The organism is Bacillus cereus group sp. MYBK108-1, assembly GCF_051917185.1.
Taxonomy (GTDB): domain Bacteria; phylum Bacillota; class Bacilli; order Bacillales; family Bacillaceae_G; genus Bacillus_A; species Bacillus_A cereus.
The window spans coordinates 1-57,671 of the sequence record NZ_JBQAHZ010000009.1; the positions used below are offsets into that span (position 1 = coordinate 1).

Here is a 57,671-nt window from a genome sequence, read left to right on the forward strand (position 1 = left end):
TCGGATTAAATCCTTGAACGAGCGTTAACTTTAAATCCTTCGTAAATTTTGTCATACAAAAAACTGCACCTCCAATTGTTAGACTGTGTCTAACAATTGGGGTGCAGTTCAAATATCCTTGGCTTTTTTAACTATGCATCCACCTTTTGTATTTCTTCACTCTTTCTTGAAAGTTTACCTGGCCAAAAAGCAAATCGGCCTAAAACTACTGTAATCGCGGGTACAAGTAACGGTCTTACGATAAACGTATCTAGTAATACGCCAATTGCAGTTACAATACCAAATTGAACTAATACTTGAATTGGAAGTGTACCTAACACTGCAAAAGTTCCTGCTAAAATTAAACCTGCCGATGTAATAACACTACCTGTTTGTATTACACCATTTTTTACTGCATCCAAGTGATTTTGTGTCTTTCTGTTTTTCCATATTTCTGAAACCATAAAGATATTATAATCTTCACCTAAAGCAACTAAAAATACGAATGCGTACAACGGTATCGCACCTTGAATGGCCGGCGCTCCCATACCGTAATGAAGTAATACCCATCCTGCTCCTAACGCTGAGAAGAATGATAAGACAACAGTTACAATTAAATAAACCATTGCAACAACCGATCGTAAATAGACAAGTAATAGTAAAGCGATAATGCTAATCATTACTGGAATAATTACTGATTCATCACGTTCCGTAATTTGCTTTGTATCATATAATGAAGCTGTTTCTCCACCAATCCACAATTGCTCTTCAGCATTACTAATCCCAGCATCTTTTAATACTTTTTCTACACTGTTTTTCAATTTAGGGATTTGATCTAACGCTTCAATTGCGTATGGATTTTCCGCTAAAGAAACTTCATACATTTGTATTTGCTTATTTTCTTTTCCCTCTTTTGGCTCTTTTACTGTATTTACGAAAGAAAATTTCTCTAGTTCTTGTTTAATAGGAAGCTCTTTTCCTTTCGTATCAACAACAACTTTTATTGGTGCTAGTTCACCAGCTGAGAAATGATCACTAATTAACGTAAACCCTTCACGAGAAGGCATATCCTTTGGAAACGACTCTAATAAGTCATATGTGTATTGAATACGTGGTACGAATGAAGCCAATCCGCCTAATACAAATACAGTTAGCATAATTATTGTCCATGGTCTTCGTACTACAATATCTCCAAGTTTTTTACTAAAGGAGCCTTTTGATTTTTTAACTTTTACAGCCCTCTTTTTCTTTCTTGCAAATTCCTCATTCATTGAAGTTGTTCTCGGTATAAACGGAAAAAATGCAATTCTACCGAAAATTAATAATAGTGCTGGTAAAATTGTTAAAGCCGCGATTCCCATTATAAATACAGCAACACTAAATGGTACTGCAAATCGATGAAAGGCACCATAATGAGCAAGTAGTAATGTTCCTAATCCAAGTACAACAGTTAACGCACTCATTATTATTGCACCGCCAGATGCTTTAATCGCCAGTTGCAATGCTTTATATTTACTTTCTTCTTCTAACAAGTACTCTCTATATCTCGAAATTAAAAATAGACAATAGTCCGTTCCAGCGCCAAACAATAATACTGTCATAATTGATATCGCTTGGGCATCTACTTTAATCCATCCGTGATCAGCTAAAAAACCGAGTGTAGGACTAATAATACCGTATGCAAAGCCAACAACAAGTATAGGTAAAATCGCTAAAATTGGTGAACGATATAGTAAAATTAACAAAACTAACACTAGTAGTACAGTAGCGACTAACAATTTCACATCTGCTTGACTAAATAAACTAACTGCATCCGTTTGAATACCTACAGGTCCTGATAATCGAACATGTAAACCAGATTCACTTACTTTTTGTTTAAATGGATCTTCATCCACCTTACTATTCACTATTTTTCTAAACTCTTCAAGATTTCCTTTTAATATATCCGTACCAGCAGATTTATTAAAAAATACCGGTGTAACAAATGATGCACCATCTTTTGACGCACTTTTTGATAATACTTGCTCTGGAATTGTATCAAATGGTGGTAACGTTGATTGTTCTTTTAAAGGACTAGATTTTAACTCTTTATAAACATCTTGTATGAGTTTATAATCCTGTGACTGTAATCCACCATCTCTATACCATACTACTAACAAAGGATTCCCTGCATTATTCGGAAACTCTTTTTTCATAAGCGCTTCCGCTTGCTGTGACATAGCTGTTTCAGGTAAATTTTTCGGATTCGGTTCTTTCGTACTGTTTACTTGTGGTAACGTAAATGAAAGTAATAATGTAATAAGAACCCACACCGATAAAGTGATCCACTGCGTATTTCTCCCTGCTACAAGCCTCCCTAACATATGTAACGGGTGCTTTTTCATAAAAACCCACCTTCCTTTTTTCCTCCATTATTAATTATATATACTGGTCGGTTAATTAATCAAGAATGATTGAAAATTATGTTATAATTATCTCAATCATAAATGTCAGGAGCGAATGTATTTGGAACAAAAACAACGTCCTATCGGAAGGCCGCGTCAAAATAAAAATACAAAATCTACAAAAGAAAACATTTTAGAAGTAGCAACCCGCTTATTTCTTACACAAAATTATCAAGTCGTTTCTATGGATGAGGTCGCAAAAGTTTGTGGTGTTACGAAAGCAACTGTCTACTATTACTATTCAACAAAAGCCGATTTATTTACCGCTACTATGATCGAAATGATGGTACGTATACGTGAGAATATGTCTCAAATACTCTCTACAAACAAAACTTTAGAAGAAAGATTATTAGACTTCGCTAAAGTTTACTTACACGCAACGATGGATATTGATATGAAAAATTTTATGAAAGATGCAAAACTGTCGTTATCTGAAGAACAATTGAAACAATTAAAAAATGCTGAAGATAATATGTATGAAGTACTAGAAAAAGCACTCGATAATGCTATGCACATCGGAGAAATTCCGAAAGGGAACGCTAAATTTGCGGCTCATGCTTTCGTATCTTTATTATCTATTGGGAATTTTAAAGATGAAAATCACAATCCTATTCTTGCAAATATAGATGAATTAGCACAAGAAATCGTTTCTTTTTATTGGAACGGATTAGGTCATTCATATTAAACAGATTTCCTTTAATAAAAAAGCATGTTTGAATTTTTTTCAAACATGTTTTTTTATAATTTAGCATCCATTATCTAAAAATTATTATCTTCGACTTTTATAAATTTTGAAGTTGAATCTTTATATTCCCCTTACTTAATCCCCCATGGTAACAAACTACAGATTCAATATCTAGATTTAAATACTTCTTCAAAGACTGCTGTGCTTCCTTAATATTTATAGTTGTTGGGGCGTGAATTCCTCCTAACATCCCATTCACACTATACATAGAGTCTCCTGCAACAAGAATTTTACTTTGTTTCAAATATAAACTAATATGACCCGGGGTATGCCCTGGAGTATGAAGAATTAGTATTCCACCGCAATACGGAAGTTCTTGCCCGTCAATCATAGTATCACTCACTTTTCCTTTTGGTCGGTTCTCTACATTTCCGTCCTTCAATAAAGGTAAATCCCCCTCGATATATGGCTTATCTAGTTCGTGCGCATAAACTTTAATATTACTTCGACAGCGCTGCAACAACTCCGGAAGACTACCTATATGATCAATATCCTGATGCGTCAAAATCACGACTTTTAACTTATCAAATGATACCCCAACCTTTTCCATCTCTACTTGTATATCTTCAATTTGTCCTGGGAAACCCGTATCTATTAATACTGCCATTTCATCATCCCATAAAAGAATTGGATGAATAACAAATTCTTGAAATTCAAGTTGTAACATTTCTATCCCTTTAGCAATCTCCATACAGCCATTCTCCTTTATGTTGAAGTTTGAAAATATGTACGAGTAAACTGAAAATATAAAGTGAAACTTTAATCCGTGGGGCTTTTACTACTCGGCAAATAGCGGGATAAAGCACCTCTATCTTATAATATGTTTTGTCATCCCAATAGAGAATGCTTCAAACCCTATAGATTCATAGTAAGATTGCAATTTTTCTACACACATAAGTTGTGGAATAACCTTGTTTTGTTCACAGTGTTGGATTAATCGTTTCACTATTTCTTTTCCGATGCCACTAGACTGATATTTTGGCAATACACCAACTCCACAAATAACACCTGTTATTACACCATCTGATATAACACGCCCCATACCAATTAATTGTTGCTCTTTAAATGCGTATATTGCATACCAACTTTGTTTACACATTTGTTCTAATTCATTCACTGTTAATTTAATAGAATTCCATCCTAAAGATTCATATAAAGCTAATAATTCATTAAATTTTGTAGGATGTTCACTTGTGTAGTGTATACTATTTTTCATGTAAATACTCCCTATTCTATAGTTTGTTAATGTTCCATAAAATTCTCCTTATGAAAATTGCGATTGACGTGAAAATAACTAGAACAAACTTCAATAAGAAAGATAGAATTCCTTCTCAACATAAAATAAAAAGAAGTTATCTCACTTAAGATAACTTCTTTTTATATAAGACTCTCATTATATTATCAACCAAAAAATATACAACTGCATACGATTAGCACAAACAAAACTAATAAACCATTTGAGAAATAACCCATTGAATACTACCCCTTTATTAAATTATGTAAAAGATTTTATCATAAAATGATTTACAACTTAATAACTGAAAAAGACATTGTATTCATTAGTTATATATGTTTAGTAATATTTTATTTTCGGTCATATTCTTCTTAACTTAAACCACTTCTCATCCCCTTATACTTAAGTTCAGATAACCTCAGAACAATACATAAGAAGACCTCAACTTATTGACGTCTTCTTTTCAACTACACTAATGGCTAATTCACGTTTTTTTATCAAATATATATAAACCCTTCACTAACAGAGACATGTATGAAATGCCTTCCCCAATACATAAACATCTATAATCTGATTATTAACATCCTTATAGCCTTTAAATCTCATCCTCAGTTATTCTAATAGCTCTCTTATTCGAAAAGATATTTTTAAAAATTCCTACTCCAAAAATTAATAAGCCTATACCAACTAACTTATTTATTTGTAATGGGACGATCTCCATTCCGAACAATCCAAATGTATCAATGGATAATGCAACGACCAATTGAGTAATAAGACTAATTAGCACCGTATATGCTGGACCTAAGCTCTTTATTGCACCCATTATACAAATAATTAACCCGATGCCAAACAGTCCACTTACATAAAACAAATAATTTGTAGTATACACTTTAATGTTAATACTGTTTTCTGTAATGATATAAAATAGAATAGAGCTAATGAGACCTATTCCAAGGACACATGTAGTCGTTAACCACTGTCCTACATTTTCATTTACTTTTGCATTAAAAACAGATTGTAAGCTAATTAATATTCCTGCCAATGTAGCTAAACTAAATCCAATCAAAATCTTCCTCTCCCTTTCATTGCTCATATATATTATCTTTAGCGACTTCCTTCATTCTAGAAAAATCTTTAATTACAATAACTCCATTACTCTTTTCAATTAGTTTTTCATTATAAAATCTTTGTAATACCCGAATTACGTGCCTATAACTTACCCCTATAAAATCTGCAATACTCGTTACCGAAGTTGCATTCAAATCCCCTTTATACATATTCCCGTTACTATCTGTTGAAATTGAAAGTAAATAACTAGCTACACGTACTTCTACAGGATACAGTAAATTAAGAGCAGTAAAACGAGTCGATATTTTTAACGTGTTCGCAATGTTTTCAAGCAAGAACTTCATAAATATAGGATCATGTAATAACTTGTTTCTAATAACCGTATTAGAAATAGAGATTGCTACAACATCTGAACAAGCTTCAACGACATTATGTGCTTTGCTATTTTGAATTAATTCAATATCACCAACAATGGCCAATGGATTAATAAAGCGAAGGATTAGTTTCTTCCCTTCAGGTGTAATCGTGTAAACTTTTACTTTACCTTTAACAACAAAATATAAACGATCCATTTCGTCATCTATATTGCAAATAAGCTCGCCTTTTTCAAAGTGATTTAATTGAAAATAAGCTGTATCTATTTCTGAAAAAATCTCGAGCGTTTTATTGATTCTCAAATAATGCGTAATTAAACTTGATCTATTCTCCATATTCATTTCTCCTTTCATTTACATATTAAATACAACAATACCTATAATCATTACTATTGTTCCCACAATATGATATCTCTCCATCTGTATCTTTTTTATATGAAACAGTCCTTTCATTTCAATAACTGTTGCCGTTAACAATTGAGCAACCATTAGTGTGCCAGCTGTCAATGTAACTCCTAGTGAATATATCGACATCGTTTCTGCACAAATAATGAGTCCACCAAATGCACCCGCTGCTAAATATACTTTTTTCACACTCTTTAAATCTGTTACTTTCTCTTCTTTCTTTAACAAAAATACAGTTGTTGCAATAATGAATCCAATTAAATGGGTTATAATACTCGTCGACCATATACCGATATGTGAACTAAGTTTCGCATTAAAGGTTCCTTGAAGTGTTATAAATATCCCCGCAAAAACAGCAAATAGAATACCTTTCAAAAAATCATCTCCTCATCCTTTATTTCTGACTTAATTAAAAACCATCATCCTATAATGGCAAAAGGACAAATGTCACATCACTATGAAAATAACTTGGAATAAAAAAAACACACCTCAAAAATGCGAGATGTGTTTTTCATTTATATATAAGGTTTTATAAATGAAAATTACGCTACATTAAAAGATTTCTTTTTCATAACAAACTTTGCAAATAAGAAACGTACAAGCGGTCCCATAATAATTAATTGTAATGGATATGCCATTATGAAATTTTTAATAAAAATCGAAAAATAAATTGAAACAAATGAATCTCCTTGTAGTCCACCATGTAAATGCATCATAGCCATACCGAAAAATGACATAAAGAACACCATTCCGATTACCATAGTTGTCGCCATCGCAACGATAATATTTATTTTCTTAGATTTATCAAATGGCAACATGAATACAATTTTTTTCGCACAAGGTCCAACTATACTTATTTCAATTAATAGCGCAATAATAAAGCCAATTAATAGTTCTAATGCAATCTCTTTAATATAAATTGGTCCTCCTGTTTCATTCATTAGTAAATTGTAAAACGTCATTACGATAACCATTCCAAGGCACATCATCATGCCAAATTGGAGGTTTTCTTTTCTTGTTGTTGGCAAATTTCATCATCCTCTCTCTTTGAGTCTTTGTCATTATATCGACATTGGAACCCCCTTCGTAAGTGAACATTTTGTGAACAAATTTAAAACGTTTTCATGTATTTTCTTTACTTTCAACTCAAATTCTCACTTTTACTTATAAAGGTTTTATATATTTCAATGTTGAATTACTAAATTTAACATTGCATTACATTATTTCTAGGAGGATAACCATGAATGAAACAGAATTTTACGCATATCACATCGTAACAAGGAAAAAAATGCATATCGGACAAATGATTCCTTTTAACAAAAATCAACACAATACTCTATATCACTTCTTTTTTGAAAGAAAACAATTAAATGCTAATGGTGAAGATGGCATACAAATTTTAAATAATCACTATAAAAATGACGAATTACATATAAATAATGAAAATGCTAAAGTAGTTATAAGTTATATGGATCAAACAATTAGAGCAGTTAGAGAAACAATTGTAGAAATGGTTAGACTACAAGAATTCCCTGAATACCCTTCCAGGTTATCTTGTTTATACGCTTCAAAAAGCTATGAAGATGCTTTAAAATGGAAAGCATTATTTGATTCTTACAATCGAGAAGTTTTACAGATTGTTAAACTACGAGTAATCGGAAGTTCTTTTGAAGGTGACGGTAATCTTTTACCGAAAGAAGATGGTATTCCTTTTTCTCAAAAAATCGAACAAGCTAGAGAGTATTGGAAAGGAAATATTAGAAATGAACTTCCTGAGCTACTGATTAATGGAGAAATTGAAGTGGTGGAAATTATTGATGACTTCTCCTCAATTCATATTTAATTTCTAACTAAATCATATAGGATGGAGATTACAATGAAGAAAAAAGTGTACTTCAATCATGATGGCGGCGTAGATGATTTAATTTCATTATTTTTATTACTTCAAATGGAAAACGTTGAACTTACCGGTGTATCTGTTATCCCAGCAGACTGCTATTTAGAACCCGCAATGTCTGCCAGTCGTAAAATTATCGATCGTTTCGGCAAAGGTAATATTGCCGTAGCCGCTTCAAACTCTCGTGGGCAAAACCCGTTTCCGAAAGACTGGCGGATGCATGCATTTTATGTAGATGCTTTACCAATTTTAAATGAGTCTGGAAAAGTTGTAACACCCGTGGTGGCAAAGCCTGCACATCACCATTTAATAGAAACACTTCTACAAACGGAAGGAAAAACAACTTTATTATTTACCGGGCCCCTAACTGACCTTGCTCGTGCGTTATATGAAACTCCCATCATAGAAGATAAAATTGAACGTCTCGTTTGGATGGGTGGTACATTTCTTACAGCAGGCAATGTACATGAACCAGAGCATGATGGAACAGCTGAGTGGAATTCGTTTTGGGACCCTGAAGCAGTGGCTCGTGTATGGGATGCAAAAATTAAAATCGACTTAGTGACACTAGAAAGTACAAACCAAGTTCCGTTAACTATAGACATACGTGAACAATGGGCAAAAGAACGAAAGTATATTGGTATGGATTTCCTTGGTCAATGCTATGCAATGGTTCCCCCTCTCGTTCACTTCTCAACGAACTCTACCTACTATTTATGGGATGTACTAACTACCGCGCTTGTCGGAAACACTAACCTTGCAAAAACTGAAACAATTAATAGTATTGTTCATACATACGGACCAAGCCAGGGGCGTACAGAGGAAACTGCTGATGGACGACCTGTAAATGTCGTTTACGATGTAAAACACGATGTTTTCTTTGAATATATTACTAAATTAGCTAAAAAAGCTGCTACTTGAAACCTCAATAACACGAAAAAAATTTATTAAGAATGATATACTTTAATTAATATAACATGAGGTGATAAGATGGATTATGAGTTACTAAAAGAACGAATAGAAATTATAACTTCTAGAATTAAATACATAGGTGGTGAAGTTCAAGAAGTTTGTATAGATGAACCATCTTCCCTTGAACAAATAATCCAAGTAGAAGAAAAACTGGATATTAAACTACCAAATAGCTTCAAAAAAGTACTTTTAGAGTTCTCAGGAAATTTTAGCTTACGCTGGTTTTTACCTGACGATGTAGAGCTACCAAATGAACTTACTGATATTTTTTGCGGAACACCCCACTGGAGTTTAGAAAGTCTTTCTGAATTCGAAAAAGAACGTAAAGACTTGGTTGACGAGTTTTTTTCAAATCTAGATGATGAATATGATGTAGTTTGGCACAACAAATTAGCATTTTGTGAAGTGGGAAATGGAGATTATTTAGCATTTGATATGAAAGATGATATAGATGCTCCAATAATTTACCTAAGCCACGACGATGGAGAAGGACATGGGTATAAGATTGCGAATAATTTCATTGAATTCATTGAGAATTGGTCAAGAGTAGCTTTTGTAGGATGCGAAGATTGGCAGTGGTTACCTTTCACTACTAGTTTTGAAAGTGGTATAAATCCAGATGATGAACCAGCCAAAAAATTTAGAAATTGCTTGGGACTTAATATTTAAAAGAGTATTGAATTAAATTTCAATACTCTTTTTGTGCAATTTAATTATATTGGATTAATGTAGTGTCTTATTGATTATTCATTTCATAACCATTGACAAAATAAGTTATTGTTTCTAACTCATCTTCATTTAATTCTCTATCTAGTTCTTGTTTATACGCTGCCTTTATCTTCTCTTCATCGCCCTTATGAGCTTCTGTATAAGTTCCTACTGCTTTTAACATGCGAATCTCTTGTAAAAACTCCTCTCGATTTATCGCTTCCCCATGAGAAAGAATATATGTCTCAGCATCAAATTTTTCTAATTCATCTATTAATGCAAACGTTCTTTTCGTCGTATAGTTCCACTTCGAAGAAAAAATATCTGCATATATACAGTCTCCTAAAAATAATATCTTTTCTTCTTTCACGTAAATAACAACTGAATCATGTGCATGATCTCCGCCCACATGTTTTAACACGCATGTCACTTCACCAAGATCTAATTCAATTTCATTCTGGAACGTTAAGGTCGGAGGAATAATGTTAATATTTCTCGCTTTTTCTTCAAACTCTTTTTTTATGCAATCCGCACAAAATGCAATTTCAGTACCCTCTTTTACGCGTGCGTCCAAAGCTTCATCTGTCCATTCATAAGAAACAAGTGTACGCATCTCTTTTTTCGTTTCAGAATGTGCAATAGACAATGCATCTTGTAGTACAGGCAATCCAAAAATATGATCCCAATGCCAATGGGTTAGTGCTACGAAATCTGGATTCGATACATTTTGTTCTTTTAACATTTCTAAAAATAATTGTGCATGTTCTTCTGAATTCCCTGCATCAATCATTAACGTTTTTTCTTGTCCAACGACCATTCCTAAGATAGGTCTATCTGTTTCAGAAACAGGTGTCATATACCAAAATGAGTTTCCTATTTTTTTAATTTGTTGCATAACCAATTCCCCTTTTCATTTCCTCACTTAAGTTTAATATATAGATTATAACGAATCACTACTTTTTTCTCTATACTCAAACACAATTACTTGGACTATTCTAACTTTCCTTTTCGTAAGCTAAAAATAAGTGGAAGAATCGGAGTGTGATACTATGGAACGATTATGGATTCCAATGATTGTTACGTTTTTTTCATTTGGTGGATTACTATTAGGCGGTGCTGTTGGAGTAGCAACACGCCAACTCATTGAAGAAAAGATGCATCGTTTATACGCATTATGTGGCGGAATTTTACTTGGGCTTTTATCCCTTGAAATTATTCCTGAAACATTTTCAAGCTACGAAATGATTGGGCCTATACTTGGTATAGCCATCGGTATTTTAGTTATGAGCTTATTAGATAACTATTGTCACCATCCAATGATACATAAAAAAGATCAACAAGCATGGCAAACCTTCCTTTTTCTCTCTTTCGCTATATTTATTCATAATATACCTAGTGGATTTGCGTTAGGTACAGCTTTTATAAATCATAATGACTCTGCCATTCCCTTTTTAATAGCAATTGTCGTTCACCATATTCCAGAAGGATTAGCTTTAATTATTCCATTTCTTTTTACAAAACATAAATATATTTCCTTTTTATTAACGACTTTATTACTTTCTCTTATTCTCGGTACTGGCACAGTTTTTGGCATTTTGATGGAAGGAAAAGCTCTTCACCTGCAAGGACTCATTATGGGAAGTGCTATTGGTTCACTTGGATATGTCACAATTCATGAAATGCTTTGGAAAGCTAAGAAACAGCTCTCTTTCCTTACATTTCTAATGTGGGCAACTAGTGGTTTTCTCCTAATAATAGCGTTTACTCTACTAGCTGGACATCACTAAATTAAACAAAAAAGATAGCTGAAAACAATTTGTCTTCAGCTATCTTTTTTATTCTTTCTATTTCTCTATAGCTCCCTAGAAAAAACATGCATATACTTTGTTTTGAAATAACTGTAGTATTTCTTTCATACTTCGTATCGTTTCTCTCGACAAAACATTATTATTTTAGTCATTTATTAGAAGTTATATTATATTTTTTGACCATCATCTAATATTTTCGTTATTTGTAAAAAACATAAAAAAGAGCCTCTATTTTCAAAACAAGGACTCTTTTCATAAAGTGAAACTTTAATCATTCGGGCTTTTACGGGCAGCAGGGCCCCACCTAACTTCTTTGCTTCCGCTGAATTTTGAGGTGGAGTCTTACTGCCCGGCAAATAGCTGGATAAACTATTTAGCTATCTCTTCTTTCGGCATTACCATACCTTTATAAAGTTGAACAGTTATCCAGTAATAGATGAAATAAATGACTAAGAATATCCCAATTGGCACCCACACTTTTACAAACGGGTCAACTAATATAAAGCTGAATAAGTTAAGCCCTACTAAAACGTGAGAAATGCCAATGATTGCTGGGAAGATAAATAAATATGAAATTTCTTTATATATACTTTTCGTTAACATACTGCGTCTCACACCAATTTTTCGTAACATTTCATAACGGCGTACGTCGCGAGAAGCACCTGTTAATATCTTGAACATAAGGGAACTTGCCATCATTGCTAAAAAGGCAATTCCGAGGAAAAATCCCATAAACATTGTTCCGCTCATGAAGCTGTTCATAAACTGATAAATTGTCATTTTCGTAAATAAGTCTACCTTTTTACCTGTTGCTTTTTCAATTTGTGCTTTTTGTCTCTTGTCTATTTCGATCAATAACGGTTTATATTTTTTCATATCATCTACTTTTGCTAATGTTACAGTGTGTTCTGTTCCTTGAATTCCTTTATAATGCTCTTCGTCTGCAATTCTTACTGGTTTTCCGTTAAATTGATTATGCGTAATTTGTATCTCTCTTACAACTGCGTCTTCCCAATCCTTTGGCATACGAGGGAATTTTGCTAATTCAGGAGCCTCTAAAGCTGAATATACAGGTTCTGTTAAAGGTTCAGTCACACGTTTACGAACAGGCTCTTTTAACGTTTTTGTATCAAAATGGTCTGAAACAAGTGGTGGTTTCGCAGTTAAGTCGTTACGTAAATAATAAACCGCTTCTCCATCTACTTTATATTTGTACTTGCTTTCTTCAACAATTTCCATTTCTTTTAAGGCAGCTTTGTCTTGATCATTCGGATCATGAATTACAACATCATATACACGAGAAAAGTCTGTCATAATACCTACATTTTTTTGGAAAGCCATACCTGCCGTCATCGCACCTGCGCCTAATGCAATTAACATCGCTACAGTACCTAATACTCTCGATAAACTATTTACTCGAAAGCGTAGCTGTGCATATGTAAAACTATTTAGACCAGTTTCATTTCGTTTTTTATTCCCCTTAATTTTCATCACAAAAAATGGGAGTAATGAACTAAAGATAAAATATGTTCCAAGTGTTGTAACGATGGTTGCTATAATAAAACCTAATTCAGCATATATTTTTACATTGATCATAAAATAGTACCCTATACTTACTAGTAATACACCAAGTACTGTCATTATAATAATGCGAGTTTTACTTTTCTTCACTTCATCTAGTGTTTCATCTTCACGAATTAACTCTAGTTCAGTTTTACGTAACAATCGGACACTGTTCATTAAGCCAGTAATGAAAAATAGTATTAAGAAGAAAATAGCTGTAACTAAAATTGCTGGTGTGTATACAGATGCATAACTACCTTTTGCTGAAATTTCCATTCCATTCATTAAAAAATTTCCTGCTACACTTGCAAGTAACATCCCTACTAAAATACCGATAATAATACTGACAATACCCATACCGAATGTTTCAATAAATAATAACTGTGCTACTTTTTTCTTTTTTGCACCAAGCATCATGTACATACCGAGTTCTTTTCTTCTTAACGTGAGTAAGAAAGAGTTGGCATATATAATATAAAATACAGTAATGAAAGATAATAGTATTGCACCTACCCAAAAGACGAGTCTAATACTACTAATTAGGCTATTATCTTTCGTAAATTCGCTATTCATCGCCATCGTTTGGAACATATAGAAAATACTAATACTAATAACGAGGCCAATAAGTAAAACCATATAATCTTTTAACATTTTTTTCATACTATGACGTGATAATTTAAATAACATAGTTTCGCCCCCTACTTAGACTCAGCAGCTGAGCCCATATGAGCGAGCACACCTAAAATGTCTTGATAGAAATTCTCTCTAGTGCCTTGACGATTTAATTCTTTATAAAGAAGACCATCTTGAATAAATAAAATACGCTCACAATAACTTGCACTAAATGCATCATGTGTAACCATCAAAATACTTACATTGTGATTTTCATGTAAATCTTGCATTGCTTCTAATAAACTTTTTGCGTTTTTACTATCAAGCGCACCTGTCGGTTCATCTGCTAATACAATTGCTGGATTATGTACTAAAGCTCTTGCCGCCGCTGTTCTTTGCTTTTGTCCACCAGAAACAGCAGTTGGATATTTTGTTAAAATTTCAGTAATTCCTAATTTCTTCGCAACGTCATTTACCTTTCCAGTAATCTCACTTGATGGTACGCCTTGCAGAGAAAGTGGTAAAGCTATATTTTCATAAATTGATAAGTTTTCTAGTAGATTAAAATCTTGAAAAATGAAACCTAATTTTTGAGAGCGAAAATCAGATAACGCATTGCCCTTCATAGAAGTAATATTTGTACCAGCTATCGTCACACTACCACCTGTCGCTTGGTCAAGTGTACTTATCACATTAAGTAAAGTCGTTTTTCCAGACCCAGAAGGACCCATAATCCCGACAAATTCTCCTTCTTTAATACTTAACGATACACCCCTTAATGCTTTTGACTGATTCTCATTTCTTTTTCCATACGTTTTTTCTACACTTTCTACAGTAACTACATTTGTTGACATCTCTTTCACTCCATCCCTTTTGTATAAAATTAATTTCTCACATATTTCTTATTATTTTGTCATGTAAATCCTTAAGATTTTTTTAATTATTCATTCAATAAGAGTTACACCTGTAACATGAACCTATCTCCTACTTCATATTCTCATTTTTCTACAACTCGTTCCCTCGATTTCGCTTACATTTACCTTACATTTTTGTAAGATAAAAAAGAAAACACACTAATTTCTAATAGTGTGTTTTCTTTACAATCAATATTTTCTATTCTTTATTTCTTCTTCAATAGTTGCCACAAATACATCTAGTGCAATAACTTCTGACTTCTCTTCCCCATATTTACGTACATTTACAGCTCCGTTTTCCATTTCCTTATCTCCAATAACAAGAACATACGGTACTTTTTGCATTTGTGCTTCTCTTATTTTATATCCTAATTTTTCATCTCGTGCATCTTGTTCAACACGAACTCCAGCTTGTGCTAATTTAAGTGCAATCTCATTGGCATATTGTTCATGTACTGCATTTGAAACTGGAATTACTTTCACTTGAACTGGTGCCACCCATGCCGGGAACGCACCTCCAAAGTGCTCAATTAATATTGCTAAGAAGCGATCTAATGACCCTAAAACTGCCCTGTGAATAACAACTGGTCTTTTCTTTTCATTATTTTCATCTATATAATTTAAATCAAATTTCTCTGGCATTTGGAAATCAAGCTGGATTGTTCCGCACTGGTGACTTCTATTTAAAGCATCTTTAATATGAAAATCAATTTTCGGCCCGTAAAATGCACCGTCACCTTCATTTAGTCTATATTTATAATTTAGCGATTGTAATACATTTTCTAATGCTGCTTCTGCTTGCTCCCATAATTTATCATCACCCATTGAGTCTTCTGGACGAGTAGAAAGCTCTACTTCATATTCGAATCCAAAAGTTTTATATACGTAATCAATTTGCGCCATTACTGATTTAATTTCATCTTCAATTTGTTTTGGAGTTACAAATAAATGTGCATCATCTTGGCAGAAAGTACGTACTCTTAATAATCCGTTTAAGGCACCACTAAATTCATGGCGATGTACTTGACCAAATTCACACATACGAATCGGTAATTCACGATAAGAATGCAATTTATTTTTAAACATAAGCATGTGCCCTGGGCAGTTCATCGGTTTTAATGCAAAACTTTTATTATCTACTTCAGAGAAATACATATTATCTTTATAATGTCCCCAGTGCCCTGATCTCTCCCATACTTCTTGGTTCATCATGAACGGAGTGCGTACTTCTTGATAATTGTACTCTTTTTGAATTTCTCTTAAAAATGCTTCCAATTCGTTACGAATCATTTGTCCTTTCGGTAAATAAAACGGCATTCCCGGAGCCTCTTCAGAAAACATAAATAACTCAAGCTCACTGCCTAACTTACGATGATTTCTTTTTGCTGCTTCTTCAACGAAATGTAAATACTCTTCTAATTCTTTTTGAGAAGAGAATGCAACACCATATATGCGCTGAAGCACTTGGTTATTACTATCACCTCGCCAATATGCACCGGAAACGTGAGTTAATTGAAATGCTTTCAAATAACCTGTAAATGGTAAATGTGGTCCTCTACATAAATCTACAAATTCACCTTGTTTATATAGTGTTACACTTTCCCCACTAGGAATTGCTTCTAAAAGTTCTAATTTCAAGCGATCATTCATTTCTTGAAACAGTTTTGCTGCTTCTTCTCGAGAAACCTCAACTCGTTCTATCTTTATATTTTCATTTATAATCTTTTTCATTTCTTTTTCGATTTTTCGTAAATCTTCTACGTTTACACTACTTGGAAGATCCATATCATAATAAAATCCATTTTCAATAACAGGCCCCACCCCAAGATTTATATCACCATACATTCTTTTTACAGCTTGCGCTAAAATATGTGCCGCAGAGTGTCTTGTAATTTCTACACCTTCATTTGAATCTATAGTAATGATTTCTACTTCCGCATTTTCTTCAATATTTCGGCGTAAATCATATAACCCATCATTCACTTTCCCCGCGACTGCTTTCTTTTTCAAACTACTGCTAATGGATCCCGCAATTTCTTCTAAAGTAATTCCTTTTACAAATTCTTTCACGCTACCATCTGGAAATTTAATTTCAAGCATTTGTTCTTTCATTTTTCATCTCTCCATTTCATAATAAAAAGCACACTCATCCCTAACATAGGGACGAGCGTGCTTTTACCCGTGGTTCCACCCAGATTCCCATCACAAAATGCAATGGCTTCTTTTACGGTAACGTCGTTTATACGGCACTAGATACTTAATTTCCCCAGTGCAGCTCTAAGGTGGTAAGTTATTTTTCTGCGTTAGGAAGTTCTCAGCTTTCCTTCCTTCTCTGTATAACCGGGTAAAATAACTCGTGTCCTTTTCTTCGCTTATTATGAAATTGAATGCAAAAAAGCATATTCATCCCTAAATATAGGGACGAATATGCTTATATCCGTGGTTCCACCCAGATTCCCATCACAAAAAACATAATGGCTTCTTTTGCGATAACGTCGCATACACGGCACTAGATACTTAATTTCCCTAGTGCAGCTCTAAGGTGGTAAGTTATTTTTCTGCGTTAGGAAGTTCTCAGCTTTCCTTCCTTCTCTGTATAACCGGGTAAAATAACTCGTGTCCTTTTCTTTGCTTTTTGTAAAACATCCATTTATTGTTATTTAATATATCTTATTCATTTTATTTTTGCAAGTGTTTAAAAAAATTATTTATTTAATTAAAAAAGTGAAACCAAATTTTTTTGGTTTCACTTCACAATTTTACCAATCTTGTGGTTCGTAATTTAAGTCTGCAAATAGACGTCTTTTCTCTTTCTTTGTTAAATCTCTCCACTGCCCAACCGGTAAATTATTCAATTCAATATTCATAATTCTCGTACGTTTTAACGTGTATACTTGATAACCTAAAGCTTCACACATACGGCGAATTTGACGATTTAGCCCTTGTGTTAAAATAATTTGGAACTCATATTTTGATAACTGTGTAACCTCACAAGGAAGCGTTTTTGTTCCTAAAATTTTAACACCCGCTGCCATTTTCTCTAAGAAATCAGGTGTAATTGGCTTATCTACTGAAACGATATATTCTTTCTCATGTTTGTTTTCAGCACGTAAAATTTCATTAACAATATCACCATCATTCGTTAACAAAATTAAACCGTCTGAGTCTTTATCAAGACGTCCAATGTGACTAATTCGTAAAGGATGGTTCACTAAATCGATAATATTACCTTTTACTGATTTTTCACTCGTACATGTAATACCTACTGGTTTATTTAAAGCGATATATACGTGATCTCGAGCAATTCGAAGCTGCTCTCCATTTACTCGTACATCATCACCTGGGTTCACTTGGTCACCAATTTTTGCAACCTTACCGTTAATAATTACTCTTCTCTCATTAATTAGTTTATCCGCTCCACGTCGAGACGCTTTTCCAGCTTCACTAATAAATTTATTGATACGCAAATTAGGCACATCCTTTTCTAAAAAAATTTCAAGCTCACACTGCTTCTACCGTACAATACAAAAGGGTAAGCCTCCTATTATAACTTAAATATATTAACATGAAAGGGTATATAACGTCTTCTATTAATTACTTGTTTATAAGAAAATATCTTTATTATACATTCATTTATGCACTTTTTCATCGTTTAATATACAAGCCATTCTTCCTTACATACAGCTTGTTTTCCTTGTATCTTTTCTATATCTTCATGAATATTAGCTAATTTATATAAATCTGGGAAAATCTCTTCCACATAATGTTGGTGCGCTATTTCATCTTTCCAATACGTTAACACTATGTAACGATTTTCATTTTTCAAAGACTTCCCAACTACTCCACCTAGCATTCCTTTTGCTTTTTCCATTCCTTTATTCCAAATTGTTTCTTGCTTATGTAAAAAATGCTTTTCCTTTTCCAACTTTACATCACATATAGCAACTCTTACGAATGCTCCCTCTATTACAACGTCTTTCAAATGCATATCAGTTATATCATACAACGTTTGAAATAATTCAATTTCACATGAAAGAAACGTATCCTCTTGATTACTATTTAAATAAATTGTATCGTGAGCACCATTCATAAATGATTGATATGCACTTCTATCTTCCCATAAAGTAAATACACATGCCTCATCTTCATTCCATCCACCAAATTGTCCATGAAAACCATCTAGGTGCTGTATATCACGCCATTTTTCTTGCGCACTGGAAAACAATTCTTTTTTCTCTTCTTCCACCTTACAGTAGATTGTTTTTAGTAACATTTTTAATTCCCCCTTTAGCATATAATTTATCTTCTTCTCACAATAATTAATTCACATAATATTTTTATAATCACCCTAATACTCTTTATAGACATATAGAACTAATCATATTTATCACTACATCTATCAAAACATCTATCGAATTTAATTTCAAATGATTCAGAATAAAAAAAGATGTAACTCTTAATGAATTACATCTTTAGCTAATCTCCCTTATTCATCTTTTTCTCAAATAAATAATACGTAATTTCTCCCGGATAATGTACTACTGCTACCTTCCTTTCCCCTTTTTTAAAACTAACAGTATGCCCGTTTTCCCCTAAGTTCTCCCATCCATTTGCCTTTGTAATAGGCATTACACTTATATATTGATAGTCCTCTTCATTATCATCGTTAATATGGATTGCTGACATTGGCACTGGAAAATCTTTAATTTTAGATTCTTTGTCTACATATATGAGTGCAAATAAACCAACTAATAACATAGCCATTGAAATACTTAAAACCAGTTTTCTTCTATTCATTTTCACTAAAAACCCTCTTTTCTCACATATAGCTTTCATCATTTTACTAAATTTAATTATTCATGTATAGAAAAGACATAATTTAAATTATTTCTAACCTATTTTCTCTACTTTAAACAACATTATTATTATATATTATAATTATAAGTTTTTAAATTTTGGAGGCGTTACATATTGCAGAAATTACTTTTTACTAAATGGACAGTTGTTATTTCTATTTTCATCATTTTCGGTACGATTTTCTATGTTACTAATGTTAAAAATAACAACGAAAAAGCAACTGTAGAAACAGCGGAGACAAAAACTTTCAAAACGAAATTACAACCTAAAATTCATGAATTGACTACTCATTATAATGACATCATCGAAAAAGATTGGTTACCTGCCTGGGAAGAGATTAATACGAATGGAGATTCAGTAGATCGAAATAAACTATTAGTTACAATGAGTGCTGTTTCCAAACAGTACGAAACAATTATGAACGAAATAGACACGCTTAAAATTGAAGAAAACATAACAGATATAGATATACAAAAACAACTACTTCAATTCACAACTCAGTTTAAATCCGCATCAAATTTCATGAAAAATGCAGCAAATTTGATTATAGACGGAGCAAATAACTCTACTCCAACCAATGAAACTATTGAAAAAACAAAACAAGCTTTAGGACTTGCGGATCAACATATTGTCATCGCTTTATCTACTTTAAATGAAGTTGAAGATAAATTAGGACTTACAAAAAAATAAAACTATTTACTATTTTAAAATAAAAAATGATTGCAATTCACAATTTGTATGTCTATAATGTTTTTATTGATTTACAATCAATGTGTTTATAAATTTTATAATTCGGATGAACCATTCAGGAGAAGGTCTATTGATCTACCGACGGGGCAAAAAGTTGTTATACCAGCTTTGAAACTCTCAGGTCTTGGTTACAAGTAGAACTGCATGGGGACGAATCTCTGGAGAGACTCCCTCTCGCTTTCATAGAGCGCGGAGGAAAACGAGCACCGAAGGAGCAAATCCGCTACTTTAGCGGATAATCTCTCAGGTAAAAGGACAGAGACAAGCGAAAGAAAAAGCCGATTGTATCGGTTTATTTTTCTATCCCTTGTTTCTCCAGAGACCATTTCATTTACTTGAAGTGGTTTTTATTTTTTCTAAAAAAGGAGAATAAAGATGGAGACAGTAAGTAAAGTATTAGAACAACTAAATCAATACGTGTGGGGATTACCAACTTTGTTGCTACTCGTTGGAACAGGTATCATTCTCACAGTGCGTTTGAAAGGTTTACAGTTTAGTAAACTATTATACGCTCACAAACTAGCGTTTAAAAAATCAGAAGATACTTCTTCTTCTGGAGATATTAGTCACTTCCAAGCACTCATGACAGCTATGGCCGCAACGATTGGTATGGGTAATATAGCCGGTGTTGCAACAGCGGTTACAATTGGTGGTCCTGGTGCAATATTTTGGATGTGGATTACCGCTTTATTCGGTATGGCAACAAAGTATGCAGAGGCAATACTTGCAGTGAAATACCGTGTTAGTAATGAAAATGGTGAATATTCAGGTGGACCAATGTATTATTTAGAGCGTGGTTTAGGTAAGAAATGGCTTGCTATATTATTCGCTATATTTGGTACAACTGCTTCTTTCGGTATTGGTAATATGGTGCAATCTAACTCAGTTGCAGAGGCAATGCGAATTAATTTCTCTTTCCCTCCTGCTTTAACTGGTATAGTAATGTCATTTTTAATCGCAATTGTTATTTTAGGCGGTGTAAAAAAAATCGGGAAAGTGACGGGATATGTCGTTCCTATTAAAGCTTTCTTTTATATAATTGCTGGTCTTATAATTATTTTCTATCACTACGACCAAATTCCAGAAGCATTTTCACTTATTTTTTCTGGTGCATTTAATGGTACAGCTGCTGCTGGTGGTTTTATTGGGGCAACAGTTGCATCAGCTATCCAAATCGGAATGGCGCGTGGTGTATTTGCGAACGAAGCTGGTTTAGGGAGTGCACCAATTGCGGCGGCGGCGGCAAAAACCGATTCGCCTGCAAAGCAAGCTTTAGTTTCAATGACTGGTACTTTTCTAGATACGTTTATTGTATGTACAATTACAGGACTAGTATTAATTACTACAGGCGCTTGGAAATCAGGTAAAACTGGTGTTGAAGCTACAACACTTGCATTCCAATCTGTATTCGGTACTGCTGGTAGTATGATTCTCGGTATCGCAATTATTTTATTTGCCTACTCTACTATTTTAGGCTGGTCGTATTATGGAGAAAAATGTGTAGCTTATTTATTCGGAGAAAGTGCAGTTAAATATTATAAAGCAATCTTTATTTTCATGATTGCAATTGGTGCTAATTTAAAGCTAGGAATCGTATGGACATTTGCTGATATTGCAAATGGACTTATGGCAATTCCAAACTTGATTGGTCTGATTGGATTAAGTAGTATTGTTGTTGCTGAAACGAATCGCTTTTTACAAGCAGAGAAATTGAAAGAAAATAATAAAAAACAGGCAAGTTAATCTATGAAAAAAGGAATGACTCATACATGATGAGCATTCCTTTTTTCATCCCCTCTTTTACTTAATTACTATCATTAAAAATATATTTATATCAATATTTACTCCTTTTTATTCCTCCAAAAGTTTTTCACATAAATGTCATAAATCGTATGGTCTAACTATATAGTTGAAAAGGAATGCGACATTAAAGTGTCGCTGAAAAACTCATCCAAGAAAAGGGAGGAAAAATCTTTTGAAAAACAAAATCATTGTTTTCCTATCTGTTTTATCATTTATTATTGGTGGTTTCTTCTTTAACACGAATACTTCAAGTGCTGAAACATCATCTACTGATTATGTTCCTAACCAATTAATCGTTAAGTTCAAACAAAATGCATCTTTAAGTAATGTGCAATCTTTTCATAAATCTGTCGGAGCTAATGTCTTATCTAAAGATGATAAGTTAGGTTTTGAAGTCGTACAATTTTCAAAAGGTACTGTAAAAGAAAAAATAAAGAGTTATAAAAATAATCCAGATGTGGAATATGCAGAACCAAATTATTACGTTCACGCCTTTTGGACTCCAAACGACCCATATTTTAATAATCAATATGGATTACAAAAGATTCAAGCTCCACAAGCTTGGGATAGCCAACGAAGTGATCCGGGTGTAAAAGTAGCTATTATTGATACAGGAGTTCAAGGCTCACACCCTGATCTGGCTTCGAAAGTAATTTACGGGCATGATTATGTTGATAACGACAATACATCTGATGATGGTAATGGTCATGGTACACATTGCGCTGGAATTACTGGAGCACTTACGAATAACAGCGTCGGAATTGCTGGTGTTGCCCCACAAACTTCAATTTATGCTGTCCGCGTATTAGATAATCAAGGAAGTGGTACTCTTGATGCTGTAGCGCAAGGTATTCGAGAAGCTGCTGATTCGGGTGCAAAAGTAATTAGTTTAAGTTTAGGAGCTCCAAATGGTGGTACTGCATTACAACAAGCCGTTCAATATGCATGGAATAAAGGCTCTGTTATAGTTGCAGCTGCTGGAAATGCTGGAAATACAAAAGCTAATTACCCTGCTTATTACAGCGAAGTAATTGCAGTTGGTTCTACAGATCAATCAGATAGAAAATCTTCATTCTCTACTTATGGTAGCTGGGTAGATGTTGCAGCACCAGGTTCAAATATATATTCAACATATAAAGGAAGCACGTATCAATCATTAAGTGGTACATCTATGGCAACACCTCATGTTGCAGGAGTCGCTGCTCTTTTAGCAAATCAAGGATATAGTAATACACAAATTCGCCAAATTATTGAGTCAACTTCTGATAAAATTAGTGGTACAGGTACGTACTGGAAAAACGGTAGAGTCAATGCATATAAGGCTGTACAATACGCTAAGCAATTACAAGAAAATAAAGCTTCTTAAGAAAACTTTAATCAGTCGATCTACCATGAATGCGGAATAAAATAGAAGGAGAGACTTCTATAATTAAAGCCTCTCCTTCTTACAAACTATATTACTCTCCCTGCTTTTTAACCATATGTAAATACAGTACAAAATCCATCATTGTCGACGAATGACCAAGTTGACGGATCATCGCTGTTATATTTCCTCTATGATATGTACCATGATTTACGACATGTTGCACTAATTCTAAAATCGAAGTTTCTAATTTCCCTACATATGGATTCTCAATAACAAATACAGCATTCACATCTTGTATTGTAATTAAAAAGTCTTTATATTGATTTGCCATGTTTTCAAACATTTTTTCTAATTCATGTAACGATTTAGTTTCAATTTGTTTTCGTAAATCTTCTCGGTCTTGTATTGCTTCATTCATACTTTTACCATGCAATATATGTAACCACACTTGATCTGTAATATAAATATGCACAAAAGTATCCTTAATGGATGGGAATACACTCTGTATCTGCTCATTAAAAATTGTCTCATAGTTTGGTAACTCTTTTAATCGATTGAATAATCTAGTATTAGCCCAAGCATGGTAATCACACTGTTTTAATATATAATCTTTCAATTTATATTACCTCCTTATTGTATGAAACGAATGGTTTGTTTCTTCATTTCTGATTCTCTATCAGCCTTTGCAATCCCTTTTCCTTTCATTTCATGCTTATTTATCGTTTTATATTTTACATACGTATAAAATTCCGTTTGAAATGGAAATGGTGTAATCCGAATTGTTTCCTCGTCCACCCATTCAGCTTGAATAAGTTTCTCCTCTTTACTATTAAACATTTCTGTCCCTTCAAAACCATCTTTAAATAAGTCAATTTCATCTTTCTTTTTGACACCAGGCTTATTCATACATACGTATAAAGAAAGTTCATCACAAAACTTTAATAATCTATAATGCTTATCGAACATCGCAAACTGTTCCTTTGTTAACGTTTTCAAAATTCTTTTTTGTCGTTCTAATTCATGTTTATAAAATGACATCATCTCTTCATCTTCCTCGTTTAGTGGAAAGGATAAAAAATGTTTACTACAAAGCAATGCCCCGTATGGATTAGAATTTTCAATTTCATTCAAACCAATCGTATAAAAAACAAAACGTAATGGGCTTGGACAATCCATAAATGTATATGGAATATTTTTAGCATCATTCAAAATTGGTACTTTATCAAGCTCTATCCATCCTCTGTCATGCTCATATATTGCATCAACTGTTTCTTTTAAATATGTTTTATCTTCAAAAAAGTCTTCTTTTATATGTTTTGCAATCTCTCCAGCTAAAAAACCATGATCATGTTGACGAATTAATATACTTTCCTTCTCATTTTTTTCACGAAAAATCATTCGTATACTCCCCCTCATCCTCATATTAAAGCTTTTTATATGCATCAATTCTTAATTAATCCCTAAATAATAGAAGGGATTCAGTCTCTTGCAACGAAATTAACATAATTATATAGTATTCTTTCTAATCATAGTGATAGCTTTATCTTTACTATCTATTATACTAAAACATTCATTCCAAAAATTTTTTTATGAGGTGAAAACATGAACAAAACAGAATTAATTAAAAACGTAGCTCAATCAGCTGATATTTCTCAAAAGGACGCTTCTGCAGCTGTACAATCCGTATTTGACACAATTGCTAATGCATTACAATCTGGAGATAAAGTTCAACTAATCGGGTTTGGAACTTTTGAAGTGCGCGAAAGATCTGCTCGTACAGGACGTAATCCGCAAACTGGCGAAGAAATTCAAATCGCTGCTGGTAAAGTTCCTGCATTTAAAGCAGGTAAAGAATTAAAAGAAGCTGTTAAATAAACAAGAAACCAGCCATTTTATAGGCTGGTTTCTTGTTTTTATTTAAGCAATTGCTTTATATTCTCTGCATGATACACTTCACAAATATAAAATACACATTTGCAGTTACTTACAATTTGATACTTTCTAGTTGGATACACATTCGCTGTAACAGAACATCCATCAAACAATTCAATAATATTTCCAGACGGCTGATATCCTTCATATAATACGTTTCTTCTTACTTCCATCTTTTCTATAAGCTTTTCAACAGGAATATTTCCACTCTCTAATTCACTCTTTATTGCGTCCGGTAAAAACGAAGTGTCTGCAAAAATTAGATTTTCAGATAACACCTTGCCTTTATAACTAACATTAGATACACGGTAAAGAAATGTTCCATCTTTATCAAAGAAATTTTTTGCTTCTTTCGGGATGTACTGTCTACCAAGTGCCTCTTGTTCAAGAACATCAAACTGAACTGTATCATTTAAAAGCTTTTCTAAAGCATGAATGGATGATGTATCTCCAGAAAATAAAATATTTTTAATTGCTTGTACATTATAAGTGAATTCATTCTTTCTATTTTCCGCTACTAACATGAGGAACACCTCTTCTGTAATTTTTTTATTTAAGATTTAAAAGTGCTGCCGCGTCTAATTGCGTAATTTTAGTCACGTCCTTACTGAATATTGCAACAGAAGCACTATAATCTAAACTAGGCCTTACATCTTCCATCATTGTATTACTTACTAACTCTTGTCTATCCTTAAAAACCAATAAGTTTGGAGGATCATTTGGAGCTGATACTGTAATATGTACTGGTGGAATCATTAGTCCTTCACCTGTCGCTTTCAGCACCGCTTCTTTTCGAGTCCAATATGTTAAAAAACCTTCTATTTTCTGTTCATTTGGCAGTTTCATAACTTGCGCTATTTCAACGTCTGTTAATACACCTTCTGCCATTTTCATAACATCTACATTTGGATTCATTTGTTCTACATCTATGCCAACAGGTGCAGATTTTGTAAAAGCAACGACAACCCACTCACCTGAATGCGAAACGGATAATTGCGGCATACCTTCTGGTAATTGTGGTCTTCCATGCTGCACTTTACATACTGAGCACATTCGATCAATTGGTACTTGGACTGGTGACATAGAAAGTATCTTACCGAGAACTAATCTACTTATTACGCAACCTATTATAAAACGAGCTCGATCTGCCGAATGATGATACGAATTTGCTTTCTCTCGCTCTATATCATTTAGTAAATTGTAATGCCATGATTGTAAATCCGAAATTCTTGCCCACCATATTTGACAATCATTCTCATTCAAAGTTGGAATAGAATCTACAACTTTACTTTCTATCATGTAAACTCTCCTTTATTCAACGAATATCAATTTTCATAAGAAAGCATGCGTATATTGTTATTCATTGACAAGTACTTTCTCTTTTTCTGATACAGATAATGTTTTTTCTTTCTTCTTTGACATTACCTCTTTATCGGAAATACGTAAAGAAAATAGTAGTGCTATGAGCAAAAATATTGCTGATCCAATTAATGCTGCTTGATATGGTAAAAAATCGGATTGAGCGTTATTACTTCCAAAACCAGCTAGTATACTAGCTAAAACAGCTACTCCTATTGCTGAACCTAATCGATTTTGCACATTGAATATAGTAGTAGCTCTCCCCATAGAAGGCGGCGTGATATTGTTAAAGGCAGAAAATTGAACCGCACCGACAGATTGACCTAAGAAAATACCGATACCAAACAATAATGCGCGGATTTGCCACGGATTCGTATCGTGATTTACAAAACTTAATAAAACAAAGATAACCACGGTACAAATTAATCCAATAGAAATTACCTTTCGCGCTCCTAATTTTTTATATGACCATGGCACAATTTGTGAAGAAATCATTAATCCAATCGCCTCTGGAAATGTCGTAAGTCCTGATTCCAGCGCGGAAACTCCTATCACATTTTGATACATAAGTGGAAAAACAAATAACATTCCTAGTAAACCAGCTGATGAAAATAATGATATAAGACTCATCTTTCTAAACACTGGTTCTTTTAATAAACGTAAATCTAACATCGGTTGCTTTACTTTCAGTTCTACGATTATAAACAATGTAATGAATACACCCCCAGCTATCCCAGTACTCATAATTTCTGGAGAAATCCACCCTTTTGATGGTCCCTGGCTGAGCGCATATATGAGCATCGCAAATCCTGGTGCTGATAAAATAAAGCCGAGCGAATCAAAGCGACCAGCTGATTTTTCAACATGCTCTGCTAAAAATAGAAGTCCAAATAGCAATGCAACGATTCCAAACGGTAAATTAATATAAAATGCCCAACGCCAAGACATTTGATCTACAAAGAAACCACCGATGATAGGACCAATTGCTGGTGCTACAGCAATTGGAAGTATAATGAACCGAGAAATCTTCGGTCTTTCCTCTGGTGAAAATGTTCGAAATAACATTGCCATTCCAACTGGTGTTAAAAGCCCTCCACCAGCACCTTGAATAATACGGAAAATATTCAATGAAGTAATATCGTTAGCCATTCCGCATAAAGTAGAGGCAATTGTAAATACGAAAAGAGCAATTAAAAACACTCTTTTCGTACCAAATCGATCTCCTAACCAACCAGAAATCGGAAGGAAAACAGCTAAACTAACTAAATATCCAACATTAACCGTCCCCATTGCAGATGCAGGTACTTGTAGTTCTCTACTTATCGTTTGCAGTGCTACATTTACAATCGTTGCGTCCATCGCAGCCATAAACATCGCAGTTATATAAACGATACTTACAACTACTTTTGGATTTAGTTTTTCTTTCATTATCGTTTTCCTGCTAATGTTTTTTCGCGAACTTGATTACTTTTTGGATTCAAATCTTTCCAGTTATATTCAACATATTCTAAGCAGCTCTGCCTACTAGCTTCTTCATATACGATATTCCAGCCAATAGGTACATCGAGAAAAGCAGGCCAGAGAGAATACTGGCCCTCCTCATTTATTAATACTTTATATGTGTAATTATCATTTTCAAATGGATTCGTCATACTCTACTTACCCCTTTCTTATTCTGCAAATATTTCGCTAATACTTGTCCAATTTCCGTAAGCGGACCTGGCTGACATAGATCTTTATGTCTACAATCAATATCGTGCTGCACAATTTGCCCGTCTAAATAATTTAGCCACGTATTTGGAGAAATAGGATCAAACCAGTCTGGTATAACAGTAGATCTAAAGAACAGGATATCTCCGTTATAAACTTTCGGTACATATTTCCCTAACAACCCTACTGAATTTACATATGTTTCTTTCAAGTTCAATATAGTCTCTTCTTCAAGACTTGCTAATGCACTTCCATCTTTACGAAGGATTTCAACTACACTTTCCATTGTAAGTGGTTTACCATCCATGTTATCTGGGTCATATCCGCCTAAAGCAAGTAATGCGATTAACGCTTCCTCTTCAGTAGGCGCTTCCGTATTCGGTAAGAAGTGTCCAGGATAAGAGTCAAGCATAACGAGTAATTCTACTTCTTCCCCTTCATTTTGTAATTGCGCCGCCATTGCATGCACAACATTTCCTCCAAGCGACCAACCTAATAAACGATATGGTCCATGAGGCTGTACTTCACGAACGTGTTTCAAGTAATCCGCCGCCATCTCCTCTAAACTTTTTGGAAGTTCTTCATTTTTAGCAATACCACGTGCTTGCACACCATAAATTGGATAATCTGTTCCTAAAGATTTCATAAGTCCTGCATAGCACCAACTTAATCCACCTGCTGGATGTACACAAAATAGTGGTAATTGATCCCCGCTTGCTCGTAATGGAAGCAACACATCAAGTGCACTTTGACCATTCCCCATCTCAAGTCTTTCAGCTAACCCTGCAACAGTCGGTGCTGCAAATAAAGTACCAATGTTTAGTTCCACTCCAAGCGCCTCTTTCATGCGGCTCATAAGCTGCACTGCAAGGAGTGAATGACCACCAAGATCAAAGAATCCGTCATCAATTCCAATTTGAGGTACACTTAGCACTTCTGTAAACAAGTCACATAACATTTCTTCTTGCGGTGTTCTTGGACCACGACTAGAAGATGATGCGATAAATGCTGGAGCTGGCAATGCCTTTCTATCTAATTTACCATTTGGAGTTAAAGGTAACTCATTTACTACTACAAAAGCGTATGGAACCATATAATCTGGTAAACTACCACTAGCAAACTGACGCATTTCATTCGTATCAATTGCTTCATTATTTGATGCAACGATATAAGAAACTAACCGTTTATCCCCTGGTTGATCTTCACGTACAATAACGGCTACTTGCTCAGCTTTAGGGTGCTTCATTATGACTGCTTCTATTTCTCCTAATTCAATTCGGAATCCACGAATTTTGATTTGATGATCTGCACGTCCTATATAATCTAGCGTCCCATCATTACGCCAGCGAGCTAAGTCTCCTGTACGATACATTCTTGTACCTGGCTTGCCAAATGGATCTGCGATAAAGCGTTCAGCCGTTAATCCTGCTCTTCCTAAATATCCACGCGCAAGTCCTGCACCTGCAACATACATTTCTCCAACTACTCCAGGTGGGACTGGTTGTAAATAGTTATCTAACACATACACTTTAAGGTCAGGTATACTGCACCCAATTAAACTATTTGCCCGTAAAGAGACGATAGTTTCATCTAATTCAATATAACTAACATGTACTGTCGTCTCTGTAATACCATACATATTAATAAGCTTTGGTGCGTTATGAGGATGTCGACTATACCAATCTTCTAAGCGACTTAGCTCAAGTGCTTCTCCTCCAAAAACAACATATCGTAAAGATAATTTTTGGCCAATCTCTTCATTTTCACGATCTGCTTGCATCAATTGGTAGAACGCTGATGGAGTTTGGTTTAAAACCGTAACCTTTTCTTTAACAAGAAGCTGTAAAAATTCTTTCGGCGAGCGACTTACAGTATGTGGGACTACAACTAAACGCCCTCCGTATAATAAAGGTCCCCAAATTTCCCAAACCGAGAAATCAAAAGCATATGAATGGAACATCGTCCAAACATCGTTTCCGTCAAACTGGAACCAATGATCAGTTGCTCCTAAAAGTCTCACTACATTTTGATGAGGTATCATAACGCCTTTCGGTCTGCCCGTTGACCCTGACGTATAAATAACGTAAGCAATATGTGATGGAGATAATGGCTTAATTCGTTCCACTTCATCAATATTGTCTTCACTATATTTCTCAACCTCTGCTATTACTTTCACATCATCAACTAAAACTTTTAGTGCCTCATTACATTCAATTTCCACTTCTGAATTCGTTAAAACACATGATGGTTTCGCATCGTGTAGCATAAATGAAATACGGTCTGCTGGGTAATCTGGATCTAACGGAAGGTATCCAGCACCAGCTTTAAGAACAGCTAATAAGCTTACAACCATGTTTAATGATCTTGGCATCGCTAAAGCAACGAGTTGATCAGGACCAATCCCTTTTGCTATTAGGAATCGAGCTATTTTATTTGCTTTTCTATTTAACTCTTCATAAGTTAATTTCTTATCTTCAAAGACAACAGCAATAGAATTTGGATTTATATGAGCCTGCTTTTCAAACAATTGTGGCAATGTCATTTCTGGTGCAATTTGAAAACCACCATTCCACTTTTCTAACACTGTATTTTTCTCTGCTAAAGTTAATATTTCTAATCTGCCAATGGATTGATCTGGATTTGTAGTTGCATCATCTAATAACAAAATGAATCGTTCTATTAGTTTTTGAACCGTTTCACGTTTATATAAATCGGTACTAAACTCTAGTAATCCATGTAAACCGTTCGGAGTACCATCAACCCCGTTACTCTCACTAATTTCAAATGTTAAATCAAATTTTGCAGAACCAACGCTTTGAATTTCAAGGCTCGCTTCTAAATCTGGTACATGAAACGTTGCTTCTGGTGTATTTTGAAAAGCTAACATAACTTGAAACAACGGATGGCTGTTTCGAGTACGTACTGGATTTAATACTTCAACAAGCCTTTCAAATGGAACATCTTGATTTTCATAAGCTGCAAGATTTACCTGCTTCACTCTATTTAATAATTCTTTAAAACTTGGATCTCCTGAAGTATTTGTACGTAACACTAATGTATTTACAAATAAACCAACAATATCTGAAAGTACATCATCATTTCTTCCAGCAATCGGACTTCCAATTGGTATATCAGTGCCTGCACCTAATCTTGTAAATAGTGCACTAAGCCCTGCTTGCAATACCATAAACAAACTAACTCCATTTTTACGTGCAAGCTCTACTAACCTACTATGCATACCTTCATCTATATGAAAATGAATTGTTTCCCCGCGGTAACTCGTCTCAATTGGACGCTGGAAATCTGTAGGTAACTCCATTTGGTCTGGTAAACCTTTAAGTTCTTCTTTCCAAAAATCTAATTGTGTTGAAATAAGACTCTCTTGTGTCGTTTCATCACCTAGCAATTGCTGTTGCCAAAGTGCATAATCTGCGTATTGAACTGGTAGTGTCTCCAGCTGAACTCTGTCACCTTGACATCGCGCTTTATACGCCGCTGTAAAATCTCTCGTTAACGGCTGTAATGACCAGCCATCACCTACAATATGATGTAATAGAATTAATAATACATGTTCGTTTTCACTCATTGTAAAAAGTTGCAAACGAACTGCCGGCTCAAAATCGAGGTTAAAGCTATATCTTACCGCCTCTGAAAGTACACTTTCTAATTCATCTTTACATGTATTAGTTATAACCATTTCTAAATTTAAGTTTTCCATATCTAAAATTTTCTGATAGGAACTACCTAATACGTTAGGGAAAATTGTTCTAAGTGTTTCATGTTTCTCAACTACATCATAAAAAGCACCTTGTAATGCTTCCCGATTCAATATTCCATTCATACGAATGACTAGCGGAATATTATAAGTAGGACTTGGACCTTCTAAACAATTTAAGAACCATAACCTGCGCTGTGCAAATGAAAGTGGAACTTCATTTGGCCTACTTGCTTTCTGAATAGCTGGTCTTGCGCTTTTTGCATGGTTTAATTGTTTCGCCAGTTCGGCAACAGTTGGTGATTCAAATAGTTTCCCAATTCCTAATTCCACACTTAACGTTTCACGAATTCTTGCCATTAAACGAGATGCGAGAAGTGAATGTCCACCCATTTCAAAGAAATTATCATCAATGCTAATTCGAGAAACACCAAGTACTTCTGCAAATAAATCACATAATATTTCTTCTTTCGGATTTCTAGCAACTCTCTCATTGTTCATTCCATTAAAATCAGGAGCAGGTAATTTCTTTCTGTCAACCTTACCATTTGGCGTTAATGGTAATACTTCTAGCACAACAAATGTCGATGGTATCATATAATTCGCTAAACTTTCTGAAACATAAGAACGAATTTCTGAAAGATTAATCGGTTCCTTTTCTTCTGCAACGATATACGCAATGATGCGTTTATCATTTGCACGATCTTCTCGTACCATTACTACCGCTTGTTGAATATTTTCATGTCGTTGTAATACCGTTTCAATTTCAGCTAATTCAATTCGGAATCCACGAATTTTAATTTGATGATCTGCGCGACTAATGTACTCTAACGCACCATCACTACGCCATTTCACAAGATCTCCTGTACGGTACATGCGCTTCCCTGATTCTCCATAAGGATTTGCAACAAACCGTTCAGCTGTTAACTCAGGTTTTCCTAAATATCCGCTTGCAAGTCCTTCCCCTGCAATATATAATTCCCCAATAACTCCAGGTGGCACTGGTTGTAACCCTGCATCCAATACATACACTTCTGTATTGCAAATTGGTTTTCCAATAGGAGGTATGCCCTTTTCACCTTCATCAATGTTCATGAAAGTAGACCAAATCGTCGTTTCAGTTGGTCCATATAAATTAGTTATTGAGCAACCTAATTCTCGTAATTTATTTGCTAAATGCGCTGGAAGAGCTTCACCACCAACAAGTATGCTTAGCCCTTGTAGCTTCTCTGGATAATCAGTTACTAACGCCTGCCAAAGCGTCGGTGTAGCCTGCATAATGGTCACTCTTTCTTCATGTAAAAGTGTCGTTAATGCAGAAGGCTCTTGTATGTCTTCTTTTTGCGCAATTGTTAAACTTGCACCACTAATAAGAGGTAAATAAATTTCTAGTGCAGAAATATCAAATGCAAACGTTGTAACTGCTAATAAATGATCATTTTCATTTAATGAAAACTTTTGTTGCATAGCCATTAAAAAGTTACTTAAACCTCTCATAGGAACAATTACACCTTTTGGGTTTCCTGTTGAGCCTGAAGTATATATTGTATAGGCTGGGTTTAACAGTGATACATCATTCTTACATGCTATATTCATACGAGAATATGTATGTAACGCTAGTTTCGTTTCTTCGTCATCTAATACAATTTTTTTCATATCCTTTTCTATAACTAACTTAGATGAAACAGATGAATGTGTTATGATACAAACTGGTTTTGCATCATTTACTATATAAGTAACTCTATCTGCTGGGTATTCTGGATCTATTGGTAAATACGCTGCACCAGCCTTTAAGACTGCTAGCATACTAACTACCATTTCTATTGATCTAGGGAATACTAAAGCTACAAACTGATTTGGTCGTATTCCTTCTTCTACTAAATAATGTGCTAGTTCATTCGCTCGTTCATTTAGCTCTTTATACGTAAGGATTACACCGTCACAAGTAATCGCTAGTTTATTGGGATTTTTTTTCACTTGTTTTTCAAATGATATAGGCAGACTGATTAATTCATCGTCTTCCTTCGTTTCATTCCATTCCAATAAAACTTTATGATTTTCTTCAGGCAGAGTAATGTTTATTTTTCCAATCGACTCGTTTTTCTCATAATTATTTATTACTAATTCAAATAGATTCATAAATCTTTCTTTATGCAATGCTAGCTCCGCGTTATTATATACTTCAGGATTTGCATCAAAATGAATCATTATCTCATTTTGATCAAAACGTTTATATACATTTATCGATAAATCATCGACAGGTCCTGCTGATAAGTTATGCGTAATACCACGATTTCCAGCAAAATTAAGCCCGTAATCAAAAGGCATAACATTCACTAACGGTCCAAACAACCTTTGATTTTCACCTAGTAACTTTAAATCTCTTCTTAATTCCTCATGACGGTATTTATAATGGCGACGTACATCTCGGATTTCTTTAGAAACTTGCTGCAATAATTCCGCAAGAGTTATATTTGGAGTTACTGTAATACGAAGTGGAACTAAATTCATTACCATACTTGGTGTATGAATAGATACAGAACCTAGACGTCCCATCATCGGTAAACCTAAAACAATATCATTTTCACCTGTTAATTTATGCATATAAATACTTGTTACAGCGACAATGAATTCCGGCCAACTTGTTAACGAAATATTGATATCTTCTAGTAAAGTTTTCGTGCTAGAACTAGATAAATAAGCTGTTTCTCGTGAAAATCCATTTGATGTTCTCGGTGCTCGTTCTGCCAAACTTACAACTTCTGGGGCATCTGCAAACTTTTCTAACCAAAAAGTACGATCTTCCTGAAATTGTTTAGACTCACGATACTCAATATCTTCTTGCACGACTTTTGCAAGAGAACCAAATGGTTTTTCATTCTTGTTTGTTTCTTCTATAAGTGATGTATACTCATTCGCTACTTTTTGGCTAAGAAGTGAAAATCCATAGCCATCCATCACAATGTGATGGATGCGCTGATACCAAAAGAAACGATTATTTTCAACTTGAATAAGTGCTTCAGTAAATAAAGTATCTTTTTTCAAATCGACTGGCATAGATAAATCATTTTTCATCCATACTTTAGCAGCTTCTTCAGGATTTTCTTCTTTACGAACGTCAATAAAATGCATATGAAACTGTGATTCTTCAATAACTTGCCATGGGCCAATTTCATCCTCTTCGAAGCGAACATGAAGTGCTTCTGTTTCCATTACAACTTTACGTACAGCTAATTCAAAAATGTCTTGATGAATATTTCCGTTTATTTCTACATATTCCCCAGTATTATAAATTGGATTAAGCGGATCTAATTGTTGCGCAAACCACATACCAGACTGCGCAGATGATAACGAATGACGAATCTTTTGACTGTTAGGCATTCTTTACTACCCCTTTATTATGTAGTCTATTTGTTACAGCACCTGTGCTGTTTGTGAAGATAGTAAACTGTACCAACCTGTAACAGTTGGACGTTCTGCTAAATCTACAAAAGTGATTTCTTTCCCTTCACGACGCCACTTCTCTACTAAACTCATAATTCTGACCGAATCAAGCCCTCTATTTAATAAGTCCTCATCAATATCAATACTCTCTACTGGCTCACGAAGTAGTTGTGCAACTAGTTCATGCACTTCCTGTATAGTGATTCCTTCACCCTCATCACCTTTTACACTTTGTAAATCTTTTAACAGTAGGTTTGTTGATGTCGTTACTGCACATCTATTAGATGCATACTCCAATGCTTGTTTATGATGCTCTAGTGAAAAATCAGCAACTGCATCTGCTACAAAGAACGGCTCTATACCATCCATAAATGCTTCACAAGCTGTTAAAAGACAGCCAATATGCGCATAAATACCGCAAATAATGAGTTGATCTCTTCCTTGTTCATTTAAAATTTCTAATAGATTTGTCTTTTTAAATGCACTATATCTCCATTTTGTTAGGAATATATCATCTTCATCAGGAGTAAGTTCATCAACAATTTTCTTTTTATCTGGTCCAGCAGGTATACCGTCACCCCAAAAGTCTTGTAATAAACCTCGTTGTTCTAACGTTTGCCCACCAGGTTGTGCTGTATAAACAACTGGTATACCAAGTTCCTTACATTTTTCTCTTATCATTTTAATATTTGAAACAAGTTCTACTTTTGGTGATTCTTTATCGCTATATGCATCAAGAAAATATTCTTGCATGTCATGAATTAAAAGTACTGCACGTTTCGAATCTGGTGTCCAATTCACTTTATTTTTCGGTAGTTCTGATTCAATTGGCATTTTATATACTGAAATAGATGGAATAGCCATCTAATCACTTCCTTCCGGTTTTTATTATTGTTTTACTGTAATAAGTTTTTCAGCAATGACTTTACGTAGTTCTTTTTTGCTGACTTTTCCGACTCCTGTTTGCGGAAATGATTCAATAAATTCAATTCGATCTGGAATTTTATAAGCCGCTATACCACGTTCTCTTAAAAACATTTTTAATTCACTTACTGCCGGAACTTGTCCGCGAGCTATAACAAAAGCACAGGTGCGTTCACCTAAATAATCGTCAGGCATAGATACAATTGCTACGTCATGGACCGCATCGTGTGCTAATAGATGATTTTCAACTTCTTCTGCAGCAACTTTCTCACCACCACGGTTAATTTGATCTTTATCTCTTCCTTCTACAATGATGTATCCTTGTTCATTTACTTTTACAAGATCACCTGTGCGATAAAATCCATCCTTTGTAAATGATCGTGCATTATGCTCTTCGGCTTTATAGTAACCACGAATTGTATATGGACCTCGTGTTAATAAACTACCTACTTCGCCCGGTTGTACATCGTTGTCATTTTCATCAACAACTCGTACTTCATCGAGTGCAGACATTGGTCTACCTTGTGTATGAATAATAATTTCTTCCGGATCGTCTAATCTTGTATAGTTCACTAATCCTTCCGCCATACCGAATACTTGCTGTAACGTACATCCAAATGTAGGGCGTATACGTCTTGCTACCTCAGCACTAAACTTAGCACCACCTACTTGAATAACCTCTAGGCTCGATAAATCGGTATTACGAGAAGATGCAGCATCAAGCCAAATCATTGCTAATGGCGGAACGAGCGCTGTAATTGTAACTTTTTCTTTTTCGATAAGAGCAAATGCCTCATCTGGACTACCACCAGTTGCCAATACCACTTTTCCACCCGCATAGAAAGTTCCAAATGTCCCTGGAGAACTCATTGGGTAATTGTGTGCTACTGGAAGAACTGCCATATAGACGCTTTCTGCATTCAAATTACAAATTTTAGCGCTAACACGTAAACTATAAATATAGTCATCATGTGTTCTAGGAATTAATTTAGAAAGACCTGTTGTGCCTCCTGATAATTGGAGAAACGCAACATCACTTGGCTGAACTTCTGGTAATGAGACGGGATCCATATACAGATCATTTATGTTCACAAACTCTTCTTCTTCTCCCACTACAATTACATGTTGTAAATTTGGCACTTTCTCTTTCACTTCTCTTGCTAGTTTTCGATAATCAAAACCGAGAGCCTTATCTGAAATAACGTAAGCGCTCGCCTCGCCAAAATCACAAAAATAACTAATTTCACTGCTTCGATGTGACGGCAGTGCAAAGACAGGAAGCGCTCCAATTCGAAATAGTGCAAAACATATTTCGAAAAACTCGATAATGTTAGGTAACTGGATTACAACTCTGTCCTCTTTCTTTATTCCTAAATTCAGTAAACCTGCTGCTAAACGATCTACCTTTTTATTAAGTTCACTATATGTTATATGCTTCTTACCACTTACAACCGCGATTTGATCTCCATATTTCTCAGCCCGCTCTCTTAACACTCCTCCAAATGTTTCACCAAGCCAACATCCTTCTTCTCGGTAACGATCGGCAAATTCTTTTGGCCATTCTGTATAACCTACTAGCATTCTTTCTTCCCCCTATTTTTCATTAAGTGAACTATCTCTTAACCCTAAAGCTTTTAGCATTGTTTGGAACTTAGCTGATGTTTCTGCTAACTCATCTTCTGGTTTTGACTCAGCAACAACTCCAGCTCCTGCATATAAACGCAGTGTATTTTCTTGTACTTCAGCACAACGAATTGTAACAATCCATTCTCCATCTCCATTTAAATCGCTCCATCCTAGCATTCCTGTAAAGAACTCGCGGTCAAATGGCTCAATATGCTGTATAGCCTCTCTTGCTTTTTCCATCGGAGTTCCGCAAACTGCTGGCGTAGGATGAAGGGCAATTGCTAATTGTAAAGAAGAAGTATTTGGATCCTTCAGTTCACCTTTCACTTCTGTAGACAAATGCCACATCGCTTCACTATGAATAACTGATGGCTTTTCTGGAACATGTAATGTATGACAATACGGACGAAGTGCAGCGGCAACCGCTTCCACTACTACCGCATGTTCATGTAAATCTTTTGGAGAAGAAAGTAATTCCTCTGCTCTTCTTTTATCTTCTACTGGGTCCTCACTACGTGGCCTTGAACCAGCTAACGGGTTAGAAATAACTTGCATACCATTACGTGAAACAAGTAATTCAGGACTTGCTCCAATTAGCGTCTTACTGTTCTCTTTTTCATCTTTCGGTAAATTCACAGCAAATGTATAACCATGCTTATTATGCTCTGCTAATTCTCGCAGAAGTTTTTGCTTATCAATCTTTTCCGAAGATTTAACATCTAACGATCTAGATAGAACGATTTTCTTTAAATCACCGTCCTGTATTTTTTTAATTCCTTGCTTCACACCATTCATATAAACTTCAGAGTCTGGCATTGGCGTCATTTCAAATGTTACGTTCTCATTTGTTTCAAGCTGATTTGTTGTATCCAATTGTAAACGCTCAGAAATCCTACTATATTCTGGTACGATAAGTTGGACTTCTTTTCTACGATCGAATGGCAAAGCACCCACAACGATAGGATTTGGATTTCCAGCTTGTTTCGCATTACTTAATGTCGCTTGCACAAGCTCTGGGAAATTTTCAATTTCACGATGCTTTACTGTAGTAAACTCTCCTTCTGCTAATATCGTTCGAGTTGGTGAAGCAAAAAAGAATGAAGATTCAGTCTTATAATCTTCTAAAAGTTTTTCTGACAATTCCTTTACAGCTATATGTTCATTCATAATATAATAACCTCCTGAATTTTGATTAAACTCCTAACGTAGCACCGCCATCGACACATAAATTGTGCATTGTAATATGACTTGCTCTATCTGAGGCTAAAAATAACACGGCTTCAGCAACTTCTGAAGGTTGTGCAATTTTTTGTAATGGAATTCCGAGTCTATATGTATTTTGAGAACCAGCAATTATATTTTTAGCTCCATTCTCATCAGCCCATAGTAATCTTTGCATCTCAGTTTCAGTAGAACCTGGAGAAACTAAGTTGCAGCGTATATTGTATGCCGCAAGCTCTAGTCCTAAACATTTCATAAACATCGTCGTTGCAGCCTTTGACGCAGCATACGCAGCCATCTCCATTCTCGGCGTATTTGCCGCATTTGAACCGACTGTAACAATTGCCCCTGATTTTCTTAACATCATATTTTTACTTACCGCTCGGGACATATTGAAAACCCCTGTAGTATTTACAGAGAATGTTTTATTCCAATCTTCATCACTTAACGAATGAATTGGTCCCATACGTAAAACCCCTGCAACATTTATTAAAATATCTATTGGCGCTATTTCATTTGCAATATGATTTACCATGTCTTCAACAGCAGCGCTATTACTCACATCTAAACGAAACGTTTTCATACGTGTTTTATTTAATTCATTTTGATTTAAGAGTACATTTAACCCCTCTTCATTTTGATCAACCGCAATAACTGTGGCTCCTCTTTCTAAAAACATTTTGGCAACAACACTGCCTATGCCTTGTGCTGCACCTGTTACTAAAACTGTTTGCCCATCAAATTCCCCTAAGTTCATTTTCTCTATCCTTTCACATAAACATTAATTTCATTAAGTAACATAAATGATATTGATTTTCATTATCAGTCATGTTGTAAAAAATAATACACTTACTAAACTAATTGGTCAAGTGCGCATTACTTTAAAATCCATTTTATTGATAATGTTTTTCATTTACTATCTTACACCGAAATGATAATGTTTCTCAATAAACTTGTCAATCTTTTTTTATTTTTCAGATAAAGTATTTTAATGCTTCTTAATAAAATCATACCTAAACGCATTAAATGTACTTATATTATAAATAAAATTCAAACTCCTCTTTTTAAAATTGAAGAAGATAAACTAGAGATACGTTCATTTACAATGCTTTATGAAAAACTCAAGTATATATTTTCTCAATATTTTTCTGAAAATATATCTTACAAATACTAATGAATGTCTTCTTTATCATTTAAGATTTAATATATATTTCGAATATGATGTATCAATTTATTATATTCCAAATGGGTATTCCACTCACTTTTACATCTATAAAAATCACAAAAGTAATTTAACCTTGTTAAAATAACTCATAAAAAAAGCATCCTAATTAATAGAATAGGATGCTTTTTCGTAATCATAGTGTTATAGAAGATTTGTATACTTATGCTACGCTGCGATACTCTTCTTCTTGTTCTTTTTTCTGTTTAGGTGCTTGAATTAAAATTGCGATAATGAATGACACGACACATAATACACCGATCACCATGAACGTTGGTTTGAATCCACCTAGAAGTGCACCGATAAAGGAACCTGCAAGCGCCCCAAATCCAAATCCTTGATACACAATTCCGTAGTTCTTACTATGGTTTTTCATACCGAAGAAATCACCAACAATAGCTGGGAAAATAGTAATATTTCCACCAAAGCAAAACGCTACACTTGCTACACATACGAAGTAAATACCATAATTTAAATCTACAAAACTTAGAACTAAGACTGAACTCGCCATAACAACAAAAGTACCAGTAACGATTTTTAAACGCCCAATTTTATCCGATAACGGTCCTAAAATGATACGACCTAATGTATTGAAGATTGCAACCATAGCCACCGCATTAGCTGCTGTTGCTGCGCTAAGTCCTACAAGTTGAACACCAATGTCTTTTACCATACCAATTAAGTATAAGCCACTCATACATGATGTAAATAACATGATAAATAATAAGTATACTTGTTTTGTGCCTAACATTTCTTTCGTTGTGTATTCCTTAGTTTTTGTTTCATGAACTGCTCCTTGATCTGCAGCTTGATGGATTAAACAAGCACCAATTACAATCATAGCTGTAACAATTAAACCCCAGTATATAAATGCTTGCGATACACCAACTGATTCAATCAACTGTGCGTTAACGTATTTAAAGATTAAGCTACCTGAACCATATGCAGAGACAGAAATACCAGCAATTAAACCTTTACGCTCTGGAAACCACTTTATTAAATTTGATAGTGAAGTGATATATGCTGTACCATCTGCATAACCTACAACAACTCCTGCTAGTACATAAAGCAATATTAATGAAGAAGCTTGTGAACTAAGTATTAACCCTAGTCCTAATGCTAATCCAGCTATCATAATAAGTTTACGAAGTCCCCATTTTTCTTGCAATTTACTCGCAAATAAAGTTGAAAATGCTAAAGAAAGACTAGTAATTGAGAAAGTTATCGCAACAGCGTTAAGACTCCAACCGTATTTACTAACTAAAGGCTGATTGAATAAACTCCATGTATATATCGTCCCAAGCCCCATTTGTACTATAACTGTGCCAAGGACAACAAACCATGGATTAACAGTTGATTTTTTCATACCTTTCCGCCTCCTCTTTCTATTTCAATGCTATTCGCTAAATTTACTTTTTTTATGTTCATTTTGGTCACCTCTTTTGATTTGACACCTTCATTGTATAAGATGTTTTCGTTTATGTAAGCACTTACAAGACAGAGCGTCAAAAACGTAGAATCAGTTACACAAAACGAAGGATGAAATACAAAAACTACTTATTAAATACGTAACAGTTATTTAATAAGTAGTTTTTGTATAAGCTCGATTTACATTTGTTTTTGAACCCTTTTTTAAAAAGTGAAACAATAAAACCGTCTCTTTACTATTTATTAAAGAGACGGTTTTATTAGCTCAATTCATAAGCCTGACTTTCTTTATACGTTTATAATTGTTTCTTCAAATGTAACAATTGGCTCTACAAATTCCATCATAATGAAAGCATTTTTAATACGTCTTGTTAAAACTTCTTTTAATTCTGCACACATTTGTTCTGTAAGTGATTTTACAAATACAAAGTTATGATAATAAATCACACTCTTCTCTTTACTTAATGGGTTTAAAAACATCCCTTCTTTTGTAACGAGAGCATTAGAATGCCCCGATAAAGTTGAAAGAAACGTCTCTAAAATTTTTATTTCTCTTTTTGAAAACGATTCTTCACAAACTACTTTAATATTCATTTCTGTTATCATTTATATATTCCCCCAACCATTTTTTCACAAGGGGATACTATAATACTATTAAATTTTCACAAGACTCCCCTTGTCGTTCATAAAATTCACCAGAAAACTAAGTTGACTAACTTGTTTTTTCCCTTTATTCATATAAATCTCTCCTTTCGTATATATTACTTCTCCATTTGTAATTGATTACCTTTTTATATTAAAGTTTTTCTATGTTTTTAATTGGAATTTTACCAATTAGAGATCTTATTAATAAACGTATATTTTTCTTATACTCCTGAAAAAAACTTTACTTATCTACTTTACGTTTTGTGCTACATAGTGTCTGTTTTTTGAATAATTTGTTTCTCTGCAGTATTTACATAGAAATATTGTTTCGCTAATGCTGAAAACAATTTACTTTGCTTATAATAAAGTGAAACTTTAATCAACCCTCACCAATCGGGCTTTTATGGGCAGCAGGGCCCCCACCTAACTTCTTTGCTTCCACTGAATTTTGAGGTGGGGGTCTTACTGCCCAACAAATAGCGGGATAAACTTAAATAAAATATAACTTTTAACATAAGAGTACTTTATACTCTTCTATTAGAGAACAAATTTTTTCCCAATAAATAAAACTAAATATTCACTAATATATCTATCCGTGGTTTAATATATATAATAAAAAAATATTTCTGTCTTTAATGAGGAGGTACTATGAAAGCAAACGTAGGGGATACTATACTTTTTCAACGAAATAATTTAAAGATTACAGGATCTGTATTAAAACTTTATACTGAATCGGTCTTAGTTGAAATTACAAATGTAAGCGGTGGTACTTTTGAATTTGATCGAACAATTGTAAATCATAAAAACTATAAAGTTTTAAATACAAATACATAAAACAACACAAAATAGCCCCTGCTCAACAGCAGGGGCTTTTTTATATAAAAATATTTCACTAGTTTATATACCCTAAAACATTAACAATCTTACTCGCTTTTAAATTGTTAATATGATAATAAATTTCTAAACCTCTTCTCTCTGCTCGTAACACTTTACCCTTCATTTTTGATAAATGTTGTGAAACAGTAGATTGCGGAATATTCAGTAACTCTGTTAATTGTGTTACATTACAAGTTTTTCTCGTACTTAATTCATTTACAATTTGCAGTCTGATTGGATGCGCCATAATTTTTAAAATATCTACATCTTCTTCTGAAACTAAAGTTTTTCTCATTTCACTCGTATATGTTGTCATAAGACATTCCCCTTTTATATGAATTCCATATTCATAAGATCTATTTCCAAATTTTTTAAAACCCTTGATTAAAACTTTCATATAGAAATAAAAGGATTTTAAATTTTTGAAAACAGAACTTACATTCACTTTATTTATTTATTTGGTACATATACATAATACAATGTTAATATGTGCTCTATGTGAAGTTCACATAAATTTGTGATGAAGATTTACTTAGCCACTCGCATCCTACTCATCTAATTACTCACTGCGTAAAATCATCAGTTATTTTAACACATTTTAGGCGTTTGTATATACTATTTATAAAGTGAAACTTTAATCAGTGGGGCTTTTGTTCATCCCCCACTGCTTATCAGCCCTCACCAATCGGGCTTTTACGGGCAGCAGGGCCCCACCTAAATTCTTTGCTTCCCCTGAATTTTTAGATGTGGGTCTTACTGCACGGCAAATAGCGAGATAAAACAACTTTTATAAAGGGGGGATTCATATGCCTACAGCGTTACAAGAAGAAGTCGAAGAAGCACGGGAAACATATGTCAGTCGTATCATCTTAGTTGGAGGATCGACTTTATTTTTAGTAGGCGGGGTTATATCGGCAATTTCAGCTTTTAAAGCTTATAATCGTTTGGAGAATACGCCGCCTTCTACAGATAATTCATAGATATTTTATAAAATAAAACGTCGCCTCTAATATGAAGAGACGACGTTTTATGATTCATACATATGACACTAAAAGTATCGATAGATTCCCTACTCCATTTTCTAAGCTTACTTCACCACAAACCTAGTCTGACTACAACCATCCTTCTGCTTCGTTACTTCTAATACAGCTGGCATTGCGTTTTTCAGCTCTTGTACGTGTGAAATGACACCGATAAATCGGCCTGATTTTTGTAAGTCAATTAAGGCGTCTACTGCTTTCGTTAATGATTCTTCATCTAATGAACCGAACCCTTCATCGATGAACATCGTTTCGATGGAAATACCACCTTCATATGCTTGAATGACATCTGCCATTCCTAGCGCTAGGCAAAGTGATGCATTAAATTTCTCTCCGCCGGATAGTGTTTTTACATCGCGTGTTTGGCCAGTATATGCATCGTACACATCTAAGCCTAATCCACTTTGACGATTTCTCTTTTCAACTCGTTCACTTCGTTTTAAATAAAATTGTCCGTTTGATAATTTACGTAATCGTTCGTTTGCAATTTGAACAATTTGTTCTAAATACTCAATTAAGATGTAACGTTCAAATGATATACGGCTCTCGTTATCACCTTTCATTACTTCATATAAGTCAACAAGTTCTTGGAAAGCTTTTTCTTCCTCATGAATTTGCTCATCAATACGTCTAATGTTTTCATGTAAATCAGAAATATATGTTACCGCATTTTGCGCACGTTGACGTTTTTCTTTAATGATATCGAGATTAATTTGTAATTCTGTTATGTGTTCACCTAACGCTGTAATATCCATATACTCTTTATCTTTTAATTCAGCTTGTAACTCTTCAATTTGTTTTGCAAGCACTTCAAGCGATGAATAATAACCTTGAATTTCTTTTTGTAACATTTCCATCTCGTGATCGCTTAATTTGGCTTCTTTATACGTGAATTCGTCTGTAAACCCGCTTTGTTCTAGCTCTTTCATAAAGCGTGCGAAAGTCTCTTCTTTCTTTAATTTTGCACTTTCAAATTGATTAGAAGCACCTTTTTGTTCTGCTTGAATACGTATATTTTCATTTTGCCAATGCTGATACGCTTCCTGCACTTTCTTCCATTCGTCCTCCATTAACCTAAGTTCCTGCATAGCTTGGTCAAACTGTGCTTTCCAAGCTTGTACTGTTTGTAAGTTTTCTGGAATATTTCGTTTATCATGTTCATATGACGTACGAAGTTGCATACACTCCATTTCTGTACGGTGCTGCATTGTTTCCACTTCTCGTTTTTGTTTCTGAAGTTCTTCTATTTTTTCTTCTACGCTTTTCATGTTCGCAGCAATCTGCTTACGTGTTTCTTCACTTGCTTTTAACGTATTAACGTCTGCAGCTAATTGTTTTCCTTTTTGAACAAGTGCACTATATGTTTCAGCTAATTTTTCCGAGTTGTAGCCGCGCTTCACAACTTCTTCTATCACTTGTTCATATTGTAGTCGATAGAAATTCCATTTCTCCTCTACTTGCACATGTAATTTTTCAGCAATGTTCTTCTTATCTCTTAAATCGTTTAACTCTTTTTCATCGATCGCATTACTTTGCTCTGTAGCTTTTTGCGGATGATTCGTACTACCACATACCGGACAAGATTCACCGTCATGTAAATGAAGAGCTAATATACCAGCTTGTTCACTTAACCAGCGGCGCTCCATGTTTTCATATGCACGAACTGCCACTTGCATTTTATTATTTGCCGCTTCTTTTTCTTGCTCGAATTTTTGTTTTTCTTGCCAAACATCATATGCTTGCTTTAAAACTTTTGCATCTTCTCGCATATTCGTTAGTTCTTCTACTTTAGCTACATATTGCTCAAGTGCTTGTTCTAATTGCTGCAATTCATCAGACATTCTCTGTTTTTTGTTTGTATGCTCTTCTAGTTGTTGATCTAACTTTTGCATACTTTCTTTTAATTTCCCTATTTGGATTTCGGTATTTTGTAAATTCAGCTTTCTCTCAGCTAATGATTCAATAATCGCTTGTAACTCTTCTAATCTTTGAACAAGTTTTTTAGCCTCTTCTCGCTCAGCTTCTTTATTCTTTACTACTTCATACTTCTCCTGAGCAAGTTCAAAGCTATTCATTATCTGTTCTTGTTTGACGCTTATCTGTTTTAACAAACTTTCAGCTTTCTGCTCATTTTCCATCGCTTCTTCATACCATTGTTCAAATGGTAATAAGCGCTTTGCTTGTTCCGCACGTTTAAAGGATTTTTCTTTCCTTTCAATTGCTGCACGGTTCTCTTGTAAAGTGTTATATTTCTCATTCTTTTGTTGTAAATCTATAAATTTCTCATTTACAGATTTTGCTGCATGAAAACGTGTTTCTGCATCCTTTAATTGCTTCGTTTGAACATCTTGTTCTACTTGTAATTGCTCAACCTCTGCCTTATACACGGTTGTTTCTTGTTCTAACGCTTCTACTACTTGATGCGTATTTACATGTTCTTGTGCCACTAATGTCTCTAATAATGCTCCATCACGGATTGGTAATTTAAAAACATTACGGAAATAGAGCTCTCTCTCTTTTTGTTTTTCTTGCAAGACATCTTTCCATTGTTTTCTCTTTTGATCAAGTAACTCACGCATTAATTTATAACGATCCGTTTTAAAAATACGACGTAAAATCTCTTCTTTGTTTTCCGTCTCAGATGTTAATAGTTTTCGGAATTCCCCTTGGGGTAACATAACAATTTGGCTAAATTGATGTTTACTTAACCCAATTAAATCTTCCACTTTTTTGTTTACGTCTGTTACATGAAAACGATCGACGGCTGGAACGTTTTCTCCATCAATAACTTCATATAATTCTACTGCATGTCCTGTAATGGTCTTATTCCCTTGTTTTTTATGTCCAAGTTGTCGTTTTATTTCATAGCGTTTCCCTTTTAACTGAAAGGTTAATTCAACACTTGTATAAACATTATCATCAGCAAATTGACTTCGAAGCATGCTCGTATCACTACGTTCTTCTCCACTAGCCTCACCATATAACACATAACAAATCGCATCAAAAATCGTTGTTTTTCCAGCTCCCGTATTCCCAGAAATAGCGAAAATACGATGTTCTCCAAGATCTTCAAAATCGATTACTTCTTTCTGTTTATATGGCCCGAATGCTGTCATAATAAGCTGAATCGGTCTCATCCTCGTTCACCTTCCCGTTCTTGCACTGTTTGTAATACATCTATAAATAGGCGTTCTTTCTCTTCTGATAAATCTAACCCTTTCATTTCTTTATAGAAAGCCTTTAAAAGAGATAAATCATCCGTTTTATGTCTTGAAACCGTTACTTCATTTGTATCTGTGAGTTCTCGCCTTTGCATCGCTCTTTCAACGTGCATTGCATTTGGATATACAGATCGTATTTTCTCCATTGGCTGTAAGACAGGGTTTTCGTCTAATAATTTTACAAATACGTAATCTTCACTTACTGGGTGCTGTAATAATTCATCTATTTTCGCTTCTACTGTTCGCATTTTACGACGTGGTGAAAGTAACCTTTTTTCAATTGCTACTTCACCAGTTTCATTCAGTTCTACAATGTAATAACCTTTTTTATGTTTCTCTTCAGAAATTGAATAGGCAAGTGGTGAACCTGAATATCGAATCGTCTCATTACGTACGAAATGCGCTTGATGTAAATGTCCAAGCGCTGTGTAATGAAACTTATCAAAATAATGACTATTTACATATTCAGCACCACCAATTGAAAGTGGTCGTTCTGCATCACTTGTATTCTCCTCCGCTTCTCCTGAAGAAGTTACAAATGCATGTCCAACAAATACATGTCTAGCTTCTTTATCCATCGTTTCAGAGAGCTCATTCATAAAAATGCGCATCGCATCATCATGAGAACGTACGTCTTCATTTTTCAACACGTGCCTCACTATGCTTGGGTCTGCATACGGTATTAGATGGAAGTGAACCTCTCCATATTCATCATTTAGTACAACAGGTTCGTACGGGAATTGAAATTGACCTACAATATGTAATCCTTGTTTTTTCATTAAACTACTTCCAAAATGGATACGATCCGGACTATCATGATTACCAGCTACTGCAATAACTGGTGTTTGTAAATCAATAACTATTTTTTGCAGCACATCATTTAATAAGTCTACTGCTTCTGTAGGTGGAATTGCTCGGTCATATAAATCCCCTGCAATAATTACAGCATCTGGTTTTTCTTCTTCAACAGCCTGTACAAACTGATCTAATACAATCTTTTGGTCTTCAGTCATATACACGCCATGAACAAGCTTTCCTAAATGCCAATCCGCTGTATGAAATAACTTCATATTTTTCTACTCCTTTTAATTTACTGATTTTAGTGAAACGAGTTGATAGTTTATTGTAGTTTTTCCGTTCTCCCACTCTAGTTTCAATATCGTTGCACTTCCAATTCTTTCTTCATTTGATTTATATAAAGGCAATATTTCTTGAATTGTAAATAAGTGATAACCATCCAATATTAATTGAAATATATTTTCTTCAATATGTAATCTTACTTCTTTTTCATTTGAAATAATTTTTGTGTGCATCTCAAATTTCATGATAGATACAACCCCTTTTTATAATCTCTACATTTTAATAGTATAGTGGCTATGCAAGATTGACAAGTACATACACAGCAAAGTACACACTTTTCTATTGTTATATGCTTTATGTATTTTATATAAAATACGGTATGTGAAATTTTACATTTTCCCAAAAATAAAAATGCCTATTGTGACATCTTTATTTTTGTATAAAGTCTTTCATTACATAATATAAAACGGTAATTAAGACGATTGCGACGAAAAATGAGAACACTGCGACAATGTAGCCATCTTTATTTAATAAAATACAGAATGAAATAGATATTATAAAAATCGGAAATACGAGACGTACTTTATCCTTCACTTCTTCTGTCGTATCTGTATGATGAAAATACTGCGTTATTCCTATCATTAAAAAAGACAAAATAATAACCGACAATAGTAAAGGTCCTGGCATTCCGATTTCTCCTTTCTCTATTTCTAATTCAGTGTAAAATTTTTTATTACAATTGTACGATTTATTTTTTCTTCAAACACACTTTTAGAATTGATAATGAACATTTCACACCTATATAATAGCGCTTTTATCATTATAACTTCAAATAATTACACTTACAGTAATGTTGTAATATTCCCCCTCAGTCTCTGAAATCCTGCAAAGATAACTCGTCAAAATATGCAGTGACCAAATTAATATTTACCGTCAACTTTTGACAAAATTTATAAAGGACATTTCAGTACATATCAAGAATTAAGAATAAGAAGATATGTAAGGGAGGATGCATTATGACTGAACAAGTTTTATTTTCTGTTAGTGAAAACGGCGTTGCGACAATTACTTTAAACCGTCCAAAAGCACTTAATTCTTTATCTTATGACATGTTACAACCTATCGGACAAAAACTTAAAGAGTGGGAACACGATGAGCGTATTGCACTTATCGTGTTAAAAGGAGCTGGCACAAAAGGTTTTTGTGCAGGTGGCGACATTAAAACTCTTTATGAAGCGCGTTCCAATGAAGTGGCATTGCAACATGCAGAACGTTTTTTTGAAGAAGAGTATGAAATTGATACATATATTTATCAATATACAAAACCGATTATTGCTTGTTTAGATGGAATTGTAATGGGCGGTGGTGTCGGTCTTACAAATGGTGCGAAGTATCGCATTGTAACTGAGCGTACGAAATGGGCAATGCCAGAGATGAATATCGGCTTCTTCCCAGACGTCGGAGCTGCATATTTCTTAAATAAAGCACCTGGATATACAGGACGCTTCGTTGCTTTAACAGCATCTATTTTAAAAGCTTCTGACGTATTATTTATTAATGCTGCAGATTACTTTATGACATCTGATTCATTACCAGAGTTTCTTACTGAACTTGAAAGTGTAAATTGGCATAAAGAAGATGATGTACATACTAATTTAAAAGAAGTTATTCGTACATTTGCAACTGCTCCAAACTTAGAAAGCGAGCTCGCTCCTTCATTAGAAGTAATCAATTCACATTTTGCTTTCGATACAATTGAAGAAATCATCCATTCATTGGAGAAAGATGAAAGTTCCTTTGCTCTAAAAACGAAAGAAACACTGTTATCAAAATCCCCTATTTCACTAAAAGTAACATTAAAACAGTTTATTGATGGAAAAGATAAATCCGTTGAAGAATGTTTCGCTACGGACCTTATACTTGCTAAAAATTTCATGAGACATGAAGATTTCTTCGAGGGAGTACGCTCCGTTGTCGTTGATAAAGATCAAAATCCGAATTATAAATATAAACAGTTAAGTGACGTTTCAGAAGAAGATGTGAATCGTTTCTTTAACTTACTTAATGCATAAAATGAAATTGTCATGAGGGGAGGTTTTGTTCATCCCCCACCTAACTTCTTTTCTTCAGCTAAATCTTGTGCGATGAAAATCTTACTACCCGCAAATAGCGGTATAAAATCGAGGCTATATAGTAGTGTAATTACAGCTACTATATAGTCTTTTTCATTTAATTATTTTAAATAAAATTTAATTTTATTAAATCCATTTTTGTGCTACACTGATTTTGATCAAATATTCTAAAAATAAAAAGGAGGGACGGCTATGATAGAAAATTATCTTCTTTTCATCATTATGTCTATTTGCCTCATCATTTTACCTGGTCCAGATACAGCAATGGCTACGAAAAATACATTGGTTGCTGGTAAAGTCGGTGGAGTGAAAACAGTGTTTGGTACATGTATTGCACTATTAATTCATACTTTAGCTGCTGTAATTGGTCTTTCTGCACTTATTGTAAAGTCAGCTCTTTTATTTTCTATTTTCAAGTACGTTGGGGCTCTCTATTTAATATATATCGGTATTAAAGCCCTTTTAGCAGTAAGAAACAAAGAAAACTTAGATACAAATGATCTATCTTTGAATAATGAAAACGAACATACTTCTTGCTTTCGCCAAGGATTTCTTACAAATTTATTAAATCCTAAAGTAGCAGTCTTCTTTTTAACTTTTTTACCACAATTTTTAAATCCAAATCATAATACATTTATTCAACTTCTTGTAATGGGCCTTACTTACCTCGTTTTAACAGTCATTTGGTTTGCATTTTATATATTTTTAATTGATAAAATTAGTGCTTTTATGAAAAAACCGAAGACGCAACGTTATATTCAAGGGCTAACAGGAGTCGTCCTAATTGGATTTGGTATTAAACTAGCTTTTGAAAAAAATAATTAACAAGACGAAAACCACCACTATTAATAGTGGTGGTTTTCATCTAATAACTGATTTGGTTGTTTACTCTATATTAAAACCAGCGCTCAGTTACAACTTTTTTACGTGTATAGAATTGAACGCCATCTGTACCATTTGTACCTAAATCACCAAAGAATGAAGCTTTATTTCCTGCAAATGCGAAGAATGCCATTGGTGCTGGAACGTTTACGTTTACACCAATCATACCAGCATCGATATTATCACGGAATGTTTGTGCATGTTTACCATTTGACGTATAAATAACCGCACCATTTGCAAATTTAGATTGATTTGTTAGTTTAATACCTTCTTCTAAATCTTTAACACGTACAATACTTAATACTGGAGCAAAAATTTCATCTTGCCAAATTTTCATTTCTTGATTCACGCCATCAAAGATTGTCGCACCTACAAAGTAACCTTCTCCAACTTCTTCATTAATTTTACGGCCATCTACTAATAAAGTTGCCCCATCTGCTACACCGCTATTAATATAGCCTAAAACGCGCTCTTTATGAGATTCACGGATTAATGGTCCAACATAGTTATCTTCGTTAAAGCCATCGCCTACTTTTAATTTTTTCGTTTCTGCTACTAATACATCAATAAATTCATCAGCAATTTCATCCACTACTGCTACTACTGAGCATGCCATGCAGCGCTCTCCACTACTTGCAAATGCAGATCCAATTACACCTTGTACTGTTTTCTCAAGATTGCAATCTGGCATTACAATCGCATGGTTTTTCGCACCTGCTAATGCTTGTACACGTTTTCCGTGTTTCGTACCTGTTTCATATACGTAACGAGCTACCGGCTCAGAGCCAACGAACGAAACAGCCTGAATATCTTTATTTTCTAAAATGCTATTTACAACATCTTTTCCGCCTTGCACTAAATTTAATACGCCTTTTGGGAAACCTGCTTCATAGAATAATTCTACAAGTCGCTCCGCTAAAAGTGGCGTTCTTTCAGATGTTTTTAATACGAATGTATTACCGCAAGCAATTGCAAGTGGGAACATCCATAACGGAATCATCATCGGGAAGTTAAACGGTGTAATACCAGCAACAACTCCGATTGGGTAGCGCCAAATCGATCCATCAATTCCGCTAGCGATATTCGGAAGTGCTTGACCCATCATTAAATTTGGCGTAGATGTTGCAAGTTCTACCGCTTCAATACCACGCTGTACTTCACCTGTTGCATCCGTTAGCGTCTTACCATTTTCTAGCGTAATGATTTTTGCAAGCTCATCTTTGTTTTCTTGTAATAGCTGTAAATATTTATATAAATTTCTTGAACGATTTGGAACTGGTACTTTAGACCATGTTTCGAATGCTGCTTTTGCCGCTTCAACAGCTTTTTCAACATCTTCTTTTGGAGATAGTGGAACGTAAGCGATAATTTTTCCAGTCGCTGGATTTGGAACTGCTTCTACTTCCGTACCTGTCGATTCAACCCACTCACCGTTAATGTGATTTTTTACTCGTTTAATTTCAGTTGTAATCATTGTATTCTCTCCTTTGTATAATTTATTTTTGATTAGAAATTAATTGCTCGCTAACTTTCTTATATAAAGCAGCCATATCGTTTTCACCATATCCAGCTTGACTCGCTTCGTCATATACGTTTAATAACATTTCGCTTACCGGTAAATGGAGTTCGCTTTCCTTAGCTAAGTCAACTGCAAATCCTAAATCTTTCTTCAATAAGTTCACAGTAAATCCTGGCTCGTAGTTTTCAGGTGCTATAAAACTTTTATAATTACGTTCATAAATTCTACTTTGACCGTAACTTACATTTAAAATATCAAACATTTTATCTAAATCCATATTATTCTTTTTCGCTAATGTTAAAGCTTCACTCACACCAGCTGTATAAAAACCAATTAATAAGTTATTAATTAACTTAACAGTTGTACCACTATCAATCTGCTCACTAACGTGGAAAATGTTCGCGCCTAGTACGCCCATGATAGATTCCGTTTTCTCATATACGTCTTTTGATCCACCAACCATAAACGTTAATGTACGGTTTTCGGCTCCTATTACACCACCGCTCACAGGTGCTGCTAAAAAGTCTACTTTCTTTTCCTTTGCAGCTTCCTCTAACTGTTTGTTTAACTGCGGCGATACCGTACTTGTATCAATGAAAACTACATTCGAGTGACCATTTTCAAATAATCCTTCTGCTCCAAAATATACCGCTTCAACAGCGCGAGGTGAAGGTAAACTTGTAAAAACTACATCACATGTTTCTGCTAGTTTTGAGATTGATAGACCGATAATTCCGCCTTCTTTTTCAAAGGACGCTTCCGCCTCTTTATTTAAGTCCACGCCATATACTGTGTAACCTGATTTAACTAGATTTTTTGACATTGGAAGGCCCATGTTACCTAAACCGATAAAACCAATCTTTTTCATATCGCTTTCCTCCTATTTACACAATATATTTCCCGCGATTTATAATAGCTTTCGCAATTTCTCTCTTCTTCGTAAATACGTTCGTGTATAAAGGCACTAATAATTGACGGATTTCAGCTAAAATCACATGTCTATCTTGTTCTTCTGTGACAGCCGCTGAAAGTACAGAAATCGCCGCTTCTTCTACTTTACGGTATCCTTCTTCACAAATAACATCCGTTATTAATTGCTTCGTACGTTCTTTTTCCTCACCATTTTTACTTACCGCTTTTCTCGTACGTAAAAACGCTGATTCCATGACGTACACGTCCGTCAACATATTTGAAATTACACGTGAATATTCTTGTTCTTGGTCAATTTTTAGGCCTGGAGTTTTAGAGAGCGTTTTCAAAGATTGTTTCAACAATTTTTTCGCTAATAAAATGTAACGATGGTTTCTTTCTACATTTGCTACATCACTTTCTACTTCAGTATCTTCTAATTGTTCGATTTGCTTCATTAACATTTTGGCAACTGTTAATCTATTAATTTCGTTCGTTCCTTCAAAAATACGACTAATTCTAGCATCACGATATAATCGTTCTACCTCATACTCTTGCATATAACCGTAACCACCATGAATTTGTACAGCTTCATCTACGATATAAGCAAGTGTTTCAGAAGCATTTACTTTATTCAGTGCACATTCAATTGCAAATTGGGACATTTTCTTCATAAGATCTTCATCGCTCTCATGAATTGCTTCATCGATTACACCTGCCGTACGATAAGCTGCACTTTCGGCTCCATATGTAGCAATGATCATATTTGCAATTTTCTCTTGAATCATCGTAAAGTCTACTAATTCCGTTTGGAACTGTTTTCGCTCTTTTCCATATTGAACCGACAAACCAATTGCTTGTTTTGCTGTTCCAATATTTCCAAAAGCAAGTTTAAGTCTAGCAAAGTTAAGAATATTAAGGGCTACGTGATGCCCTTTCCCAACTTCCCCTAAAACATTTTCAGCAGGGATGACAACATCTTCTAAAATAAGAGTCGCTGTTGAAGAACCTTTAATCCCCATTTTCTTTTCTTCTAATCCAATAGATACACCTTCACATGTTCTTTCGACAATAAACGCTGTCATTCCTTTATTTGTCTTCGCAAAAACAACGTATACATCTGCCATATGAGCATTTGTAATCCATTGCTTCTCACCATTTAACTTCCAAGCTGTTCCCTCTTCATTCAATACGGCGCTTGTTTTTGCACTTAATGCATCCGAACCAGCATTTGGCTCTGTTAAAGCATAAGCCCCAATCCATTCTCCCGATGCGATTTTCGGTAAATATTTTTCTTTTTGCTCTTTCGTTCCATAATATATGTAAGGCAATGTACCGACACCAGCGTGTATATTAAAAGAAACGCTAAACGCACCAGCGTAACCCATTTTCTCTGCTACAAGACCTGAGACAGCCTTTCCTAACTCGAACCCGCCATAATCTTCTGGTACCTCAATGCCTAATAATCCAAGTTCCCCAGCTTTCTCAAATAATTGACGAGAAACTTTATAGTTATGTTGTTCAATATTCTCCATTTGTGGAACAATTTCTTGTTTAACGAATTGTTCTGTCGTTTTTGCGATTAAATCTTCATCACCTGAAAAATCTTCTGGTGTAAAGTAAGTATGATTTATATCTTTATTAAGTGAAAAGAATTCATCCCATGGTAACTTCGTTTTCTCCATATGTATCCCCCTATCATTCGGCTTTCATAGCTTTTTGCTTATGCTCGTCTACGATGAGTGGAATATCTTTTTTGAAAATAGAAGGCGATGATTTTTCACATCAAGCATTTTATTTTGCCAAAGATGTATTTTCATCGCCTTCGCTGCTTTATCTATTGATCTTCTGATAATACTGTTTTTGCAATACCAGTATCTAACTCTTCAAAGTCATGATATGAAATTGTTTCGTATAATTCACTTCTCGTTTGCATATTAGAAAGTGCATCTTTTTGAGAACCTGTTTCTTTAATTAAAGCAAACACATTTTCATACGCTTTCGCTGCAACGCGAAGTGAAGTTACAGGATAAATAACCATTTGGAAACCCATATTCGCAAATTCCTCTGCACTATAATATGGAGTTTTTCCGAATTCAGTCATATTCGCAAGCAAAGGTGCATTTACCTTACTATTAAATAGACGGAATTCTTCCTCTGATTGAAGCGCTTCAGGGAAAATTGCGTCTGCACCTGCTTTTACATATGCATTTGCTCTTTCAATTGCTTCATCTAATCCTTCAACGCCACGAGCATCAGTACGTGCTACAATGTATAAGCTCGGTGCAACTTCTTTAATCGCTTTAATTTTTTGAACCAATTCTTCTGTAGTAACAAGTTTCTTACCATTTAAATGTCCACATTTTTTTGGTAATTGCTGATCTTCAATTTGGACAGCTGCTACTTTCGCTTCCACCATTTCTACAGCTGTTCTCGCCACATTTAGTACACCACCAAATCCTGTATCAATGTCAACAAGAACAGGTAAGTCTGTAGCTCTTACTAAATCTCTTGCTCTCTCAGCCACTTCAGTAGACGTCACGATACCTAAATCTGGTAAACCTTTACTTGCAGTATAAGCAGCTCCTGATAAATAAAGAGCTGAAAAACCTGTATTTTTCGCAACAAGAGCTGCCATTGCATCATGAGCACCTGGAATTTGCAAAATTTCATTTGCTTCTACTAAAGCTCGGAATCGATTCGCAAGCTCCTCTTGTGTTGACTGTTTTTTCACAACCCAAGCCATTCTAAATTCCCCCCTATTATTAAATTAAGAATAGATCTACAAATTCGTTTACATTCATATTTTCTAGTTTTTCTTCATTTAAACAAACTTCATGAATTTGTTCTTGTTGCTTACTAGAATAATGACCTGCCATATTTGCAGTGAATTTTCGAACAACTTTTGGAATTGCTTCGTCTCTACGGAAGCGGTGACCAAGCGGATATTCACATTCCACATTTTCTGTTACTGTGCCATCTTTAAAGTGAACTTGAACAGCGTTGGCGATTGAGCGCTTGTTCGGGTCAAGGTAATCTAAACTGTACTGTTTGTTTTCAACAACAACCATCTTATTACGTAATTCATCTACACGTGGATCGTTTGCTACTGCATCTTCATAATCGTCTGCAACGATATCTCCTTTTAATAAACCAATTGCCGTAATGTATTGTAAGCAATGATCACGATCAGCTGGGTTATTTAATGGACCTTCTTTATCAATAATACGAATTGCTGATTCATGAGTTGTAATTGTAATACGGTCAATTTCATCTAATCTCTCTTT

At 34.5% G+C, this 57,671-nt stretch carries 50 protein-coding genes, 1 riboswitch and 2 other annotated features (1 of these 53 running past the window's edge); of the genes, 13 read left to right on the forward strand and 37 right to left on the reverse strand.

The annotated features are described in order from the left end of the window. Positions 1-131: 131 nt before the first annotated feature. Complete coding sequence (locus ACTFSL_RS14440) at positions 132-2,363, reverse strand: MMPL family transporter (protein WP_440041909.1); 2,232 nt, start codon at positions 2,361-2,363, stop codon at positions 132-134. A gap of 121 nt (positions 2,364-2,484) precedes the next feature. Here ACTFSL_RS14440 and ACTFSL_RS14445 point away from each other — a divergent pair, with 121 nt between their 5' ends. Continuing rightward, the gene (locus ACTFSL_RS14445) at positions 2,485-3,108 is read left to right on the forward strand and encodes a TetR/AcrR family transcriptional regulator (protein WP_000435995.1); all 624 of its coding nucleotides are present in this window, start codon (positions 2,485-2,487) and stop codon (positions 3,106-3,108) included. A 97-nt stretch (positions 3,109-3,205) separates the two neighbouring features. On the opposite strand, the gene ACTFSL_RS14450 is transcribed toward ACTFSL_RS14445, so the two are convergent. The 6 genes from ACTFSL_RS14450 to ACTFSL_RS14475 form a co-directional block, all read right to left on the reverse strand. Continuing rightward, positions 3,206-3,859 (reverse strand): MBL fold metallo-hydrolase, encoded by a 654-nt coding sequence (locus ACTFSL_RS14450; protein ID WP_000401476.1) that lies wholly within the window; start codon positions 3,857-3,859, stop codon positions 3,206-3,208. Between the two features lie 117 nt (positions 3,860-3,976). Further along, entirely contained in the window at positions 3,977-4,384 is a 408-nt protein-coding gene (locus ACTFSL_RS14455; RefSeq protein ID WP_119683331.1) for a GNAT family N-acetyltransferase, read from the reverse strand. 613 nt (positions 4,385-4,997) lie between these two features. Beyond that, complete coding sequence (locus tag ACTFSL_RS14460) at positions 4,998-5,468, reverse strand: DMT family transporter (protein ID WP_088054280.1); 471 nt, start codon at positions 5,466-5,468, stop codon at positions 4,998-5,000. Between the two features lie 16 nt (positions 5,469-5,484). Continuing rightward, a complete protein-coding gene (locus tag ACTFSL_RS14465; protein WP_025689651.1) occupies positions 5,485-6,180 on the reverse strand; it encodes a Crp/Fnr family transcriptional regulator in 696 nt (231 codons plus the stop codon). 18 nt (positions 6,181-6,198) lie between these two features. Then, positions 6,199-6,624, reverse strand: coding sequence for a DMT family transporter (locus tag ACTFSL_RS14470; RefSeq protein ID WP_000676262.1), 426 nt, complete (start codon positions 6,622-6,624; stop codon positions 6,199-6,201). A 167-nt stretch (positions 6,625-6,791) separates the two neighbouring features. Continuing rightward, positions 6,792-7,277 (reverse strand): hypothetical protein, encoded by a 486-nt coding sequence (locus ACTFSL_RS14475; protein ID WP_053564543.1) that lies wholly within the window; start codon positions 7,275-7,277, stop codon positions 6,792-6,794. A 212-nt stretch (positions 7,278-7,489) separates the two neighbouring features. Here ACTFSL_RS14475 and ACTFSL_RS14480 point away from each other — a divergent pair, with 212 nt between their 5' ends. The 3 genes from ACTFSL_RS14480 (at position 7,490) to ACTFSL_RS14490 (ending at position 9,787) form a co-directional block, all read left to right on the forward strand. Continuing rightward, on the forward strand, positions 7,490-8,092 hold the full coding sequence (locus tag ACTFSL_RS14480) for a DUF2441 domain-containing protein (protein ID WP_103622804.1): 603 nt from the start codon (positions 7,490-7,492) through the stop codon (positions 8,090-8,092). Between the two features lie 21 nt (positions 8,093-8,113). Next, positions 8,114-9,067: a nucleoside hydrolase gene (locus tag ACTFSL_RS14485; protein WP_440041913.1), complete on the forward strand. Its 954-nt coding sequence runs from the start codon at positions 8,114-8,116 to the stop codon at positions 9,065-9,067. A gap of 69 nt (positions 9,068-9,136) precedes the next feature. Continuing rightward, entirely contained in the window at positions 9,137-9,787 is a 651-nt protein-coding gene (locus ACTFSL_RS14490) for an SMI1/KNR4 family protein (RefSeq protein ID WP_440041915.1), read from the forward strand. 67 nt (positions 9,788-9,854) lie between these two features. On the opposite strand, the gene ACTFSL_RS14495 is transcribed toward ACTFSL_RS14490, so the two are convergent. Continuing rightward, the gene (locus ACTFSL_RS14495; RefSeq protein WP_098584411.1) at positions 9,855-10,721 is read right to left on the reverse strand and encodes an MBL fold metallo-hydrolase; all 867 of its coding nucleotides are present in this window, start codon (positions 10,719-10,721) and stop codon (positions 9,855-9,857) included. 154 nt (positions 10,722-10,875) lie between these two features. Between ACTFSL_RS14495 and ACTFSL_RS14500 the strand changes: the two genes are divergently transcribed. Further along, positions 10,876-11,613, forward strand: a complete 738-nt coding sequence (locus tag ACTFSL_RS14500) for a ZIP family metal transporter (RefSeq protein WP_000440625.1) — start codon at positions 10,876-10,878, stop codon at positions 11,611-11,613. A gap of 390 nt (positions 11,614-12,003) precedes the next feature. Here ACTFSL_RS14500 and ACTFSL_RS14505 read toward each other — a convergent pair whose 3' ends face one another. The 6 genes from ACTFSL_RS14505 to ACTFSL_RS14530 all read right to left on the reverse strand — a co-directional run bounded on the left by ACTFSL_RS14505 (position 12,004) and on the right by ACTFSL_RS14530 (position 19,562). After that, positions 12,004-13,884: an FtsX-like permease family protein gene (locus ACTFSL_RS14505; RefSeq protein WP_000897855.1), complete on the reverse strand. Its 1,881-nt coding sequence runs from the start codon at positions 13,882-13,884 to the stop codon at positions 12,004-12,006. Between the two features lie 11 nt (positions 13,885-13,895). Beyond that, positions 13,896-14,663: an ABC transporter ATP-binding protein gene (locus ACTFSL_RS14510; protein ID WP_000106426.1), complete on the reverse strand. Its 768-nt coding sequence runs from the start codon at positions 14,661-14,663 to the stop codon at positions 13,896-13,898. A gap of 249 nt (positions 14,664-14,912) precedes the next feature. Continuing rightward, positions 14,913-16,835 (reverse strand): threonine--tRNA ligase, encoded by a 1,923-nt coding sequence (thrS, locus tag ACTFSL_RS14515; protein WP_440041917.1) that lies wholly within the window; start codon positions 16,833-16,835, stop codon positions 14,913-14,915. Positions 16,836-16,879: 44 nt separating this feature from the next. Beyond that, positions 16,880-17,101 (reverse strand) — a binding site (T-box leader). A gap of 36 nt (positions 17,102-17,137) precedes the next feature. Continuing rightward, positions 17,138-17,361, reverse strand: a binding site (T-box leader). 121 nt (positions 17,362-17,482) lie between these two features. Continuing rightward, positions 17,483-18,190 (reverse strand): 23S rRNA pseudouridine(2604) synthase RluF, encoded by a 708-nt coding sequence (rluF, locus tag ACTFSL_RS14520; protein WP_001222171.1) that lies wholly within the window; start codon positions 18,188-18,190, stop codon positions 17,483-17,485. A 185-nt stretch (positions 18,191-18,375) separates the two neighbouring features. Continuing rightward, positions 18,376-18,996 carry a YdbC family protein gene (locus tag ACTFSL_RS14525; protein ID WP_061457164.1) on the reverse strand — a complete coding sequence of 207 codons (621 nt, stop codon included), beginning with the start codon at positions 18,994-18,996 and terminating at the stop codon, positions 18,376-18,378. 203 nt (positions 18,997-19,199) lie between these two features. Beyond that, positions 19,200-19,562, reverse strand: coding sequence for a hypothetical protein (locus ACTFSL_RS14530; RefSeq protein WP_002197739.1), 363 nt, complete (start codon positions 19,560-19,562; stop codon positions 19,200-19,202). A 132-nt stretch (positions 19,563-19,694) separates the two neighbouring features. On the opposite strand from ACTFSL_RS14530, the gene ACTFSL_RS14535 reads away from it, so the two are divergent. The 3 genes from ACTFSL_RS14535 to ACTFSL_RS14545 all read left to right on the forward strand — a co-directional run bounded on the left by ACTFSL_RS14535 (position 19,695) and on the right by ACTFSL_RS14545 (position 23,499). Continuing rightward, complete coding sequence (locus ACTFSL_RS14535) at positions 19,695-20,270, forward strand: hypothetical protein (RefSeq protein WP_001170889.1); 576 nt, start codon at positions 19,695-19,697, stop codon at positions 20,268-20,270. 208 nt (positions 20,271-20,478) lie between these two features. Beyond that, a riboswitch (glycine riboswitch) is annotated at positions 20,479-20,599 on the forward strand. A 106-nt stretch (positions 20,600-20,705) separates the two neighbouring features. Continuing rightward, complete coding sequence (locus ACTFSL_RS14540; protein ID WP_000451037.1) at positions 20,706-22,073, forward strand: alanine/glycine:cation symporter family protein; 1,368 nt, start codon at positions 20,706-20,708, stop codon at positions 22,071-22,073. 232 nt (positions 22,074-22,305) lie between these two features. Further along, the gene (locus ACTFSL_RS14545) at positions 22,306-23,499 is read left to right on the forward strand and encodes a S8 family peptidase (RefSeq protein WP_000790938.1); all 1,194 of its coding nucleotides are present in this window, start codon (positions 22,306-22,308) and stop codon (positions 23,497-23,499) included. 91 nt (positions 23,500-23,590) lie between these two features. Here ACTFSL_RS14545 and ACTFSL_RS14550 read toward each other — a convergent pair whose 3' ends face one another. Then, complete coding sequence (locus ACTFSL_RS14550; RefSeq protein ID WP_000656267.1) at positions 23,591-24,115, reverse strand: DinB family protein; 525 nt, start codon at positions 24,113-24,115, stop codon at positions 23,591-23,593. A 14-nt stretch (positions 24,116-24,129) separates the two neighbouring features. Further along, complete coding sequence (locus ACTFSL_RS14555) at positions 24,130-24,897, reverse strand: DUF3891 family protein (RefSeq protein ID WP_061457163.1); 768 nt, start codon at positions 24,895-24,897, stop codon at positions 24,130-24,132. Between the two features lie 204 nt (positions 24,898-25,101). Here ACTFSL_RS14555 and ACTFSL_RS14560 point away from each other — a divergent pair, with 204 nt between their 5' ends. Next, the gene (locus tag ACTFSL_RS14560) at positions 25,102-25,374 is read left to right on the forward strand and encodes an HU family DNA-binding protein (RefSeq protein WP_001043905.1); all 273 of its coding nucleotides are present in this window, start codon (positions 25,102-25,104) and stop codon (positions 25,372-25,374) included. A gap of 38 nt (positions 25,375-25,412) precedes the next feature. Here the strand turns inward: ACTFSL_RS14560 and ACTFSL_RS14565 are convergent, their stop codons facing one another. From ACTFSL_RS14565 to ACTFSL_RS14615, 11 genes are all read right to left on the reverse strand, one after another. Then, entirely contained in the window at positions 25,413-25,955 is a 543-nt protein-coding gene (locus ACTFSL_RS14565; protein WP_000959126.1) for a hypothetical protein, read from the reverse strand. A gap of 25 nt (positions 25,956-25,980) precedes the next feature. Further along, positions 25,981-26,730, reverse strand: a complete 750-nt coding sequence (sfp, locus tag ACTFSL_RS14570) for a 4'-phosphopantetheinyl transferase Sfp (protein ID WP_088338816.1) — start codon at positions 26,728-26,730, stop codon at positions 25,981-25,983. 57 nt (positions 26,731-26,787) lie between these two features. Next, positions 26,788-28,218 (reverse strand): MDR family MFS transporter, encoded by a 1,431-nt coding sequence (locus ACTFSL_RS14575; RefSeq protein WP_000660197.1) that lies wholly within the window; start codon positions 28,216-28,218, stop codon positions 26,788-26,790. Beyond that, the gene (locus tag ACTFSL_RS14580) at positions 28,218-28,442 is read right to left on the reverse strand and encodes an MbtH family protein (RefSeq protein ID WP_000184055.1); all 225 of its coding nucleotides are present in this window, start codon (positions 28,440-28,442) and stop codon (positions 28,218-28,220) included. The genes ACTFSL_RS14575 and ACTFSL_RS14580 overlap by 1 nt, the downstream gene beginning before the upstream one ends. Continuing rightward, positions 28,439-35,596 (reverse strand): amino acid adenylation domain-containing protein, encoded by a 7,158-nt coding sequence (locus tag ACTFSL_RS14585; protein ID WP_440041921.1) that lies wholly within the window; start codon positions 35,594-35,596, stop codon positions 28,439-28,441. The genes ACTFSL_RS14580 and ACTFSL_RS14585 overlap by 4 nt, the downstream gene beginning before the upstream one ends. Before the next feature lie 33 nt (positions 35,597-35,629). After that, positions 35,630-36,523, reverse strand: a complete 894-nt coding sequence (locus tag ACTFSL_RS14590; protein WP_440041923.1) for an isochorismatase family protein — start codon at positions 36,521-36,523, stop codon at positions 35,630-35,632. Positions 36,524-36,547: 24 nt separating this feature from the next. Then, positions 36,548-38,164, reverse strand: coding sequence for a (2,3-dihydroxybenzoyl)adenylate synthase (locus tag ACTFSL_RS14595; protein WP_000960125.1), 1,617 nt, complete (start codon positions 38,162-38,164; stop codon positions 36,548-36,550). Between the two features lie 12 nt (positions 38,165-38,176). Then, positions 38,177-39,376 carry an isochorismate synthase DhbC gene (dhbC, locus tag ACTFSL_RS14600; RefSeq protein ID WP_088338819.1) on the reverse strand — a complete coding sequence of 400 codons (1,200 nt, stop codon included), beginning with the start codon at positions 39,374-39,376 and terminating at the stop codon, positions 38,177-38,179. A 25-nt stretch (positions 39,377-39,401) separates the two neighbouring features. Beyond that, on the reverse strand, positions 39,402-40,187 hold the full coding sequence (gene dhbA / locus ACTFSL_RS14605; RefSeq protein WP_001048437.1) for a 2,3-dihydro-2,3-dihydroxybenzoate dehydrogenase: 786 nt from the start codon (positions 40,185-40,187) through the stop codon (positions 39,402-39,404). 628 nt (positions 40,188-40,815) lie between these two features. After that, entirely contained in the window at positions 40,816-42,018 is a 1,203-nt protein-coding gene (locus tag ACTFSL_RS14610; protein WP_000750111.1) for an L-lactate MFS transporter, read from the reverse strand. A gap of 350 nt (positions 42,019-42,368) precedes the next feature. After that, entirely contained in the window at positions 42,369-42,686 is a 318-nt protein-coding gene (locus tag ACTFSL_RS14615; protein ID WP_000627304.1) for a hypothetical protein, read from the reverse strand. Positions 42,687-43,373: 687 nt separating this feature from the next. On the opposite strand from ACTFSL_RS14615, the gene ACTFSL_RS14620 reads away from it, so the two are divergent. Further along, a complete protein-coding gene (locus ACTFSL_RS14620; RefSeq protein WP_000646793.1) occupies positions 43,374-43,559 on the forward strand; it encodes a YkvS family protein in 186 nt (61 codons plus the stop codon). Positions 43,560-43,617: 58 nt separating this feature from the next. Here ACTFSL_RS14620 and ACTFSL_RS14625 read toward each other — a convergent pair whose 3' ends face one another. Then, positions 43,618-43,917, reverse strand: coding sequence for an ArsR/SmtB family transcription factor (locus ACTFSL_RS14625; protein WP_000214801.1), 300 nt, complete (start codon positions 43,915-43,917; stop codon positions 43,618-43,620). 490 nt (positions 43,918-44,407) lie between these two features. Between ACTFSL_RS14625 and ACTFSL_RS14630 the strand changes: the two genes are divergently transcribed. Next, positions 44,408-44,581 carry a hypothetical protein gene (locus ACTFSL_RS14630; RefSeq protein WP_001141668.1) on the forward strand — a complete coding sequence of 58 codons (174 nt, stop codon included), beginning with the start codon at positions 44,408-44,410 and terminating at the stop codon, positions 44,579-44,581. A 107-nt stretch (positions 44,582-44,688) separates the two neighbouring features. Here ACTFSL_RS14630 and ACTFSL_RS14635 read toward each other — a convergent pair whose 3' ends face one another. The 4 genes from ACTFSL_RS14635 to ACTFSL_RS14650 form a co-directional block, all read right to left on the reverse strand. Then, positions 44,689-47,778 carry an AAA family ATPase gene (locus ACTFSL_RS14635; protein ID WP_001247465.1) on the reverse strand — a complete coding sequence of 1,030 codons (3,090 nt, stop codon included), beginning with the start codon at positions 47,776-47,778 and terminating at the stop codon, positions 44,689-44,691. Beyond that, complete coding sequence (locus ACTFSL_RS14640; protein WP_000765153.1) at positions 47,775-48,932, reverse strand: exonuclease SbcCD subunit D; 1,158 nt, start codon at positions 48,930-48,932, stop codon at positions 47,775-47,777. Before ACTFSL_RS14640 ends, ACTFSL_RS14635 begins: the two co-directional genes overlap by 4 nt. 15 nt (positions 48,933-48,947) lie before the next feature. Continuing rightward, positions 48,948-49,187, reverse strand: a complete 240-nt coding sequence (locus ACTFSL_RS14645; protein WP_000667344.1) for a DUF2584 family protein — start codon at positions 49,185-49,187, stop codon at positions 48,948-48,950. A 184-nt stretch (positions 49,188-49,371) separates the two neighbouring features. Continuing rightward, on the reverse strand, positions 49,372-49,629 hold the full coding sequence (locus ACTFSL_RS14650; protein WP_001119404.1) for a hypothetical protein: 258 nt from the start codon (positions 49,627-49,629) through the stop codon (positions 49,372-49,374). 329 nt (positions 49,630-49,958) lie between these two features. On the opposite strand from ACTFSL_RS14650, the gene ACTFSL_RS14655 reads away from it, so the two are divergent. Together ACTFSL_RS14655 and ACTFSL_RS14660 are read left to right on the forward strand one after the other, a co-directional pair. After that, a complete protein-coding gene (locus tag ACTFSL_RS14655) occupies positions 49,959-51,014 on the forward strand; it encodes an enoyl-CoA hydratase/isomerase family protein (protein ID WP_000139776.1) in 1,056 nt (351 codons plus the stop codon). Between the two features lie 252 nt (positions 51,015-51,266). Continuing rightward, complete coding sequence (locus tag ACTFSL_RS14660; RefSeq protein WP_000572360.1) at positions 51,267-51,899, forward strand: LysE family translocator; 633 nt, start codon at positions 51,267-51,269, stop codon at positions 51,897-51,899. Positions 51,900-51,969: 70 nt separating this feature from the next. Here the strand turns inward: ACTFSL_RS14660 and ACTFSL_RS14665 are convergent, their stop codons facing one another. The 5 genes from ACTFSL_RS14665 to prpD form a co-directional block, all read right to left on the reverse strand. Further along, entirely contained in the window at positions 51,970-53,430 is a 1,461-nt protein-coding gene (locus tag ACTFSL_RS14665) for a CoA-acylating methylmalonate-semialdehyde dehydrogenase (protein WP_000633344.1), read from the reverse strand. Positions 53,431-53,452: 22 nt separating this feature from the next. Next, positions 53,453-54,343, reverse strand: a complete 891-nt coding sequence (locus tag ACTFSL_RS14670) for an NAD(P)-dependent oxidoreductase (RefSeq protein ID WP_000719409.1) — start codon at positions 54,341-54,343, stop codon at positions 53,453-53,455. Between the two features lie 16 nt (positions 54,344-54,359). After that, the gene (locus ACTFSL_RS14675; RefSeq protein WP_000415995.1) at positions 54,360-56,069 is read right to left on the reverse strand and encodes an acyl-CoA dehydrogenase family protein; all 1,710 of its coding nucleotides are present in this window, start codon (positions 56,067-56,069) and stop codon (positions 54,360-54,362) included. Positions 56,070-56,221: 152 nt separating this feature from the next. Continuing rightward, positions 56,222-57,130: a methylisocitrate lyase gene (gene prpB, locus ACTFSL_RS14680; protein ID WP_000312639.1), complete on the reverse strand. Its 909-nt coding sequence runs from the start codon at positions 57,128-57,130 to the stop codon at positions 56,222-56,224. Between the two features lie 19 nt (positions 57,131-57,149). Then, positions 57,150-57,671: the 3' portion of a 2-methylcitrate dehydratase gene (gene prpD / locus ACTFSL_RS14685; protein ID WP_098570734.1), read on the reverse strand. Its footprint extends 915 nt past the window's final position; the window shows 522 of its 1,437 coding nt (coding positions 916-1,437); its start codon lies beyond the right edge, outside the window — the gene reads right to left on this strand; the stop codon is at positions 57,150-57,152.

Bases quoted from the DNA above. Each gene is read 5' to 3' on its own strand.
- dhbC (WP_088338819.1), bottom strand. From the start codon at position 39,376: ATGAATGAACATATAGCTGTAAAGGAATTGTCAGAAAAACTTTTAGAA.
- ACTFSL_RS14530 (WP_002197739.1), bottom strand. From the start codon at position 19,562: ATGATGAAAGCTATATGTGAGAAAAGAGGGTTTTTAGTGAAAATGAAT.
- ACTFSL_RS14450 (WP_000401476.1), bottom strand. From the start codon at position 3,859: ATGGAGATTGCTAAAGGGATAGAAATGTTACAACTTGAATTTCAAGAA.
- ACTFSL_RS14575 (WP_000660197.1), bottom strand. From the start codon at position 28,218: ATGAAAGAAAAACTAAATCCAAAAGTAGTTGTAAGTATCGTTTATATA.
- ACTFSL_RS14495 (WP_098584411.1), bottom strand. From the start codon at position 10,721: ATGCAACAAATTAAAAAAATAGGAAACTCATTTTGGTATATGACACCT.
- ACTFSL_RS14500 (WP_000440625.1), top strand. From the start codon at position 10,876: ATGGAACGATTATGGATTCCAATGATTGTTACGTTTTTTTCATTTGGT.
- sfp (WP_088338816.1), bottom strand. From the start codon at position 26,730: ATGATAGAAAGTAAAGTTGTAGATTCTATTCCAACTTTGAATGAGAAT.
- ACTFSL_RS14645 (WP_000667344.1), bottom strand. From the start codon at position 49,187: ATGAAATTTGAGATGCACACAAAAATTATTTCAAATGAAAAAGAAGTA.
- ACTFSL_RS14440 (WP_440041909.1), bottom strand. From the start codon at position 2,363: ATGAAAAAGCACCCGTTACATATGTTAGGGAGGCTTGTAGCAGGGAGA.
- dhbA (WP_001048437.1), bottom strand. From the start codon at position 40,187: ATGAACTTAGGGGAATTTGATGGGCAAACAGTTTTAGTAACAGGTGCA.
- ACTFSL_RS14585 (WP_440041921.1), bottom strand. From the start codon at position 35,596: ATGCCTAACAGTCAAAAGATTCGTCATTCGTTATCATCTGCGCAGTCT.
- prpB (WP_000312639.1), bottom strand. From the start codon at position 57,130: ATGGCTTGGGTTGTGAAAAAACAGTCAACACAAGAGGAGCTTGCGAAT.
- ACTFSL_RS14595 (WP_000960125.1), bottom strand. From the start codon at position 38,164: ATGCTAGTAGGTTATACAGAATGGCCAAAAGAATTTGCCGATCGTTAC.
- ACTFSL_RS14635 (WP_001247465.1), bottom strand. From the start codon at position 47,778: ATGAGACCGATTCAGCTTATTATGACAGCATTCGGGCCATATAAACAG.
- ACTFSL_RS14480 (WP_103622804.1), top strand. From the start codon at position 7,490: ATGAATGAAACAGAATTTTACGCATATCACATCGTAACAAGGAAAAAA.
- ACTFSL_RS14620 (WP_000646793.1), top strand. From the start codon at position 43,374: ATGAAAGCAAACGTAGGGGATACTATACTTTTTCAACGAAATAATTTA.
- ACTFSL_RS14670 (WP_000719409.1), bottom strand. From the start codon at position 54,343: ATGAAAAAGATTGGTTTTATCGGTTTAGGTAACATGGGCCTTCCAATG.
- thrS (WP_440041917.1), bottom strand. From the start codon at position 16,835: ATGAAAGAACAAATGCTTGAAATTAAATTTCCAGATGGTAGCGTGAAA.
- ACTFSL_RS14490 (WP_440041915.1), top strand. From the start codon at position 9,137: ATGGATTATGAGTTACTAAAAGAACGAATAGAAATTATAACTTCTAGA.
- ACTFSL_RS14675 (WP_000415995.1), bottom strand. From the start codon at position 56,069: ATGGAGAAAACGAAGTTACCATGGGATGAATTCTTTTCACTTAATAAA.
- ACTFSL_RS14625 (WP_000214801.1), bottom strand. From the start codon at position 43,917: ATGACAACATATACGAGTGAAATGAGAAAAACTTTAGTTTCAGAAGAA.
- ACTFSL_RS14610 (WP_000750111.1), bottom strand. From the start codon at position 42,018: ATGAAAAAATCAACTGTTAATCCATGGTTTGTTGTCCTTGGCACAGTT.
- ACTFSL_RS14540 (WP_000451037.1), top strand. From the start codon at position 20,706: ATGGAGACAGTAAGTAAAGTATTAGAACAACTAAATCAATACGTGTGG.
- ACTFSL_RS14555 (WP_061457163.1), bottom strand. From the start codon at position 24,897: ATGATTTTTCGTGAAAAAAATGAGAAGGAAAGTATATTAATTCGTCAA.
- ACTFSL_RS14665 (WP_000633344.1), bottom strand. From the start codon at position 53,430: ATGATTACAACTGAAATTAAACGAGTAAAAAATCACATTAACGGTGAG.
- ACTFSL_RS14465 (WP_025689651.1), bottom strand. From the start codon at position 6,180: ATGGAGAATAGATCAAGTTTAATTACGCATTATTTGAGAATCAATAAA.
- ACTFSL_RS14505 (WP_000897855.1), bottom strand. From the start codon at position 13,884: ATGTTATTTAAATTATCACGTCATAGTATGAAAAAAATGTTAAAAGAT.
- ACTFSL_RS14655 (WP_000139776.1), top strand. From the start codon at position 49,959: ATGACTGAACAAGTTTTATTTTCTGTTAGTGAAAACGGCGTTGCGACA.
- ACTFSL_RS14525 (WP_061457164.1), bottom strand. From the start codon at position 18,996: ATGTTACTAAAAACAATCTACTGTAAGGTGGAAGAAGAGAAAAAAGAA.
- ACTFSL_RS14650 (WP_001119404.1), bottom strand. From the start codon at position 49,629: ATGCCAGGACCTTTACTATTGTCGGTTATTATTTTGTCTTTTTTAATG.
- ACTFSL_RS14560 (WP_001043905.1), top strand. From the start codon at position 25,102: ATGAACAAAACAGAATTAATTAAAAACGTAGCTCAATCAGCTGATATT.
- ACTFSL_RS14455 (WP_119683331.1), bottom strand. From the start codon at position 4,384: ATGAAAAATAGTATACACTACACAAGTGAACATCCTACAAAATTTAAT.
- ACTFSL_RS14590 (WP_440041923.1), bottom strand. From the start codon at position 36,523: ATGGCTATTCCATCTATTTCAGTATATAAAATGCCAATTGAATCAGAA.
- ACTFSL_RS14640 (WP_000765153.1), bottom strand. From the start codon at position 48,932: ATGAAGTTATTTCATACAGCGGATTGGCATTTAGGAAAGCTTGTTCAT.
- ACTFSL_RS14615 (WP_000627304.1), bottom strand. From the start codon at position 42,686: ATGATAACAGAAATGAATATTAAAGTAGTTTGTGAAGAATCGTTTTCA.
- ACTFSL_RS14660 (WP_000572360.1), top strand. From the start codon at position 51,267: ATGATAGAAAATTATCTTCTTTTCATCATTATGTCTATTTGCCTCATC.
- ACTFSL_RS14580 (WP_000184055.1), bottom strand. From the start codon at position 28,442: ATGACGAATCCATTTGAAAATGATAATTACACATATAAAGTATTAATA.
- ACTFSL_RS14565 (WP_000959126.1), bottom strand. From the start codon at position 25,955: ATGTTAGTAGCGGAAAATAGAAAGAATGAATTCACTTATAATGTACAA.
- ACTFSL_RS14510 (WP_000106426.1), bottom strand. From the start codon at position 14,663: ATGTCAACAAATGTAGTTACTGTAGAAAGTGTAGAAAAAACGTATGGA.
- ACTFSL_RS14630 (WP_001141668.1), top strand. From the start codon at position 44,408: ATGCCTACAGCGTTACAAGAAGAAGTCGAAGAAGCACGGGAAACATAT.
- ACTFSL_RS14485 (WP_440041913.1), top strand. From the start codon at position 8,114: ATGGAGATTACAATGAAGAAAAAAGTGTACTTCAATCATGATGGCGGC.